Annotated in this window: 52 protein-coding genes and 1 pseudogene (1 of these 53 running past the window's edge); 18 read left to right on the forward strand and 35 right to left on the reverse strand. The window is 63.8% G+C overall.

From position 1 onward, the window contains the following. Window positions 1-27: 27 nt before the first annotated feature. The 4 genes from C404_RS48175 to purB all read right to left on the reverse strand — a co-directional run bounded on the left by C404_RS48175 (window position 28) and on the right by purB (window position 3,565). Window positions 28-624 carry a YceI family protein gene (locus tag C404_RS48175; RefSeq protein ID WP_021195976.1) on the reverse strand — a complete coding sequence of 199 codons (597 nt, stop codon included), beginning with the start codon at window positions 622-624 and terminating at the stop codon, window positions 28-30. A gap of 65 nt (window positions 625-689) precedes the next feature. Continuing rightward, entirely contained in the window at window positions 690-1,256 is a 567-nt protein-coding gene (locus tag C404_RS48180) for a YceI family protein (RefSeq protein ID WP_021195977.1), read from the reverse strand. Between the two features lie 77 nt (window positions 1,257-1,333). Further along, a complete protein-coding gene (locus C404_RS48185; RefSeq protein WP_021195978.1) occupies window positions 1,334-1,915 on the reverse strand; it encodes a cytochrome b in 582 nt (193 codons plus the stop codon). Window positions 1,916-2,185: 270 nt separating this feature from the next. Next, complete coding sequence (purB, locus tag C404_RS48190; protein ID WP_021195979.1) at window positions 2,186-3,565, reverse strand: adenylosuccinate lyase; 1,380 nt, start codon at window positions 3,563-3,565, stop codon at window positions 2,186-2,188. A 240-nt stretch (window positions 3,566-3,805) separates the two neighbouring features. On the opposite strand from purB, the gene C404_RS48195 reads away from it, so the two are divergent. Continuing rightward, a complete protein-coding gene (locus C404_RS48195; protein ID WP_021195980.1) occupies window positions 3,806-4,414 on the forward strand; it encodes a glutathione S-transferase N-terminal domain-containing protein in 609 nt (202 codons plus the stop codon). Between the two features lie 10 nt (window positions 4,415-4,424). Here the strand turns inward: C404_RS48195 and C404_RS48200 are convergent, their stop codons facing one another. From C404_RS48200 to C404_RS48220, 5 genes are all read right to left on the reverse strand, one after another. Then, window positions 4,425-6,023, reverse strand: coding sequence for an FMN-binding glutamate synthase family protein (locus tag C404_RS48200; RefSeq protein ID WP_021195981.1), 1,599 nt, complete (start codon window positions 6,021-6,023; stop codon window positions 4,425-4,427). 101 nt (window positions 6,024-6,124) lie between these two features. Next, complete coding sequence (gene mnmA, locus C404_RS48205; RefSeq protein WP_021195982.1) at window positions 6,125-7,249, reverse strand: tRNA 2-thiouridine(34) synthase MnmA; 1,125 nt, start codon at window positions 7,247-7,249, stop codon at window positions 6,125-6,127. Next, complete coding sequence (locus C404_RS48210) at window positions 7,249-7,740, reverse strand: NUDIX hydrolase (protein WP_021195983.1); 492 nt, start codon at window positions 7,738-7,740, stop codon at window positions 7,249-7,251. The genes mnmA and C404_RS48210 overlap by 1 nt, the downstream gene beginning before the upstream one ends. A 72-nt stretch (window positions 7,741-7,812) precedes the next feature. Beyond that, complete coding sequence (locus C404_RS48215) at window positions 7,813-8,961, reverse strand: DUF1624 domain-containing protein (protein WP_021195984.1); 1,149 nt, start codon at window positions 8,959-8,961, stop codon at window positions 7,813-7,815. An 8-nt stretch (window positions 8,962-8,969) separates the two neighbouring features. Next, the gene (locus C404_RS48220; RefSeq protein WP_031329703.1) at window positions 8,970-11,039 is read right to left on the reverse strand and encodes a TonB-dependent siderophore receptor; all 2,070 of its coding nucleotides are present in this window, start codon (window positions 11,037-11,039) and stop codon (window positions 8,970-8,972) included. 277 nt (window positions 11,040-11,316) lie between these two features. Here C404_RS48220 and C404_RS48225 point away from each other — a divergent pair, with 277 nt between their 5' ends. The 9 genes from C404_RS48225 (at window position 11,317) to C404_RS48265 (ending at window position 21,587) form a co-directional block, all read left to right on the forward strand. After that, entirely contained in the window at window positions 11,317-12,456 is a 1,140-nt protein-coding gene (locus tag C404_RS48225; protein WP_021195986.1) for a Re/Si-specific NAD(P)(+) transhydrogenase subunit alpha, read from the forward strand. Window positions 12,457-12,548: 92 nt separating this feature from the next. Continuing rightward, on the forward strand, window positions 12,549-12,911 hold the full coding sequence (panD, locus tag C404_RS48230) for an aspartate 1-decarboxylase (protein WP_021195987.1): 363 nt from the start codon (window positions 12,549-12,551) through the stop codon (window positions 12,909-12,911). Between the two features lie 78 nt (window positions 12,912-12,989). Continuing rightward, window positions 12,990-13,319 carry an NAD(P) transhydrogenase subunit alpha gene (locus tag C404_RS48235; RefSeq protein WP_021195988.1) on the forward strand — a complete coding sequence of 110 codons (330 nt, stop codon included), beginning with the start codon at window positions 12,990-12,992 and terminating at the stop codon, window positions 13,317-13,319. Further along, on the forward strand, window positions 13,316-14,776 hold the full coding sequence (locus C404_RS48240) for an NAD(P)(+) transhydrogenase (Re/Si-specific) subunit beta (protein WP_021195989.1): 1,461 nt from the start codon (window positions 13,316-13,318) through the stop codon (window positions 14,774-14,776). The genes C404_RS48235 and C404_RS48240 overlap by 4 nt, the downstream gene beginning before the upstream one ends. Before the next feature lie 184 nt (window positions 14,777-14,960). Beyond that, window positions 14,961-15,998 (forward strand): response regulator, encoded by a 1,038-nt coding sequence (locus C404_RS48245; protein ID WP_021195990.1) that lies wholly within the window; start codon window positions 14,961-14,963, stop codon window positions 15,996-15,998. 639 nt (window positions 15,999-16,637) lie between these two features. Next, window positions 16,638-18,035, forward strand: a complete 1,398-nt coding sequence (locus C404_RS48250; protein ID WP_021195991.1) for a class I SAM-dependent methyltransferase — start codon at window positions 16,638-16,640, stop codon at window positions 18,033-18,035. 9 nt (window positions 18,036-18,044) lie between these two features. Next, complete coding sequence (gene phcS, locus C404_RS48255; protein WP_021195992.1) at window positions 18,045-19,373, forward strand: two-component system sensor histidine kinase PhcS; 1,329 nt, start codon at window positions 18,045-18,047, stop codon at window positions 19,371-19,373. Window positions 19,374-19,381: 8 nt separating this feature from the next. Further along, window positions 19,382-20,488: a two-component system hybrid sensor histidine kinase/response regulator PhcR gene (gene phcR, locus C404_RS48260; protein WP_021195993.1), complete on the forward strand. Its 1,107-nt coding sequence runs from the start codon at window positions 19,382-19,384 to the stop codon at window positions 20,486-20,488. A gap of 76 nt (window positions 20,489-20,564) precedes the next feature. Further along, a complete protein-coding gene (locus C404_RS48265; protein ID WP_021195994.1) occupies window positions 20,565-21,587 on the forward strand; it encodes a response regulator in 1,023 nt (340 codons plus the stop codon). A gap of 33 nt (window positions 21,588-21,620) precedes the next feature. Here C404_RS48265 and C404_RS48270 read toward each other — a convergent pair whose 3' ends face one another. The 8 genes from C404_RS48270 to C404_RS48305 form a co-directional block, all read right to left on the reverse strand. After that, window positions 21,621-23,030 (reverse strand): THUMP domain-containing class I SAM-dependent RNA methyltransferase, encoded by a 1,410-nt coding sequence (locus tag C404_RS48270; protein ID WP_021195995.1) that lies wholly within the window; start codon window positions 23,028-23,030, stop codon window positions 21,621-21,623. Between the two features lie 16 nt (window positions 23,031-23,046). Then, window positions 23,047-23,469 (reverse strand): CopD family protein, encoded by a 423-nt coding sequence (locus tag C404_RS48275; protein ID WP_021195996.1) that lies wholly within the window; start codon window positions 23,467-23,469, stop codon window positions 23,047-23,049. 78 nt (window positions 23,470-23,547) lie between these two features. Further along, window positions 23,548-24,828: a glutamate-5-semialdehyde dehydrogenase gene (locus C404_RS48280; protein WP_031329704.1), complete on the reverse strand. Its 1,281-nt coding sequence runs from the start codon at window positions 24,826-24,828 to the stop codon at window positions 23,548-23,550. Window positions 24,829-24,898: 70 nt separating this feature from the next. Next, window positions 24,899-25,975 carry a DNA polymerase III subunit delta gene (holA, locus tag C404_RS48285; RefSeq protein WP_021195998.1) on the reverse strand — a complete coding sequence of 359 codons (1,077 nt, stop codon included), beginning with the start codon at window positions 25,973-25,975 and terminating at the stop codon, window positions 24,899-24,901. 17 nt (window positions 25,976-25,992) lie between these two features. Beyond that, a complete protein-coding gene (locus C404_RS48290) occupies window positions 25,993-26,517 on the reverse strand; it encodes an LPS-assembly lipoprotein LptE (protein ID WP_021195999.1) in 525 nt (174 codons plus the stop codon). 36 nt (window positions 26,518-26,553) lie between these two features. Next, window positions 26,554-29,187 carry a leucine--tRNA ligase gene (gene leuS / locus C404_RS48295; RefSeq protein ID WP_021196000.1) on the reverse strand — a complete coding sequence of 878 codons (2,634 nt, stop codon included), beginning with the start codon at window positions 29,185-29,187 and terminating at the stop codon, window positions 26,554-26,556. 182 nt (window positions 29,188-29,369) lie between these two features. Then, a complete protein-coding gene (dapB, locus tag C404_RS48300) occupies window positions 29,370-30,161 on the reverse strand; it encodes a 4-hydroxy-tetrahydrodipicolinate reductase (protein ID WP_021196001.1) in 792 nt (263 codons plus the stop codon). Window positions 30,162-30,282: 121 nt separating this feature from the next. Continuing rightward, window positions 30,283-30,942: an outer membrane protein assembly factor BamE gene (locus C404_RS48305; protein WP_021196002.1), complete on the reverse strand. Its 660-nt coding sequence runs from the start codon at window positions 30,940-30,942 to the stop codon at window positions 30,283-30,285. Between the two features lie 163 nt (window positions 30,943-31,105). Between C404_RS48305 and fur the strand changes: the two genes are divergently transcribed. Further along, window positions 31,106-31,537, forward strand: coding sequence for a ferric iron uptake transcriptional regulator (gene fur, locus C404_RS48310; protein ID WP_021196003.1), 432 nt, complete (start codon window positions 31,106-31,108; stop codon window positions 31,535-31,537). A gap of 82 nt (window positions 31,538-31,619) precedes the next feature. Here fur and C404_RS48315 read toward each other — a convergent pair whose 3' ends face one another. The 13 genes and pseudogenes from C404_RS48315 to C404_RS48375 all read right to left on the reverse strand — a co-directional run bounded on the left by C404_RS48315 (window position 31,620) and on the right by C404_RS48375 (window position 46,515). After that, entirely contained in the window at window positions 31,620-32,654 is a 1,035-nt protein-coding gene (locus C404_RS48315; RefSeq protein WP_021196004.1) for a LysR family transcriptional regulator, read from the reverse strand. A gap of 321 nt (window positions 32,655-32,975) precedes the next feature. Then, a complete protein-coding gene (gene gap / locus C404_RS48320) occupies window positions 32,976-33,974 on the reverse strand; it encodes a type I glyceraldehyde-3-phosphate dehydrogenase (protein ID WP_021196005.1) in 999 nt (332 codons plus the stop codon). A 77-nt stretch (window positions 33,975-34,051) separates the two neighbouring features. Then, entirely contained in the window at window positions 34,052-36,067 is a 2,016-nt protein-coding gene (tkt, locus tag C404_RS48325; RefSeq protein ID WP_031329706.1) for a transketolase, read from the reverse strand. 122 nt (window positions 36,068-36,189) lie between these two features. After that, window positions 36,190-37,338 carry a galactonate dehydratase gene (gene dgoD, locus C404_RS48330; protein ID WP_021196007.1) on the reverse strand — a complete coding sequence of 383 codons (1,149 nt, stop codon included), beginning with the start codon at window positions 37,336-37,338 and terminating at the stop codon, window positions 36,190-36,192. Next, the gene (locus C404_RS48335) at window positions 37,335-37,970 is read right to left on the reverse strand and encodes a 2-dehydro-3-deoxy-6-phosphogalactonate aldolase (protein WP_021196008.1); all 636 of its coding nucleotides are present in this window, start codon (window positions 37,968-37,970) and stop codon (window positions 37,335-37,337) included. Before C404_RS48335 ends, dgoD begins: the two co-directional genes overlap by 4 nt. Window positions 37,971-37,973: 3 nt before the next feature. Continuing rightward, window positions 37,974-38,771, reverse strand: coding sequence for an SDR family oxidoreductase (locus tag C404_RS48340; protein ID WP_031329707.1), 798 nt, complete (start codon window positions 38,769-38,771; stop codon window positions 37,974-37,976). Next, complete coding sequence (locus C404_RS48345) at window positions 38,768-39,646, reverse strand: aldose 1-epimerase (protein WP_235180659.1); 879 nt, start codon at window positions 39,644-39,646, stop codon at window positions 38,768-38,770. The genes C404_RS48340 and C404_RS48345 overlap by 4 nt, the downstream gene beginning before the upstream one ends. Next, the gene (locus C404_RS48350; protein ID WP_021196011.1) at window positions 39,633-40,544 is read right to left on the reverse strand and encodes an SMP-30/gluconolactonase/LRE family protein; all 912 of its coding nucleotides are present in this window, start codon (window positions 40,542-40,544) and stop codon (window positions 39,633-39,635) included. The genes C404_RS48345 and C404_RS48350 overlap by 14 nt, the downstream gene beginning before the upstream one ends. Further along, on the reverse strand, window positions 40,541-41,551 hold the full coding sequence (araH, locus tag C404_RS48355) for an L-arabinose ABC transporter permease AraH (protein WP_031329710.1): 1,011 nt from the start codon (window positions 41,549-41,551) through the stop codon (window positions 40,541-40,543). Before araH ends, C404_RS48350 begins: the two co-directional genes overlap by 4 nt. Before the next feature lie 17 nt (window positions 41,552-41,568). After that, window positions 41,569-43,089 (reverse strand): annotated as a pseudogene (gene araG, locus C404_RS48360) (L-arabinose ABC transporter ATP-binding protein AraG). Between the two features lie 202 nt (window positions 43,090-43,291). Continuing rightward, window positions 43,292-44,287, reverse strand: a complete 996-nt coding sequence (locus tag C404_RS48365) for an arabinose ABC transporter substrate-binding protein (protein ID WP_021196015.1) — start codon at window positions 44,285-44,287, stop codon at window positions 43,292-43,294. A gap of 110 nt (window positions 44,288-44,397) precedes the next feature. Beyond that, the gene (locus tag C404_RS48370; RefSeq protein ID WP_021196016.1) at window positions 44,398-45,417 is read right to left on the reverse strand and encodes a 2-dehydro-3-deoxygalactonokinase; all 1,020 of its coding nucleotides are present in this window, start codon (window positions 45,415-45,417) and stop codon (window positions 44,398-44,400) included. Between the two features lie 33 nt (window positions 45,418-45,450). Further along, window positions 45,451-46,515, reverse strand: a complete 1,065-nt coding sequence (locus tag C404_RS48375; RefSeq protein WP_031329711.1) for a porin — start codon at window positions 46,513-46,515, stop codon at window positions 45,451-45,453. Window positions 46,516-46,690: 175 nt separating this feature from the next. Between C404_RS48375 and gcvA the strand changes: the two genes are divergently transcribed. From gcvA to C404_RS48395, 4 genes are all read left to right on the forward strand, one after another. Further along, complete coding sequence (gcvA, locus tag C404_RS48380; RefSeq protein ID WP_021196018.1) at window positions 46,691-47,617, forward strand: transcriptional regulator GcvA; 927 nt, start codon at window positions 46,691-46,693, stop codon at window positions 47,615-47,617. Window positions 47,618-47,696: 79 nt separating this feature from the next. After that, complete coding sequence (locus C404_RS48385) at window positions 47,697-48,119, forward strand: VOC family protein (RefSeq protein WP_021196019.1); 423 nt, start codon at window positions 47,697-47,699, stop codon at window positions 48,117-48,119. A 39-nt stretch (window positions 48,120-48,158) separates the two neighbouring features. Then, on the forward strand, window positions 48,159-48,908 hold the full coding sequence (locus C404_RS48390) for a 16S rRNA (uracil(1498)-N(3))-methyltransferase (protein WP_021196020.1): 750 nt from the start codon (window positions 48,159-48,161) through the stop codon (window positions 48,906-48,908). 82 nt (window positions 48,909-48,990) lie between these two features. Further along, entirely contained in the window at window positions 48,991-49,608 is a 618-nt protein-coding gene (locus C404_RS48395) for a YidB family protein (protein ID WP_021196021.1), read from the forward strand. A gap of 84 nt (window positions 49,609-49,692) precedes the next feature. Here the strand turns inward: C404_RS48395 and C404_RS48400 are convergent, their stop codons facing one another. The 3 genes from C404_RS48400 to C404_RS48410 form a co-directional block, all read right to left on the reverse strand. Then, on the reverse strand, window positions 49,693-50,307 hold the full coding sequence (locus tag C404_RS48400; protein WP_021196022.1) for a barstar family protein: 615 nt from the start codon (window positions 50,305-50,307) through the stop codon (window positions 49,693-49,695). Further along, on the reverse strand, window positions 50,304-50,735 hold the full coding sequence (locus tag C404_RS48405) for a ribonuclease (RefSeq protein ID WP_031329712.1): 432 nt from the start codon (window positions 50,733-50,735) through the stop codon (window positions 50,304-50,306). Before C404_RS48405 ends, C404_RS48400 begins: the two co-directional genes overlap by 4 nt. Before the next feature lie 478 nt (window positions 50,736-51,213). Continuing rightward, window positions 51,214-53,559, reverse strand: coding sequence for an NADP-dependent malic enzyme (locus C404_RS48410; protein ID WP_021196024.1), 2,346 nt, complete (start codon window positions 53,557-53,559; stop codon window positions 51,214-51,216). A gap of 240 nt (window positions 53,560-53,799) precedes the next feature. Here C404_RS48410 and thiL point away from each other — a divergent pair, with 240 nt between their 5' ends. From thiL to C404_RS48425, 3 genes are read left to right on the forward strand one after another with little or no spacing between them, the layout of a single operon-like run. Further along, entirely contained in the window at window positions 53,800-54,807 is a 1,008-nt protein-coding gene (thiL, locus tag C404_RS48415) for a thiamine-phosphate kinase (protein WP_031329713.1), read from the forward strand. Beyond that, window positions 54,804-55,382, forward strand: a complete 579-nt coding sequence (locus C404_RS48420) for a phosphatidylglycerophosphatase A family protein (RefSeq protein ID WP_031329715.1) — start codon at window positions 54,804-54,806, stop codon at window positions 55,380-55,382. Before thiL ends, C404_RS48420 begins: the two co-directional genes overlap by 4 nt. Before the next feature lie 32 nt (window positions 55,383-55,414). Next, window positions 55,415-55,915: a CinA family protein gene (locus C404_RS48425; RefSeq protein WP_021196028.1), complete on the forward strand. Its 501-nt coding sequence runs from the start codon at window positions 55,415-55,417 to the stop codon at window positions 55,913-55,915. A gap of 277 nt (window positions 55,916-56,192) precedes the next feature. Here C404_RS48425 and C404_RS59460 read toward each other — a convergent pair whose 3' ends face one another. Next, complete coding sequence (locus tag C404_RS59460; RefSeq protein ID WP_080981132.1) at window positions 56,193-56,396, reverse strand: metal transporter; 204 nt, start codon at window positions 56,394-56,396, stop codon at window positions 56,193-56,195. A gap of 53 nt (window positions 56,397-56,449) precedes the next feature. Further along, window positions 56,450-57,134, reverse strand: partial view of an orotidine-5'-phosphate decarboxylase gene (pyrF, locus tag C404_RS48435; protein ID WP_021196030.1) — the 3' portion only. The gene runs 131 nt beyond the window's last position; 685 of the gene's 816 nt are visible here — the last part of the coding sequence; the start codon falls outside the window, past its right edge; its stop codon occupies window positions 56,450-56,452.

Genomic DNA, 57,134 nt, shown 5'->3' on the forward strand with positions numbered 1-57,134 from the left:
GCGCGTTTTTGTTACTGCGCGTGGCGCTTATTGCTTGGCGACGCTGGTGTCCTGCTTCAGGCCTTCGGCTTGAATCTTCAGCTTGGTTTCCATGTTGAAACCGTACTTCTTGCCGTAGTCGATACCAAATTCGTCGCGGTTGAACGTGAGTTCGGCGTCGGCGCCGCATACCTCAACCTTCATCATCGGGTGCGGCATGCACTTGAACGCATTGATCTTCAGCGTTGCCGGCTTGGTCACGCCATGCAGCGTGAGTTGGCCCACGGCTTCGGTCGGCACATCACCCTTGAACTTGATGTCGGTGCTCTTGAAGGTGGCCGTCGGGAACTTGGCCACATCGAACATCTCTGCGCTCTTGGCGTGCTCGTCCATCTTGGGCAGGCCGAAGCTGATGCTGTCGGTCTGCACGGTCACGTCGATGGAGCCCTTCTTGGCTTCGCGATCGAGCGTAAAGGTGCCGCTGGACTTGTCGAACTTGCCGCGCCACTTCGACAGGCCACCCATGTGGTCAGCTTCAAAGCTCGGGTAGGTGTGGGTCGGGTCCAGTTGGTACGTGGACGGTGCAGCAAAGGCGGCGGTTGCAGCAACGGCCGACAGTGCGGCAACGAGGGTACGCAATTTCATGAGAACTCCTGCGGATAAAAGCGGCACACGAGGGCCGGAAAAAACGGTGAGGTGAGTACTTCCGATTACTTCTTGGCGATGACGATGCGGAACTTGATCGTCACGTCGTCGGCAACGACCGACGTGTCCTTCCACTCGCCGTCACCAATCTTGAACACGTTGCGCTTGACCGGCAGCGCGCCTTCAAACACCTGATTGGCGCCGTCCTGCTTGAAGGTGACCGGGGCCGTCACGTCTTGCGTGACGCCCTTGATGGTCAGCTTGCCGACCACGTCCACCTTGCCATTGGCGCCCGGCTTGAACGCCGACGACACGAAGGTGGCCTTCGGGTACTGCGCAGCGTTGAACCAGTCCTTCTTCTTCAATTCGTCGTTGTAGTCCTTGCTGCCCACGTCAACAGAGTTGATGTCGATGTTGACCGTGGCCGTGGACGCTGCCACGTTGGCCGCGTTGTAGTTCACGGCGGCGTCGAACTTGCCGAACTTGATATCCATCGGCACGCCGAGTTGCTTGCCGGTGGCCGTGACGCTGCTCTTGGCAGCATCCACCTGGGCCGTGGCCGACAGCGCAGCGATCGACAGCGCGCCGGCGGCAACCAGGGCGATAGCGCGGGGGCGCACAAAACGTTTCATCATCAGACTCCTTCGGTCAGGATGGAGAAGCAACGGGCGCCGGCACACACCAGCGCGTTTGGAAATCAGCGCACGAATCAGCGCAAGAAAGGCAGCATGCGACGCAGCGTGCCATCACGATCAATGACGTGGTGCTTGAGCGCGGCCAGGATGTGCAGCACGACAATCGTGGCCATGGTCCAGTTCAGCCACTCATGGGCTTCGTGGAAGAGGTCCTTCAGCATGTCGCTCTTGTCGAACGGCATCGGCATCTCCCACACGCCAAGGTAGACAACCTTGATACCGGCCGCCACGCTCAGCAGGTAACCGGTCAGCGGCACCGCCAGAATCAGCAGATACAGCACCAGGTGTGCACCCTCGGCAGCGCGGTGCTGCCACTTCGGCATCCCTGCCACCGGGGCCGGTGCCGGATGCGTCAGGCGCCACAGCACGCGCAGCACGGCAAAGATCAGCACGGTCACGCCGATCCACTTGTGATACGAGTACAGCTTCAGCTTGGTCGGCGTGAAACCGGGGATATCGGTCATGTACAGACCAAGCCCGAACGCGGCAAAGATCAGCAGCGCGATGATCCAGTGCAGCGCGATGGCAGGCTTGCCGTAGGCACCGTCATCCATGGCGGCGCGCGCGGCGAGATTCGATTGGGCAGCTTGTGACATCGGTTCCCTCAGTTTGGGGCGCTCTTCGTAAGCGGCGCCTGTCGGTAAGACGTAAGACCACGGCGCCAAATGTTTGTGCATTATTGAAGCGATCCGGCCAAGCAGGTTCCCCTCAAGTTCATCGAGAAATTCAAATTTTTTGATGAACAAGAAGCGCAGCCTGACCTAACAAGACCGCCCATTCTACAGAGCCCATATAGCAAAACAGCCTCCTCCGTAACCGTACGGAGGAGGCTGTCTTCGGGTCAGCCCAACAAATTTTCGGAACGATCAGAGCGCGTTGATCCGGCGTGCCAGTTCTTCTGCCTTGCCGATGTAGCTGCCGGGCGTCATGTCCAGCAGCAGCTTGCGGGCGTCTTCCGGAATCGCCAGTGTGCCGATGAAGTCACGCAGTGCCTCGCGCGAGATGCCCTTGCCGCGCGTCAACTCCTTGAGCTGCTCGTACGGGTTGGCAATGCCGTAGCGGCGCATCACGGTCTGCACCGGCTCGGCCAGGACTTCCCAGCAGTTGTCCAGGTCTTCGGCCAGGCGCGACGGGTTGGTTTCGAGCTTGCCCAGGCCGCGCAGGCACGCATCGTAGGCCAGCAGGCTGTAGCCGAACGCCACACCGATATTGCGCAGCACGGTCGAGTCCGTCAGGTCACGCTGCCAGCGCGAGACCGGCAGCTTTTCCGACAGATGGCGCAGCACGGCGTTGGCCAGGCCGACGTTGCCTTCCGAGTTTTCGAAGTCGATCGGGTTGACCTTGTGCGGCATGGTCGACGAGCCGATCTCGCCGGCCTTGGTCTTCTGCTTGAAGTAGCCCTGCGAGATGTAGCCCCAGACGTCGCGGTCCAGGTCCAGGATGATGGTGTTGGCGCGCGCCACGGCGTCGAACAGCTCGGCCATGTAGTCGTGCGGCTCGATCTGGATGGTGTACGGGTTGAACGTCAGGCCAAGGCGAGTCTCGATCACATTCTTCGAGAAGGCTTCCCAATCCAGTTGCGGATATGCCGACAGGTGCGCGTTGTAGTTGCCCACCGCGCCGTTCATCTTGCCCAGCAGTTCGACGGCCTCGATGCGGCGGATGGCGCGGTCCAGGCGGGCGGCCACGTTGGCCATTTCCTTGCCCAGCGTGGTCGGGCTGGCCGGCTGACCGTGCGTGCGCGAGAGCATCGACACATCGGCGTTGGCGTGAGCCAGCTCCACCAGGCGGGCCTGCACACGGCGCAGTGTCGGCACGATCACGGTGTCGCGCGCACCCTTGAGCATCATGCCGTGCGAGGTGTTGTTGATGTCTTCCGACGTGCAGGCGAAGTGGATGAACTCGCTGGCGGCTTCCAGCTCGGCGTTGCCCTTCACGCGCTCCTTCATCCAGTACTCGACGGCTTTCACGTCGTGGTTAGTGACGGCTTCGATTTCCTTGATACGGGCAGCGTCTGCCTCGGCAAAGTTTTCGACCAGGGCCAGCAGCGCGCCTTCGGCAGCGGCCGAAAAACGCGGGATCTCAGCCAGGCCGGCCTGCGACAGGGCGATCAGCCAGTGCACCTCCACCTTCACGCGGTTGCGCATGAAAGCGGCTTCCGACAGCCACTCGCGCAGCGGATCGGCCTTGGCGGCATAGCGGCCATCGATGGGAGACAGAGCGGTCAGTGCGGAAAGCGACGACATGGCAGGTGGGGAAAAATGTGAAGGGAATCTCAATCCGGACAACCCGGACGCTGCATCGAGCGTTGAACCAAGGTGCATATGCGCACCCCAGCAAGCCCATGATTTTACCACCCGGCACGCCGGTCTCAGGGCCAATCCGGCGCCTTGGCAAGCCTCCGTTTGGCTCAGGTGCACTCGGGCGCCGCCAAGAGCACGCGGGAAAGTGCGCGGCTATACTTCCGCCTCCAACATGACATGCCTATGAAACTGATCGGATCCCACGCCAGCCCGTACACCCGCAAGGTGCGTGTGGTGCTGGCCGAAAAGAAAATCGACTGCCAGTTCGTGCTGGAAGACGTCTGGAGCGCCGACACACAGATCCACCAGTTCAACCCGCTGGGCAAGGTGCCCTGCCTGGTGATGGATGACGGCGGCGCCCTGTTCGATTCACGCGTGATTGCCGAGTATGCCGACACGCTGTCGCCAGTGGCACGCCTGATTCCGCCGGCGGGCCGCGAGCGCGTGGAAGTGCGCTGCTGGGAAGCGCTGGCCGACGGCCTGCTCGACGCCGCGCTCATGCTGCGCATCGAACACACGCAACGCACGCCCGAGCAGCGCAGTGAAGCCTGGCTGGCGCGCCAGAACCACAAGATTGACGACGCGCTCAAGGCCATGTCGCAAGGTCTGGCCGACAAGACTTGGTGCAACGGCAACCACCTGACGCTGGCCGACATCTGTGTTGGCTGCGCGCTTGGTTACCTCGATTTCCGCCAGCCGCAGATCGACTGGCGCGAGCGCCACGCCAACCTGGCCGCGTTCTACGCGCGCATGGAAAAGCGGCCGAGTTTCATCGAAACCCAGCCGCAGTAAGGCACCTTCGTTACACCGCCACCGGGTCGAACCGCTCGGCCTGGGCCATCGGCCAATAGCGCTCGTACAGCTGATAGCGATACCGCCCGGCGAGCAGATCGCCGGGTTCGAGATACTTGAGCAGCGTGGAGAGCAACTGCACCTCGTTGCCCGACACACGCCGCACGATGTGGTGCGCGCGGAAGTCCGCCGGATGTTGCAGGCCAGCCGCCTGCGTCAGCTCCAACAACGCATGCAGCGTGTGGTCGTGGTACTGATGCACGCGCTCGGCCTTGTCCGGCACCACCAGTGCCTTCTGGCGGGATTTGTCCTGCGTGGCGACGCCCGTCGGGCAGCGGTCGGTGTGGCATTTCTGCGCCTGAATGCAGCCCAGCGCAAACATGAAACCGCGCGCGGCGTTGCACCAGTCGGCGCCCATCGCCAGCGTCCGGGCCACGTCGAACGCCGTGACGATCTTGCCCGACGCGCCGATCTTGATCTTGTCACGCAGGTTGGTGCCCACCAGCGTGTTGTGCACCAGCAGCAGCCCTTCCTGCAGCGGCGTGCCAACGTGATCGGTAAATTCCAGCGGCGCCGCACCCGTGCCGCCCTCGGCCCCATCGACCACGATGAAGTCCGGCAGGATGCCCGACTCCAGCATCGCCTTGACGATGCCGAAGAACTCCCACGGGTGTCCGATGCACAGCTTGAAGCCCGTGGGCTTGCCGCCCGACAGCGTGCGCAGCCGGTCCACAAACTGAAGCAAACCCAACGGCGTTGAAAACTCCGAGTGCGCCGCTGGCGAAACGCAATCCTGCCCGATCGGAATCCCGCGCGTGGCGGCAATCTCCGGCGTGACCTTGGCCGCAGGCAGCACCCCACCGTGGCCCGGCTTGGCACCCTGCGACAGCTTTACCTCGATCATCTTCACCTGCGGGCTGCGCGCCTGCTCGGCAAACTTGTCCGGATCAAAGCGGCCGTTCGCATCACGACAACCGAAGTAGCCCGAGGCGACTTCCCAGATCAGGTCGCCGCCCTCTTCGCGGTGGTACGGCGAGATCGAACCCTCGCCCGTGTCATGGATGAAGTTACCGAGCTTGGCACCGCGATTGAGCGCGCGAATGGCGTTGCCCGACAACGCGCCGAAGCTCATCGCCGAGATGTTGAACACCGACATCGAATACGGCTTGGCACGCCCCTCGCCCACCAGTACGCGGAAGTCCGACGAGGCGATGCGCGTGGGCGCCAGCGAATGGCCGATCCACTCGTGCCCAGCGATCTTCACATCCAGTTCGGTGCCGAACGGGCGGCTGTCGACTTCGCCCTTGGCGCGCTGGTAGACGATGCTGCGCTGGGCGCGCGAGAACGGGCGCTCGTCGGTGTCGTCCTCAACGAAGTACTGGCGGATTTCCGGGCGGATGAACTCGAACAGGAAGCGGAAGTGGCCCCACAGCGGGTAGTTGCGCAGCACCGAGTGGCGCGTCTGCGTGACGTCGTAGATGCCCAGCAGCACCAGCAGACCCGGGATGAGTGCGCACGCCCAAAGCAGGTGTCCTGTGGCCCAGAACCCGGCGGTGATGACAAACAACAGCACAACACCCGCGAAGGCCCAATAGCGACGAGGCAGCATGACAAACCCTGTGTGGAGACGAATCAGGGCGCCAGCATAACCGACCATGCGCGACCCGCGTGACGGCCGCAGCCGTCACAACGGACTGTTGCGAAAATCGCTCAGGCGACTGCCTTCTCAGGCACAGCCGCTTCGGCCGAAGCAATGATGCCGCCACCCAGGCAGATTTCGCCGTCGTAGAGCACAGCGGATTGACCGGGCGTCACAGCCCACTGCGCCTCGGGGAAGGACAGTGTGAGTGCGCCATCGGTGGCGCGCACCACCGTGCACGGCGCGTCGGCTTGGCGGTAGCGCGTCTTGGCACCGATGTGGGTGCCCTCGGCAGGAGCGTGACCGGCGACCCAGCTCAGGTCATCGGCATGCACGGTATGCGCCAGCAGCCACGGGTGGTCATGCCCCTGCACCACATACAGCGTGTTCGCCGCCATATCCTTGCGCGCCACGTACCACGCATCGCCATTGCCATCGCGGCTGCCGCCGATACCGATACCCTTGCGCTGCCCCAGCGTGTAGAACGCCAGGCCGATGTGCTCGCCGATGGTCTTGCCGTCGGGCGTCTTGATCGGGCCCGGTTTGGTCGGCAGGTAGCGGTTCAGGAAGTCACGGAACGGCCGCTCGCCGATGAAGCAGATCCCGGTGGAATCCTTCTTCTTGGCGTTCGGCAGGCCGATTTCGGCTGCGATCTCGCGCACGCGCGTCTTCGGCATCTCGCCCAGCGGGAACAGCGTGCGCGAGAGTTGTGCCTGATTCAGCCGGTGCAGGAAGTAGCTCTGATCCTTGGTGTGGTCGAACGCCTTGAGGAGCTCGAAACGGCCATCGACCTCGCGCACGCGGGCGTAGTGGCCGGTGGCAATCGTGTCCGCGCCCAGCGCCATCGCGTGGTCCAGGAAGGCCTTGAACTTGATCTCAGCATTGCACAGCACGTCGGGGTTGGGCGTGCGGCCAGCGGAGTACTCGCGCAAAAAATCCGCGAACACGCGGTCCTTGTACTCGGCAGCAAAGTTGACCGCCTCCACATCCACGCCCACCAGGTCGGCGACAGAGACGACGTCGATCCAGTCTTGTCGGGTCGAGCAGTACTCGCTGTCGTCATCGTCTTCCCAGTTCTTCATGAACAGGCCGATGACCTCGTAGCCCTGCTGCTTGAGCAGCCACGCCGTGACGGAGGAATCCACGCCGCCGGACATGCCGACGACGACGCGCTTTTTGCTCGGCTTGTTGCTCATCATTCCGTCCCCAGGCCATACACGCTGGCGTGCGTGTGGATGAGGTCGAGCGGATAGCGTTTGCCGGCGAGATAGTCTTCCACGCAGGCCAGCAGCAGCGGGCTGCGATGGCGCTCGCGGCTGGCGCGGATCTCCTCCGGCGTCATCCAGACCGTGCGGACGATGCCCTCGTCGAGCGTGCGGCGCACGTCTTGCGGCCCTAGTTCGCCGGTGAAGGCCATCCGCACATAGGTGACGGGATCGCCTTCCGGCGGTTGGAACTGCGCCATGTAGCAGCCAAGGAAGGCGGTCGGCACAAAGCTGTAGGTGGTTTCTTCCAGCGCTTCGCGCGCGACGGCATCGACCAGGCTTTCGTCCGGGTCGAGATGGCCAGCGGGCTGATTCAGACGCAGACCGGCATCGGTGTGCTCCTCAACCAGCAGAAAGCGTCCGTCTCGCTCAATGATGGCGGCAACGGTGACACTGGGTTTCCAACGAACGGCTTGGCTCATGGCAAAAAGGCAACAAAAACAAGGCGTTATTGTAGCCGCGCAAGGCCGTGTCCGCTTGGGATGGCGGGGGCATCACAAATAGCGCATCCAGGGGTAGCGGCCCGTGCGGCGCAGCCTGGCGAACCAGCGCGTTGGCCAGTACAGCAGCGCGATGGTGGGCAGCCAGACCACCCACAGTTGCCAGACAGCGTCAAAGCCGAAACGCGCGCCCTGGTTGGCGCCAGCCATCTGCAGCGCCAGCAGATAGACGATGTGCAGCACATACAGATGCAGCAGGTAGAAGAACATCGGCGCGCTACCCAGCGTTTGCAGCACAGTGGCAACGCGCACGGGCAACCGGTCCAGCCATGCCAGCGCACACAGGCCAAGACCCAGCGTTGCCAGCAGGAAGCCCAGCGACGGCGGGTACTTGGTCAGGTTCAGGAATGACACGGCCGTCGTCAGTGCATCTGGGTAGACAGCCCAGGGCTTCGGCTCGCCATAGCCATTTACCAGGCGCAGCACGGCAAACCCGGCAAGACAGGCGGCGCCCAGCGCCAGACACAACGTCCGCCGCGCCTCGGGCGAACGCTGCGCATACACCGGCGCAAACACATACCCGAGCCCGATCACGCCAATCCATGCCAGCACCGGATACGACGTGCGCAATCGCAAACCATCCGCCAACACAATCCAATCCCGCTGATGCAGGACAGCCCATAGCGTGTGCCACGGTGAATCAGGCGCGACATACACGCCCGTCAACAGGTTGTGCCCCGCGACGATCGCCAGCGACACCGCCAGCAGCGCGCCGCGCGGCAGCCAGATCAACCCCGCCAACGCAATCATCGACAAGCCAATCGCCCAGATCACCTGCAGGTACAGCGTGGTGGGCGGGAACGTGAACGTCCACGCAAAGTTGACGACCGTCACCTCCAGCATGACGAGGAACAGCCCGCGCTTGAGCAGGTGTGCCGCAATCACGCGCCGGTCGCCACCCTGCTTCTGTCCCGACAGCCACGCCGACATGCCCGCCAGGAACACAAACACCGGCGCGCACGGATGACTCGCAAACCGTGTCAGCGCCAAGGCTGGCGAGGTGACCGCCAGATCGACCGGGTCCACCACCTGCGCATGCAGGAAGAAGAACTCGCGCAGATGGTCAACCACCATCAGCACCATCACCCACCCGCGCAGCAGATCGATGGCGGCGACACGGGAAAACGCGCGAGCAGGCTGCATCCCCATGTTCAGAACTTGTACGTCGCGGCCAGTGTCACCTGCCGCTCGGCACCAGGTGCGACCCACAGTTCGTTGTACGAGCTGGCGTAGTAGCGCTTGTCGAACAGGTTGTCGACGGTGAGCGACAGACGCAGCGCGCGCGTCGGCTGCACGTAACCATGCAGGCGCACGGTGGTGTAGGCCGGCAGCTTGAAGCCGTTGTCGACGCTGTTGCCGGCGCGCTCGCCCACGTAGACCACACCACCGCCCGCGCCAGCCCGGCCGAGCGCTCCGGCACCGAACTCATACAGGCCGAGCACGCCCGCGCTGTGGCGCGGAATGTTGGACAACGGCGCCCCCGCCGGCAGCACCGTATCGGCCGTCACCGTGGCATCGGTGTAGGCGTACGCGCCCATCACCTTGAGGTTGGCCGTCACCTGGCCCGATACATCCAGCTCCACACCGCGGCTGCGCACGGCACCGGCCGTGCGTTGGAACGTCGGGTCACGCGGATCGCCCGTCAGCACATTGGTCTTGTCGATGGAATACAGCGCCAGCGTGCCGCCGAACTTGCCGTCGGCGGTCTCCAGCTTGGCGCCGACCTCATAGCCACGCCCGCGCTCGGGCGCAAACGCATTGCCCTGTGCACCCGTGCCGGTATTCGGCCGGAACGAGCGCGAGGTATTGGCGTAGAGCGACAGCGTCTGCGTCGGCTGATAGACGAGCCCCAAGCGCGGGCTGTACGCCGTCTGCTGTTGCGAGACGCTCTCGCCCGTCAGGCGGTTGTCGGCATGCTGCAGGAAACGGTCCATGCGCACGCCGGCCAGCAGCTTCCATTGCGGCGTCAGCGTGATCTGGTCTTGCACGAATGCGCCAAAGCCGCGCTGAGTTTCGCGCGTGCTGATGCTCGGCCGCAGGGCCGGTCGCGGTTGTCCATAGACCGGGTTGAAGATGTCGATCGCATACGGCGCCGCAGCGCTCGGATTGGCGCGGTACATCACCGGGTCGTAGCGGAAGTTGTAGAAATCGGCACCGGCCACCAGCGTGTGCTTGATCGCACCGGTATGCACATCGCCCTGCACGTCGACGCGGGCAGCCAGATCGTTGGCGTGGTAATCACGCTCACGCGCCTGGCGCCACAGCGTGCGGCCGTCGGCCAGCAAGCGCGACGCGTCCGACGATTTGCCGAACAGCGCCGACGTCCGGTACGACAGCCCCGCGTTCAGCTTCCAGCCCTCGTTGAGTTGATGCTCGACAGTCAGTTGATGGCTTTGCGTGCGCACCGTCGTATCGCCATCCCCCGGCTCGCCCAGAAAGCGCGAATTGGGCAGCGCACCCAACTGCTTGTTGATGGCGACGATGCCCCGGTCGAACGGCGCCTTCCGTTGCGCCGCTTCAAACGCATACGTCACCACCGTATCGTCCGTCGCCAGCCACGTGAACGACGGCGCGATCACATAGCGCCGGCTCGACGAAAAATCGCGAAAGCTGTGGTTGCTCTCCGCCGCCACACCCAGGCGGTAGGCCAATCGCTCGGACAGCGGCCCGGTCAGTTCCGTCGCCAGCCGGTATTGATCGTGGCTGCCCACCGCCAGCGTGATCTCGCGCGACGGCTTGAACTGCGGCGTACGCGTGACGATGTTGACGATGCCGCCCGGGTCACTGCGCCCGTACAGCGCCGCCGACGGCCCCTTAAGCACATCGATGCGCACAATGTTGATGGCATCCACCGGCACGTTGTTCGCCCGGTTGGCCGAAAAGCCGTTGACGAGGTAGTCAGCGCCCGTATTGATGTCGCCGGCAAACCCGCGGATGGCAAAGTTGTCGGCCATGCCGCCCAGATTGTTCTGCCGGCTGATGCCGCTGACCCAGTCGAGCGCGGTGTCCAGGCGCACCGCCCCGAAATCGTCGAGCGCCGTGCGTGTCACCACGCCAACAGATTGGGGCACGTCCTTGAGCGGCGTGTCCGTCAGGGTGGCGGAGCTGGCGCGGCGTGCCCGCAAACGTTCCCCTGCCTGGCCGCGCACGACGGCCTCTTCCAGCGCAAACGTTGGGGCGACCTCGGCGCCGGCCATTTCTGACGCACCGCACAAAGCCATTCCAACCAAACTCCACCTCAGATGCGGACGGACCGTTGAACGTCTACGCTGCATGGCAACAATCGAACCGTGAAAAACGCTCACCGTATCGGAGTTGCAACTCTGTTGCAACAAAGTTTTCGGAGCGTGCGGCCTGTTACTCAGCAAATTCTCATTTTTAAGGTCAGTGCTAAGGCTGGTCCGCCGGCCAAAAACTTCGGGTAAGCTGCACATCGTTCAACAAAACCGATCAAAGCGCGCCCTTCTTCACCGCGCGCACCACAACGAGGAGAACACGATGCACATCGGCATCCCGCAGGAGACGCGGGCGGACGAGACGCGCGTTGCCGCGACCCCGGAGACGATCAAGAAGTACGTGGCGCAAGGCCATCAGGTGACGGTGCAATCCGGCGCCGGTGTGGCGGCCGCGCAGCCCGACGAAGCCTACGTGGCTGTCGGCGCCAAGATCGGCACCGCTGCCGAGGCACTGGGCGCACAAATCGTGCTCAAGGTGCGCTCACCGGAACCTGCGGAGCTTGCGCAGATGCAAGCCGGCGCCGTGCTGGTCGGCATGCTCAACCCGTTTGATGACGAGAACACCGCGCGCCTGGCCGCGGCCAACGTCACCGCCTTCGCGCTGGAAGCCGCGCCGCGCACCACGCGCGCGCAAAGCATGGACGTGCTCTCCTCCCAAGCCAACATTGCCGGTTACAAGGCCGTGATGGTGGCCGCAAACCACTACCAGCGCTTCATGCCAATGCTGATGACCGCCGCCGGCACGGTGAAGGCCGCGCGGGTGCTGATCCTCGGCGCCGGTGTGGCGGGCTTGCAGGCGATTGCCACAGCCAAACGCCTGGGTGCGGTCATCGAAGCCTCCGACGTGCGCCCCGCCGTGAAGGAGCAAATCGAATCGCTGGGCGCCAAATTCCTCGACGTGCCGTTCCTGACGGACGAAGAACGTGAGATTGCGCAAGGCGTGGGCGGCTATGCTCGCCCGATGCCGCCCGACTGGATGCGCCGCCAGGCTGAACTCGTGCACACACGCGCAAGCCAGGCCGACATCGTCATCACCACCGCGCTGATCCCGGGCCGCCGCGCACCGACGCTGCTGTCCGAAGCCACCGTGCAGGCCATGAAGCCGGGCTCGGTGGTGGTCGACTTGGCCGCCGCGCAAGGCGGCAACTGCCCGCTGACGGAAGCCGATCGCGTGGTCGTCAAGCACGGCGTCACGCTGGTGGGCTACACCAACCTCGCGTCGATGGTGGCGGCCGATGCCTCCGCCCTCTATGCGCGCAACGTGCTGGATTTCCTCAAGCTCATCATCGACAAGGATGGTGGTCTCGCCATCAACCTCGAAGACGACATCGTGGCCGCCTGCCTGCTCAGTCAGGCCGGCCAGGTGGTGCGTGCTCCCGCTGCCACGAGCACCGCCAAATAACAGTGGAGACAGCGGCCCGGCAGGTATGTGCAACAGCACCGCCCGCCCAGGGCCGCATGTGGCGATTTCATTTTTGTTTCAAGGAAAGCTTCATGCAACGCAACATGCTTCGCGCCAAGCTGCACCGCGCGACGGTCACCCAGGCTGATCTGGACTACGAAGGCTCGTGTGGCATCGACGAGGACCTCCTCGACGCCGCCGACATGCGCGAGTACGAAAAGATCGAGCTGTACAACGTCAACAACGGCGAGCGCTTCTCCACCTACATCATCAAGGGCAAGCGCGGCTCGGGTGAAATCTCGCTGAATGGCGCCGCTGCACGCCGTGCCCACGTAGGCGACCTGCTCATCATCTGCACCTACGCGCCGATGACCGAGGAAGAAATCGCCAGCTACAAGCCGAAAGTCGTGCTGCTGGGCGAAGGCAACAAGATCAAGGCCATCAAGGAAACCTGACGCGCAGAAACGGCCCCGCAGAAAAACCAACGCGGGGCGGCACTGCATATCGACCAAGAAGCGAGGAGGAGCACCCAAATGGAGCTGGTCAATCACACGGTGATCAACCTGATCATCTTCGTGCTGGCGATCTACGTCGGCTACCACGTGGTCTGGACGGTCACCCCGGCATTGCATACGCCGCTGATGGCCGTGACCAACGCCATCTCGGCCATCATCATCGTCGGCGCGATGCTGGCGGCGGGCCTGACGCAGACTGGGCTGGGCCGCACCATGGGCGTGGTGGCGGTGGCATTGGCAGCAGTCAACGTGTTTGGCGGCTTCCTGGTCACCCAGCGCATGCTTGAGATGTTCAAGAAGAAGGAGCCCAAGGCCAAGGCTGGGCAGACCGAGGGAGCCAAGCAATGAGCATGAACCTCGTCACCCTGCTGTACCTGCTGGCGTCGGTCTGCTTCATCCAAGCCCTCAAGGGGTTGTCGCACCCCACGACGGCGCGGCGTGGCAACGCATTCGGCATGACCGGCATGGCGATTGCCGCCGTCACGACCGTCGCGCTCATCTACAAACTCAAGGCCGAAGTGTTTGCCGGCACCGAGAGCGGCGCATCCACGGGCTTCATCCTGATCTTCGCGGGCCTGGTGGTCGGCGGCGGCATTGGTGCTTACGTGGCGCGCACGGTTGAGATGACCAAGATGCCGGAGTTGGTGGCCGCCATGCACTCGCTGATCGGTCTGGCGGCGGTGTGTATTGCCGTCGCCGCGGTGGCTGAGCCCGACGCTTTCGGCATCACGATGGCCGGCGACAACGTGCTGCCGCTGGGCAACCGCGTGGAGCTGTTCATTGGCACGTTCGTGGGCGCCATCACTTTCTCGGGTTCGGTGATCGCCTTCGGCAAGCTGTCGGGCAAATACAAGTTCCGCCTGTTCCAGGGGGCACCGGTGCAGTTTGCCGGCCAGCACATGCTGAACCTGCTGCTGGCGGTGGCCATGCTGGGCTTCGGCATCCTGTTCTTCCTGACGCAGAGCTGGTTGCCGTTCATCATCATGACGGCCATCGCCTTCGTGTTGGGCGTGCTGATCATCATCCCGATCGGCGGGGCAGACATGCCGGTGGTGGTGTCGATGCTGAACTCGTACTCGGGTTGGGCGGCGGCAGGCATCGGCTTCTCGCTCAACAACCCGATGCTGATCATCGCGGGTTCGCTGGTGGGTTCGTCCGGTGCCATTCTGTCTTACATCATGTGCAAGGCGATGAACCGGTCGTTCTTCAACGTGATCCTGGGTGGCTTCGGCTCGGAGGCTTCCGCTGGTGCAGCGGCCGGTGGTGGCGGGCAGCAACGCCCGGTCAAATCGGGCTCGCCGGATGATGCCGCCTTCCTCATGGGCAACGCGGAGACGGTCATCATCGTCCCCGGCTACGGCTTGGCCGTAGCACGCGCGCAGCACGCCCTGAAGGAACTGACCGAAAAGCTGACGGACAAAGGCGTGACGGTCAAGTACGCCATCCACCCCGTCGCGGGGCGCATGCCGGGCCACATGAATGTGCTGCTGGCCGAGGCCGAGGTGCCGTACGACCAGGTCTTCGAAATGGAAGACATCAACGGTGAATTCGGCCAGGCCGACGTGGTGCTGGTGCTGGGCGCCAACGACGTGGTCAACCCGGCGGCCAAGAACGATCCGAAGTCGCCCATTGCCGGCATGCCCATCCTGGAGGCCTACAAAGCCAAGACCATCATCGTGAACAAGCGCTCGATGAACGCCGGCTACGCCGGGCTCGACAACGAGCTGTTCTACATGGACAAGACGATGATGGTGTTCGGCGATGCCAAGAAGGTGGTGGAAGATATGGTGAAATCTGTGGACTAAGGCGGTGCACTGACGGCCGTCAACCCACCCTCAGTTTGCGGCAGCAGTCCAACCCTGTTCCGCTTGCCCCCGGTGACGGCAGGCAGTAACTTAGTGCTAACGGGCAGCGCAGGCCACACCGGTCAGCGCCGCCTCTTTTGCCCTTCTATCCCCTTTTTCGGCCTTCTTTCCAGCCACCCGACGTATGCAACAGGACAGCGCGCTGCCGGTCTATTTCCACCCGACCCTGACTGTGGTGGTCGACGACAGCCAGTCATTCGTGGAAAGCCTTGGGTTCCAGATGGATCCGTCGCGGGCAATGCTGGCCTTCAACGATCCGGATGAGGCGCTGGCGTGGCTGCGCCAGTGGCATTCGCTGCGCATGCCGGGCTTCCTGCCGGTGCGCGTGACGCACGACGATCTGACGTTCTCCAGCGAGCGCCGCACCATCCAGCTCGACGTCGACCGCGTCTACCGCCAGATCCACGAGGTGAATCGGTTCCTGCAGCCGTCGGTGATTGTCGTGGACTACTCCATGCCGCGCATGAACGGGCTGGAGTTTTGCGCCAAGCTCAAAGAGCTGCCGTGCATGACGATCCTGCTGACCGGTATGGCCGACGAGAACATCGCCGTGCAGGGTTTCAACGACGGGCTGATCGATCGCTACATCAAGAAGGATCACCCGGCCATGGCCGAGCGCCTGGGTGCGGAAATCGAAGCGCTGCAGATGCGCTACTTCAGCCGACTGTCGAGCACGCTGCGCGAGTTGCTGTCGCGCCACTCGTTCAGTTTTCTGTCGGACCCGGCGGTCATGCAGCTCGTGCGCGAACTGTCTGCGCGCTACCGCTTCATCGAGTATTACCTGTACCCGCATCCGGCCGGTGTGCTGCTGCTTACCGCTGATGGGCGTGCCACGCTCATGGTCATCGAGACCAACGCGAGCATGCTCACGCACCTGGAAAACGCCGAGGCCTACAACGCGCCCGACGAACTGCTCAAGGGCTTGCACGACAAGCAGATCGTCCCGTTCTTCTGGCCCGGCGACGGTATGTACACACCAGCCTGCGTAGATTGGAAGGAGTACTGCTTGCCCGCCGAGGTATGCCAGGGACGCGAGCCGTACTACTACGCGCTGTTCGACATGCCCAGCCATCTGCTGCCTGCACAGGTCTACAGCTATACCCAGTTCCTTGCCAACTACAAGCAGGATCCGGACGCGCTCACCGGCCGCAAGCCGCGCTGAAAACGCCACATTCTGAGTTGCGCTGCACTGCGGCAATCCACATTGTGTGGGCCATGTTGGGCAAGTACAATCATTTGAGTCATCCGGCATCCATGACGTCAGAGCATGCGCCGGTGCAATCGCCTTGATGCATGCATGGCAGTGCTGCGGCATCATGGCGATGCGAGAGCGTCGGCAGGCAATCTACGGTACGGCGCTCCGAAAGTATTACTGTGCGGGATTCTCCTTGAGAGACGATTTGGGATGCAGCAGCGGGCCGCGCGCCAATTCAGCGCGTGTCGCGGATGTCAGGGGAGTGCATCGTTCCAGTCTGTTTGCGGTCGCACGATTCCCGTTGCCACGCTGTTGATCTGCGGTTGCGCAAGCCTGATCGCTTTCGCAATGGCAGGTCGCCTTTTCTGATCTTCTCGAAGCGGGTTTGGGCGAGAGACGCCCGGGCCGATGCGCGGTAGGCGCGGCCAGCGGACGGCTTCAAGCACGCTTTCACGACTGATGCGACGGCATGCCCGGCGGTCTATCGCTGTGGTGGTGCTGTGTTCGTTGTGCCCGACATTGCAGTACGGGCCCGGACGCGCGGTGGTTGGAGTGAGCGTCCCGCTTGGCAGACGTTTTCCCTGAAGTCTCCGGCAAATTCGCACCGTGTACTCACCCAACCAAATCGATCCGGCAGTCAGCTTCCGCAACTCCCAGGGTCAGCAGGTCCGCGGCACCATCATCACGTTGCAGCGGCGCGCCCTGGTGATGGAGATCTACAACCCGTACTCGATCGTGCAGGTGAGCGAGGTCCTCTCCGACCTGGCGATCAAGATCGGTACACGTCAGGTCTACCTCGGCAAGGCGGTGGTGATCAGCCTGGTCAACACCGGCCTGACCGCTGTCGCCTCGCTCACGCTGATCGACGAATGGCGCGAGCTGTCGGAAGTGGCCGACACGCCCACCTCCGTCGGCGAAGAAGCGCGAACGTTCGTGCGGGATTGGCAAGAACGCTTCCGCATTCGGCGCGAATATCAGATCGTCGTCAATGAGATGCGGGCCTTCCTGGCGGAAGTCGCGCGCTGGGTGGAGCAGGTGGATCTGTCTAAGACTTTGCCGCGCGAAGACAATAAGCTGCGCTCCGATGTCTTCATGGAACTAGCCGAACCGGTCATGCTCCGGGTCAAGCACTACCTGGACATCCTGGAGGCGGAAGCCGCTGAAGTCGAAGCCGGCCTGGCACCCGCCCACCGCGCCTACGCGCAGACTGCGCTGCATCCGCTGCTACTGCGTTCACCGTTCGTGCATCGGACCTTCACCAAGCCGCTGGGCTACGCCGGTGACTATGAAATGGTCAACCAGATTCTGGGCGACCCACAGGAGGGTCCGAGCACCTATTTCCAGATCGTGAACGTGACGTTCTTGAAATCGCTGGTGGCTCAAGCGCACCGGAATCGCATCGACATCCTGGTCGACTTCCTCAAACAACTCGCGATCAAGGCCAAGGCCGAGGGGCGCCCGTATCGCGTCATGAACCTTGGCTGTGGGCCCGCGGTGGAAATCCAACGCTTCCTGCGCGAGTTCGATGAGCCGCACCTGCTTGAGTTCGAGCTGATCGACTTTAGCCAGGAGACACTGGACTACGCGAAGGACCAACTCAGCGCGGCAGCCGTGAAAGCGGGCACGACACTCTCCGCTCAATTCGTCCATCAATCCGTACACGAACTGATTAAGCGACCCACGCTTAAGACCGAGTCGCTACACAACTGCGACGCAGTATATTGCGCCGGCCTCTTTGACTACCTTTCTGACAAGGTGTGCAATCGACTGCTGGCGTACTTTGCCGCCCGCACGCGCGTGGGCGGCAAAGTGCTCGCCACCAATGTACACAGCAGCAACCCGGAAAGGCTTGGCATGGAACACCTATTGGAGTGGTATCTGGTCTACCGTGACGAAGAGCGCATGACAAACATGCTGCCCCCGGGTTTCGAGCAGGCACACATCTCCACCGACACGACCGGCGTTAACGTGTTTGCCCAAGCCGATATGACCGCCATGGTTTGAGAACGTGCAATGAGTGCCATCAGCTATCAGGGCTATCAGCAGGAACTCTCCGATCTGCGCCTGTCGTTCAGCCGTGCCGGCGCCATCACCGGCATCGTGCTCGTACTGCTGGGCGTCGGGCTCGATTACGGCCTGTATCCACAGCACCAAGTCCTTTTCGGCGCGGTGCGTGGCGTCGTCTCGCTGTTGATCTTGCTCATCATGTTTTGCATGCCCACGCGATGGGGCAAGCCACATGTTCCGGCCTTGACGTTGCTGTGGCTATCGCTACCGCAGATCATGATTGCCTGGATGATCTGGTACACCGATGGTGCTGAGTCGTTGTACTACGCGGGATTGAATCTGGCGATCTTTGCCGTTGGTATCGTGATGCCCGTGGGGTTTATCCAGACGGTGGCGTTCGGCGCGTTCACGTACGTCATCTGGATCATCGCCTGTGTCATGCACGCAGGCGGCATCCATTCAATCGACACGTTCATCGTCTACGCGCTACTCCTGTTCTTTTCTGTCATATCCAGTTCCGTATTCACCTACTTCAATGAACTCGGCCGCTTTCAATTGTTCCGGCTCAAGGAAGAAGTCGCACAGAAGAACCAGCAACTCGCCCTGACAAACCAGAATCTCACCGAAATCAAGGGCCAGCTCCTGCAGCAGGAGAAGATGGCCGCCATCGGCACGCTATCTGCTGGCCTGCTGCACGAGATCAACAACCCGGTCAACTTCTGCCTGATGGCGATTTCCGTGGCGCAGGAAGACCCGACCGCCAAAGACAGCCCCATGCTGCTCGAATGCCTGACCGACGCCAAGGAAGGCATGCAGCGCGTGCAACATATCGTGTCGGACCTGAAGACCTTCGCCTACCGCAGCCCCGAGAAAGGCGAAGCCGATTCGCCCTTCCTGGCAGAGAAGGCCATCGATTCGGCCATCCGCCTGACGAGCCATGAACTGCGCGGTGTGGTGGTCGAGCGCAGGCTGCCGCCCGATACGCTGGTGCGTGGTGACGAAGCAGCCATCATCGGCGTGCTGATCAACCTGCTGTCGAACGCGGCACTGGCCATGCACAAGGTGCAGCGCGAAAACCCACGCATCGAAATTGCAGCCGAATGGATCAACGACCGGCTGCACGTGGTTGTAACGGACAACGGTCCGGGCATCTCCGAGAAGAATCTCTCGCGCGTGTTTGAACCGTTCTTCACCACGCGCGAAGTCGGCAAGGGGCTGGGGCTGGGCCTGTCGATCAGCTACAGCGTGATCCAACGCCATGGCGGCACGCTTGCCGTGACGAGCCAGGAAGGCGAATGGGCACGCTTCACGTTCGATCTGCCGCGCTCGGAGTAGGACGCATCATGGACATCACGCCGGACACCGTCACCATCCTCTACGTCGACGACGAGCTGCAAGCCTGCAAGTGGTTCGCGCGCACCATCGGAGACGGCTACGAGGTGCTGACGGCCAACAGCGTAGAGGAAGCCAAGGCGGTGCTGCACGACGCACACGAGCGCATCAGCGTGGTGCTGACGGACTTCCGCATGCCCGGCGGCAACGGCACGGAACTGCTGCGCTTCATTGACGCGGAGTACGGCGACATCGCCACCATCCTCGTCACCGCGTATGCCGACAAGGACCTGCTGATCCAGGCGGTCAACACAGGCCGCGTGTTCAAGATCCTGGAGAAACCTTACAAGCCGGAAGACGTACGACGCTCGCTGCAGGAAGCATTGGCGCTGCGCCAGGACCGCCTGCTGCGCACGCAGCGCCTGATGGCGATCGACGAGACACTCGCCTTTCTCGCGCACGAACTGAACACGCCACTGGCGGCCATCTCCAACTTTGCGCGTGGCATCCGCATGCGCGTGGACCAGACCGAGTTCGTGCCGGAAGCCCTGCCGGAGATCGGCCGTGCGGCTGACCGCGTGCAGGAAAATGCGCGCTACTGCCTGTCGGTCATCGCCACGTTCCTGAATTCAGTGCGCAACACCTACGGCAAGCCCGGCACGGCGGCCACGCCCAACAGCGCCAGCGGGTTGATCCGCTCGCTGTTTGACACGTACCCGTTCACCAGCGCGCAGCGTGAATGGGTGTCGTACCGCGTAGAGCAGGATTTCCCGATCGCCACGCTGCCCAACTGCGTGATGCTGGTGCTGTCGTCGCTGACGAGCAATGCGCTGCACGCGCTGCGGCGCACGCCGTTGCCGCGCCTGGAGATCGTCGCCAGCAACGCGCCGGAAGCCAGCGGCATCCGCCACATGATCCGCATTGAAGACAACGGCCCCGGCATCGCCCCGGATGTCCTCAAGCGGCTGACCATCGACCCCGTGACGACACGCGCCGAAGAAGGCGGTAACGGCATGGGCATGATTTTTTGTACGCGGATCATGCAATCGTTCGGGGGAGCGATTGCAATAGACTCCGCACCCAGCGCAGGCACGCGCGTGACGCTGACGTTCCCATGACCCCATCAACGATACGCACACGAACCACGCTGAACATGATCTGCGCATTTACCGTATTTGCTATGAGGAGTGATGGATGACCAATCCCGGGGGCCACACGCCCACAAACCCGCCCAAGATCCTGTACGTGGACGACGAGACATTGGCGCTGACTTACTTCGGCCGTGCCATCGGTTCACTGGCGCCGGTCGTCACCGCCACCTCGGTTGAAGAAGGCAAGCGCATGCTTGACCAGCACGCCGCCACGCTGGGCGTGCTCGTGTCGGACCAGCGCATGCCCGGTGAGCTCGGTAACGAACTGCTGCGCTATGCGCGCGAGCGCTATCCGCACCTGGTGCGCATTCTGACCACGGCGTACTCGGAAATCGAGGACACGGTGGAAGCCGTCAACCAAGGGCAGATCCATCGTTACATCAAGAAGCCATGGGACATCACCGCGCTTCGCGTGGAACTGAAGCAGGCGCTGGAATTTTCCGACCTGCGCCGCGAGCGCGACGCCCTGCTGCGCGAGAAGATGACCGTGCGCCAGAGCCAAACGCTCACGCATCGCATCGGCGCGCTGCAGACGCTGTATCTGGCGGTGTCAGGGCTGCCATCGTTCAGCGCTGTCAACGATTACCTGCACGCAGCGGCGGCCGTCGGGTTGCACGCCATGGAGCAACCGGACTGGGCAGTCAAGGACTACACCGAACTCGTCAGCGAAGAAAGCCTGCGCACCGGTGAGTTGAGCCACGCGGTGCGGCAGATTTATCAAGACCTGTCGTCACGGTTCGACAGCACACCCGCCACGCAGGCATTGGACGTGTTGACCGAAGTGCTGCAAGGCAAGGTCTCGCCGGCTGGCGGTGATGCGGCAGCCGTGATCGACCTCTCCACGCTGACGGAATTTCTGGAGACTGCGTCAACGCACAAGGTGTCGGAAGCGCATGCCAAGTGGTTGGCCTTCCTGCTGTGGCTTGACGGCAAAGGCTGGTCGATCAAGGCCGAGCGCGACGGCACCACCGTCAAGCTGCGCTTGGTTGATCACCTGACGCAACTCACGCCAGACCAGTTGGCGGGTTGGATGGAGCACTTCCAGGAGAATCAGCAGGCCGCCTGAGTCTGCCGGCGGCCTTTCGCACAACGCCGATGCTTATGCGTCGGCGTTGTCGTTTTCGGAACCCGAAGCCGTATCGCGGGCCGGGCGATCGCGCATGCCCCCCTTCACCATATCGAAGCGGAACAGGCGGCATTCGATGTTGCCGTTATAGAGCGGCGTGCGCTGCGATTCTTTCAGCCGCATACGGCGTGGTATCGAAAGATCGCCGGTAAAGACGAACGCCTTCCAGCCGGAGAACTCGCGCTTGAGCGTGCCCGCAAAGGCCTGCGCGAATTCGTTGGCCTTGGCCTCTTCCTCTGGATCGATCGGGGGCGGCGGCTCAGGCTGACGCAGCTCACGCATCGGGCGGCGACCATCGTCGCGCGGGGCGCCCATCGCACGGCTGGCGCGCTCGAATACGGTGCCGTCATCCTCTCCTTCGCCTTCCGGTCGGCGGCGGCGCGAACCTTGGGCACCACGCACGGCGATACGCTCACCGTACGGCGGGTTCATCAGCAACACGCCGGCAGCCTCAAACGGCGGCTTGCCGAAGCGCGCATCGACCTGCTTGAGCAGCGGCTCGCCGGGCAGACCGGCACGCTGCCAGTTGGCCTTGGCATAAGCCAGCATGTCGGTGGAGATATCAGCACCGGCCACCAACGGCGGCGCACGGCGCATGGATGCTGCCGCCGCATCGGCAGCCGCTTCGCGCAGGCGCTTGAAGCATTTGGCGTCGTGGTCAATCAACCACTCGCAGGCGAAGGCGCGCTTGCCGCCGGGTGCAATACCCAAGGCACGCTGCGCAGCTTCGACAAGGAACGTGCCGCTGCCGCACATCGGGTCGTAGAACGGTTCGCCCTTCGCGCCCGTCCAGCCAGTCAGGCGAAGAATGCCCGCCGCGAGGTTTTCCTTCAGCGGCGCTTCGCCCTTCTCTTCGCGCCAGCCGCGCTTGAAGAGCGGCTCACCGGTGGTATCGAGGTAGATCGTGCAATCGGTCTCGGTCAGGTACGCGTAGATGCGCACGTCGGGCGAGACGGTGTCGACGCTGGGGCGCGCACCGGTGCGCTGGCGAAAGCGGTCACAGACGCCGTCCTTCACGCGCAGGCCGACGAACTTGAGGCTTTGCAGCGGCGATTTGTGTGCGGTCACATCCACGCGGATCATCTCGTCCGGCGTGAAGTAGTCTTCCCAGCGCTGCGCGGCAGCCAGCGCGTAGATGTCGTCTTCCGAGCGATACCCGCGCGAAGCCAAACGCATCAGCACCCGGCTGGCGATGCGGCTGTGCAGGTTGACGGCATACGCCGCGCCCTGCGTACCGAAGAAGTGCACGCCGCCCGGCACGGTGCGGCCCACCTCGAACGCGGCCAGCTCATCCACCTCGGGGCGGATCGAGATTTCGGCCAGTTCATCGGCCAGCGCTTGTTCCAGCCCGCGGGGGCACGGCGCGAAGTATGCAGTTGCCATCAGAAAACCAAGAAAATCAGAACGGCTTCACGACCACCAGGATCGTGATCGCCAACAACAACAGCACCGGCAGTTCATTGAACCAGCGGTAGAAGGTGTGCGAGCGCTTGTTGGCACCCGCCTCGAATTTGCGCAGCAGCACGCCGCAGCCATGGTGGTAACCGATCGTCACCAGCACGAGTGCAAGCTTGGCGTGCATCCAGCCATTGGGCGGCGTCAGGCCGATGCGGTAGCCGAAGAGCAGCCACAAGCCCAGCAGGATCGCGATGATCGCCAGCATGGTGGTGAAGCGGAACAGCTTGCGCGCCATGATCAGCAGGCGCGTGATGGCCGCGCGCTCGGTTTCCATCGCCAGGTTGACGAAGATGCGCGGCAGGTAGAACAAGCCGGCAAACCACGATGCGACAAAGACGATGTGAAAGGCTTTGACCCAGAGCATGCGAAAAGTCCCGTGAATCCCGTGAAAAAGCGATCGGTGAAAACATCGCGCGCCGCTCGTGGCGGCGCGCAGTAGGCATCAGGTGCGAATCTCGCCGTGCCCGAACACGACGTACTTGAGCGAGGTCAGCCCCTCCAGCCCGACCGGCCCACGCGCGTGCAGCTTGTCGTTGGAGATGCCGATCTCGGCGCCCAGACCGTACTCGAAACCGTCGGCAAAGCGCGTGGACGCATTGATCATCACGCTGGCCGAATCGACTTCGCGCAGGAAGCGCATGCTGGTCGAATAGTTCTCGGTGATGATCGAATCGGTGTGCGCCGAGCCGTAGGTGTTGATGTGTTCGATGGCGGCGTCCAGGCCGTCCACCGTGCGGATCGACAAGATCGGCGCGAGGTATTCGGTGTGCCAGTCGGCTTCGACGGCGTCTTTCAGGTTGCCGAAGCCAGCGGCTTCCAGCGTGGCGCGCGTGGCCGGGCAGACGCGCAGTTCGACGCCCTTGTCCTGATAGATCTTCACCAGCGGCGGCAGCGCACGCGCGGCGACGTCACGCGATACGAGCAGCGTTTCCATCGTGTTGCACGGCGCATAGCGTTGCGTCTTGGCGTTGTCGCACACGCGCACGGCCTTTTCGATATCGGCATCGACGTCGATGTAGACGTGGCAGATGCCGTCCAGGTGCTTGATCATCGGCACGCGCGCTTCTTCCATCAGGCGCGCGATCAGGCTCTTGCCGCCGCGCGGCACGATCACGTCGACGTACTCCGTCATGGTGATGAGCTTGCCGACGGCCGCGCGATCGGTGGTGGCAATCACCTGCACAGCATTGGCTGGCAGGCCGGCATCGGCCAGGCCCTCTTCGATCAATGTCGCGAGCGCACCATTCGATTCAATGGCTTCCGAGCCGCCGCGCAGAATGGTCGCGTTACCTGATTTGATGCACAGCGCCGCAGCATCCACCGTCACGTTCGGACGCGACTCATAGATGATGCCGATCACGCCCAGCGGCACACGCATCTGGCCGACCTGGATGCCGGTCGGGCGGAACTTCATGTTGCTGATCTCGCCGATCGGGTCTGCCAGCGCGGCAATCTGCTCCAGGCCAGCAGCCATGGTGTCGATGGCGCGGTCAGTGAGCGTGAGGCGGTCGATGAAGGCGGCGTCCTGGCCATTGGCACGGGCGCGCTCGACGTCACGGGCGTTGATCTCTTTGAGCTTGGCGGCATCGCGGCGGATGGCACCGGCGATGTGCAGCAGCGCGCGGTTCTTCTGCGCGGTGCCGGCGCGGGCCATGCCTCGCGAGGCGGCGCGCGCCTGACGGCCGACCAGGGCCATGTATTCGTTCACGTCGAGCTGCTTCATGATGATCGCGGCCGGCCGATGCGCCGGCGAATTCAATGAGAGGACTATTCGGTGTTGGTGCGGGTGCGTATCAGGCCGGCACCGGGAGACTGCCAGGCCGCGCGATGCGCATTGCCAGCTGCAGCAAGCCATCCCACGGCTCAGCCGGTAGCGATGGCTCTCGCAAGCCCTTGACCTGCCGGTCCAGCTTGGCCGCCATGGCGAGCGCGCCTTCCAGTTCACGCTGCGACAGCCGCTGCGCCGCCTGCGGCACCAGCCGCTCGCGTGCGCCCCATACCCGCAGCTCACGCAGCATCGACGCCGCTGGCTTGCCTTGGGCCATGCCCGAGGCGATTTTTGATAATACGCGAATTTCTTCGGTCAACGTCCAGAGCACCAGCACCGTGGCCTCGCCCTCGCCGCGCAGGCCTTCGAGCATGCGCACGAGGCGCGGCACATCGCCGGCCAGCATGGCTTCAGACAGCTTGAACACGTCATAGCGCGCCACATTGAGCACCGCATCGTGCACATCGTCGAACGTCAGCACGCCCGGCGGATGCAGCAAAGCAAGCTTCTGGATTTCCTGGTGCGCCGCCAGCAGGTTGCCTTCCACGCGGTCCGCAATGAACTGCAGGGCGCGCCGGCCAGGCTCGCCAGGTTCCACGCGTTGTTGCTGGCGCGCGAGACGCTCGCCGATCCAGCCGGGCAGCTTGGTGCGGTCCACCGAATCGACCTTGATCGATACACCCGCGCCTTCCAGCGCCGCGAACCACGCCGATTTGGCCGTCGCAAAATCCAGGCGCGGCAGCGTGATCAGGGTGATCGTGTCAGTCGCCGGGCCAGAAGGTGTACCCGCAGCCAGTGCGCGCAGGGCCTCCCCGCCGTCCTTGCCGGGCTTGCCGGAAGGAATGCGCAGCTCGACGATCTTACGATCACCGAACAGCGACATTGAGTGCTGCGCCTCGGTCACGCGCGACCACGAAAAGCCGCGTTCGACGCTCATCACATCACGCTCGGTGAAACCCTGGGCGCGCGCGGCATGGCGCAGTGCGTCAACGGCTTCCAGCACAAGCAGGTGCTCGTCACCGTGCACCACATACAGCGGCGCCAAGCCCTTGGTACCGGCCTGCTTGAGGTGTCCTTCGAGCGCGTCGAGCCGCAGTTGCATGACCTGGTGCGCGCCGCTTACGACGGCAGCTTCACGGCGCCCAGTCGCCGCACGAGCTGGTTGATCGTGTCGCCCTGCATGTCGCGGTAGAGCGCGGCTTCTTCGTAGTCCTTGGCCAGCACCTGCGTCTCGTTGTACGACAGGTCGCGGAACTGCGTAATCTCCGACGGCGGAATCAGCAGGTTGTCTTTCGCATCGCGCAGCTGGAAGCGGAAGCGATACGTGATGCGGTACTCGCGCACCACGCCCTGCGGCGTGAGCGACGAGATAGTCTTCACGCGGTCTTCGGCCAGTACATCGAGCAGCGCATCGGCGTCTTTCTTGTCCGACACGATAACGGTGTCGGAGCCGTTGTCGATCAACCGGCGCAGCTGTGCGCGCATCTGCGAGTTCTGCGGCAGGCTGATGTACAGCCGCTTGAAGGCGAAGTCGGTATTCCCGCGGATATGGAAGCCGCAAGCAGACAGCGCCGGCAGCGCAACCGCCAGGGCAATGACAGCGCGACCAAATCGACGGCGGGACAAACTGCGGGACAACGACATAACCATGCGTTCCTTGAGTGGGATGGCGAGCAACGCTCAGGCCACCACGTTCACCAGACGGCCGGGCACCACGATGATCTTCTTGGGCGGCTTGCCTTCAGCAAATTTTTGGACCGCTTCATCCTTGGCAGCAATCGCCTCGATGGCAGCACGGTCGGCATCGGCCGGCACCACGATGCTGCCACGCACCTTGCCGTTGACCTGCAGCACGAGCTCGATCTCGCTCTGCACCAGCGCGCTTTCGTCGACCTGCGGCCACGGGGCGTCGAGCAGGTCGCCGTAGACGCCGGCGTAGCCCAGTTCCGCCCACAGCACGTGCGTGATGTGGGGCACCACCGGGTACAGCACACGCAGCAGAATGCCGAGGCCTTCGCGGCGCGCATCGGCACCGGCGTCCTTGGCGCCTTCCAGCGCGTTGAGCATCTTCATCGTCGCCGAGACAACCGTGTTGTACTGCAGACGCTCGTAATCGTAGTTGGCTTGCTTGAGCACGGTGTACAACTCGCGGCGCAGCGCGCGGTCGGCATCCGTTGTGCCAGCGACGACACCATTGCCGTGGCCCGCGCGGATGGCATCGCCATGTGCCACACCGAAGTTCCACAGGCGGCGCAGGAAGCGCGAGGCGCCCTCCACACCCGCATCGTTCCACTCGAGCTGCTGCTCGGGCGGCGCGGCGAACATCGTGAACAGGCGCGCGGTGTCGGCACCGTACTGGTCGATCAGAGCTTGCGGATCGATGCCGTTGTTCTTCGACTTCGACATCTTCTCCACACCGCCGATCACCACCGGCTGACCGTCGGCCTTGAGCGTGGCACCGACCGGGCGGCCACGTTCGTCAGTCTGCACGTCGACATCCGCCGGGTTGATCCACTGCTTCTTGCCCGATGCGTCTTCGCGGTAATACGTCTCGTTGAGCACCATGCCCTGCGTGAGCAGGTTGGTGAACGGCTCGTCGAACTTGACCAGGCCCAGGTCACGCATGACCTTGGTCCAGAAGCGCGCGTACAGCAGGTGCAGGATCGCGTGCTCGATGCCGCCGATGTACTGGTCCATCGGCATCCAGTAATCGTTGCGGGCGTCGACCATCGTTTCGCCGTCCGGGCACGTGTAGCGCATGTAGTACCAGCACGAATCGATGAAGGTATCCATCGTGTCGGTCTCGCGGCGCGCGGGCTTGCCGCACGACGGGCACGTGCATTCCAGGAAGCGCGGGTCCTTGGCGAGCGGGTTGCCCGTGCCATCGGGCACGAGGTCTTCGGGCAGGCGCACCGGCAGGTCTTGCTCGGGCACCGGCACAACGCCGCAGCTGTCGCAATGGATCAGCGGGATCGGCGTGCCCCAGTAGCGCTGGCGGCTGATCCCCCAGTCGCGCAGGCGCCAGGTGGTCTTCTTCTCGCCGAGGTCCTTGGCGGCCAAGTCAGCGGCCACGGCATCGACGGCTTGCTTGTAGTTCAGGCCGTCGTACTTGCCGCTGTTGACCAGTACGCCATGTTCCTTGTCGCCATACCACTCAGCCCAGGTTGTCGTGTCGTAGGGCTGACCCTTCACGTCAACAACTTGCTTGATCGGCAGGCCGTACTTGTTGGCGAAGGCGAAGTCGCGTTCGTCGTGCGCGGGCACGCCCATCACGGCGCCGTCGCCGTAGGTCATCAGCACATAGTTGCCGACCCACACCGGCACGGATTCGCCCGTGATCGGGTGCGTGACGGTCAGGCCGGTCGGCATGCCCTTCTTTTCCATGGTCGCCATGTCGGCTTCCATGACGCTGCCGTGCTTGCATTCGTCGATGAACGCGGCGAGTGCGGGGTTGGTCTGCGCGGCGTGCGTGGCGATCGGGTGCTCGGCGGCCACGGCACAGAAGGTGACACCCATGATGGTGTCGGCGCGCGTGGTGAAGACGTACAGCTTGCCGTCGTTGATCACCTTGCCGTCATCACCGGGGATGCTGTGCGGGAACGCAAAGCGCACGCCCTCGCTCTTGCCGATCCAGTTCTGCTGCATGAGCTTGACGCGCTCGGGCCAGCCTAGCGGGTTCAGGTCGGACAGCAGCTCCTCCGCATACTCGGTGATGCGCAGGTAGTACATCGGGATCTCGCGCTTTTCCACCACCGCGCCCGAGCGCCAGCCGCGCCCGTCGATCACCTGCTCGTTGGCAAGCACGGTCTGGTCGACCGGGTCCCAGTTGACGGTGCCGGTCTTGCGGTAGGCGATGCCCTTTTCGAGCATCTTCAGGAACAGCCACTGGTTCCAACGGTAGTAGTCGGGGTTGCAGGTGGCAACCTCGCGCGACCAGTCGATCGCCAGGCCCATCGACTGCATCTGCTTCTTCATGTAAGCGATGTTGTCGTAGGTCCAGGCGGCCGGTGCCACGCCGTTGTTAAGCGCTGCGTTCTCCGCCGGCATGCCGAAGGCGTCCCAGCCCATCGGCATCAGCACGTTGTACCCCTTCATGCGCAGCTGACGCGTCATCACGTCATTGATCGTGTAGTTGCGCACGTGGCCCATGTGCAGCTTGCCAGACGGATACGGCAGCATCGAGCAGGCATAGAACTTGGGCTTGTCCGAGCCATCAGCAGCGCGCGCGTGTTCGGTCACGCGGTAGGCATCATTGGCCTGCCAGTGTTGCTGGGCCTGCTGTTCGACGTCGGACGGGGAGTATTTGTCTTGCATGGTGATGGGTCGCCCAGATGCCAAGGCGATTGAGCCTCGCGTGACGCGCGGCCAGAGTGAATGACGAGGATTGCCAACAAAGGCCCGATTATACCGTCGCCACCCACCCCATCCGGGCGATGGCGACGTTGCAAAAAAGGCGCCGGACAGGCCTGCCGACGCCTTTTCGTGCCCGCCTGAATTTACAGGCCGAGCACGTCGTTCATGTCGTACAGGCCCTTCTTGCCGGCCAGGTACACCGCCGCGCGCACAGCGCCCTCGGCGTACGACTGGCGCGTGTTGGAGCGGTGCGTGATCTCGATGCGCTCGCCCTCGCCGGCAAACAACACGGTGTGGTCGCCCACGATGTCGCCACCACGGACCGTGGCAAAGCCGATGGTGCCGAGCTCGCGCGGGCCGGTCTCGCCTTCGCGTGCATAGACGGCACGGTCGGCCAGCTTGGTGCCTTGCGCCTCGGCCACGATCTCGCCCAGCTTGAGTGCCGTGCCCGACGGCGCATCGACCTTGTGCTTGTGGTGCGCCTCGATGATCTCGACGTCGTAGCCTTGCGCCAGGATCTTGGCGGCCAACTCGATCAGCTTGAAGGTCGCATTCACGCCCACGCTCATGTTGGGCGACCAGACCACGCCGATCGACTCGCCGTAGGTCTTGAAGCCGGCTTTCTGCTCGGCCGTGAAGCCGGTGGTGCCGATCACCACGCCCGTGCCCAACTCACGCGCAATGTTCAAATGATTGAGCGTCGCATCCGGGCGCGTGAAGTCGATCAGCACGTCAGCTTGCGACAGCCCTGCGCGCACGTCATCAGTCACGATCACGCCCGTGGTCTTGCCCAGCTTGGCACCCGCATCCTGGCCTACAGCTTCGCTGCCGGGACGGTCCAGTGCCGCAGCCAGCGTCGCACCCGGCGTGCGCAGTACGGTGTCGATCAGCATCTGGCCCATGCGGCCCGAGGCGCCTGCAATCGCGATTTTCATGTCAGTCAGCGCGGAAAAGTGCGAAAAAAGAAAATGGTCTGTACAACGGACAAGCGGCGGAACCAGTCCGCCGCTCGCTTGAAGATGGGTTGCCGGTTTGGCGAATCCGCCCTTCAGGGCATCACTGCGGCTGGGTGGCCGGCGGCGGAACGGCGGCGTCAGTGCCACCACCACCGGTGCGGCGCTCCGGTAGCGTCATATCCACGGTGTTTTTGGCACCGGTGGTCGACTGCACACGGTCGCTCACTTCAGCCGACGGGATTGACGGCGCACGTGCTGCCGGCGCGGCACCCGCAGCGGCGGCGGCCTCAGCGGCCTCCTTCTTCGGGCGCTTGATGCCGTCGATCTCGGCAATCAGCTCGGTCTCGGACGGCAGATCATCCGCGCCCACCCACTTGGCCAGACGATCGCTGTCAAACCACAGCGTCAGCTTGCGTTCCTGCACAACGTTCGTATTGCCGCGCTTGAACGAGAAGACGTAGTCCCAGCGGTTGGCATGGAACATGTCAGTCAGCAGCGGCGTGCCGAGCACGAAGCGCACTTGGTCACGCGTCATGCCTTCCTTGAGCTGCGCGGCCTGTTCGCGCGAGACGAAGTTGCCCTGCACGATATCGATGCGATACGGCGTGATGGCATTGGCGATCTTGCGCGTGGTGCTGTCGTAGGTCCCGCATCCGGCCAGCAGCGCCGATGCGGCGAGCATGGCGCCCAGTACGAGGCCGCCGCGACGGGCAGCGATGGTGGCAAAACGAACAGGACTGCGCGCAACGGAAAAGGTCATGAGCGATCGGCCTTGAAACGGTCCCGGGGCGGGCCCGGTGCGTGAGGGATGGCGACGGCCCAGGCACATCCCATATGCCTGTCCAGCCTGTCCAATAGGACTTTTGCCGCCAAAACCCTTATGATTGAAATATCTGAACATTGTACTCTAGGGAGCCAGGCGCATGCCGAGTCCTGCAGACCTCAAGAACATCGGTCTGAAAGCCACGGTGCCGCGGTTGAAGATCCTCGAGATCTTTCAGACCAGCGAAGAGCGCCATATGAGCGCTGAAGACGTGTACCGCATCCTGCTCGCCGAGCACATGGATATTGGCCTGGCCACGGTCTACCGTGTGCTGACCCAATTCGAGCAGGCCGGGCTGCTGTCACGCAACAACTTCGAGTCCGGCAAGGCCATCTACGAGCTCAACGAGGGCAAGCATCACGATCACCTCGTGTGCCTCGACTGCGGCCGTGTGGAAGAATTCTTTGACGCCGAGATCGAGCAGCGCCAGCAGAGCATTGCCCGTGCGCGCGGCTTTGCGCTGCAGGAGCACGCACTATCGCTCTATGGCAACTGCACGAAAGAGCCCTGCCCACATCGCCCCAAACGCTGATTCACGCTAAGGCGCCGCCCACAAAAGAGAACGGCCGCATCGTCTGCGGCCGTTTTTCATTGGGGGTAAAGCACAGCGTGCGTCAGACGGACAGCCGCGCCTCACCCTCCTTTTCTGCATCACCCTTGCCGCTCTTGCCCGACGCATCCGCCTGCAGCGGCGAGTGCGCGGGCGCGCCCAATGCCTGACCGGTGTACTCGGCCACCACCTGCTTGAAGAGGTGACGCGCCCACACCAGCATCGGATGCGTGTTGCGGCTGCGGTGCCACAGCATATTCAGGCCCAGCACGGTTTCAAGCTCGGACGGCAGCGGGAAGGCATTCAGGTTGTACGCATCGCACACCAGATCCTTCATCAGCGAATTGACCGTGAAGATCATGTCGGTCTGGCTCGCCACCTCAGCCTGGGTGCGCCAGCCGTGCACGGTCATGGTGGAGTGGCGCTTCAGGCCGCGCTGCTGCAGTGCGTAGTCCAGCGGAATGAGCGACGGTGCAACGCGGTTGCCGGGGCTGCCCTGCGCGATGAAGATGTGCTCGCACTCGAGGTACTGCTCGAGCGTGCAACGCTCAGCGAGGATCGGGTGGTCCTTGCGTGCGCAGACCCACATGTTGAACGAGGTGACGACCTCTTCCATGATCTCCGGATGCCGCGTGGGGAACGGCGAGAACGCCAGGTCCAACTCGTTGGCGCGCATGGCGGCGACGTCGGCTTCCCACGAGGACGATTCGGTCAGGCGCACCTGCAGGCCCGGTGCCAGGCGCTTGAGGCGCAGCAGGAAGCGGTCGAACAACGCATCGCCCAGCGTACCGGCAAAGCTGATGTTGAACGCACCGGTGGCCTCTGCGGGATCGAACGTAGCGATATCGCCTTCGTTGATGGCCGCCCAAAGATCAAGCATCTCGCGCACCTTGGGGCCGAGCTCAAGCGCCTTGGGCGTTGGCGTCAGGCCGTGCGGGACGCGAATAAAGAGAGGATCGTCGAAGATCTCGCGCAGACGGCCCAGCGAATGCGACACCGCAGGCGCGGTCATGTGCATCTTTTCAGCCACGTACGTGGCGTTCCGCTTGCTGAGCAGCTCGACAAAAATCACCAACAGCTTGGTATCGACGTTGACCATGGGACGCCTAGGCTCAGACACGTTGGAAAACTGAAATGGCAAACGTTGCAGGAGCAACGGCCAGATGGGGCGCAAATCGCCGCCACATCACAATGTAGTATTTGTTCAGTGTACGGAACACGTCCCAATTTTCAAAGCAAATTCCGGCGGCCCGCACCCTAAATTTGCTTCTACGCAAACGTTTTCGTTTCGCTCTATAACAAAGGCGGCATGACAGGCGCGAAGGCTCATCATGCCGCCTTTGCATGAAGCGCCAGTCAGATTAACTGGCCTGCATCATGAACACGTCAGTGGCACGTTTCCTATGCCACAAAGTGCGGATTACTTGGCGACCACACGCGCCATTTCCAGGCACTTGTTCGAGTAACCCCACTCGTTGTCGTACCAGCTCACCACCTTGATGAAGGTGCCGTCCAGCGCGATACCGGCTTCAGCGTCGAAGATCGAGGTGCGAGCATCACCACGGAAGTCGGTCGCAACGACCTTGTCTTCCGTGTAACCCAGCACGCCCTTGAGCGCGCCTTGGCTCTGTGCCTTCATTTCGGCGCAGATTTCAGCGTACGTGGCAGCGCTTTCCAGCTCGACGGTCAGGTCGACCACCGACACGTCGGAGGTCGGCACGCGGAACGACATGCCGGTCAGCTTCTTGTTCAGCTGCGGGATCACCACGCCCACGGCCTTGGCAGCGCCAGTGCTCGACGGGATGATGTTTTCCAGGATGCCGCGGCCGCCGCGCCAGTCCTTGTTGGACGGGCCGTCCACGGTCTTCTGCGTGGCGGTGGCTGCGTGCACGGTGGTCATCAGGCCGCGCTTGATGCCCCACTTGTCGTTCAGCACCTTGGCAACCGGTGCCAGGCAGTTGGTCGTGCAGGAGGCGTTCGAGATGATCGCTTCGCCCTTGTACGACTCGTGGTTCACGCCGAACACGAACATCGGGGTGTCGTCCTTCGACGGAGCCGACATGATCACCTTCTTGGCGCCCGCGTCGATATGCTTCTGTGCGCCTTCCTTGGTCAGGAAGATGCCGGTCGACTCGATCACCACGTCGGCACCAACCTCGCCCCACTTCAGCTCGGACGGGTCCTTCACGGCGGTCAGGCGGATCTTCTTGCCGTTGACGACGAGCGTGTTGCCGTCGACCGAGACTTCGCCGTCGAAGCGGCCGTGCACCGAGTCGTACTTGAGCATGTACGCCAGGTAGTCGGGCTCGAGCAGGTCGTTGATGGCAACGACTTCGATGTCCTTGAAGTTGGCGGCGGCGGCGCGGAACACCATGCGTCCGATGCGGCCGAAGCCGTTGATGCCGATCTTGATGGTCATGGTCAGTCTCCTGATAGCAGAAATGAAATCGATGATGGCAACGCGGCACCTCGTGGGTGCCGCATGCGCAAATTCAGTTAAGCAATGACGCTCTTGGCAGTGTTCACCACGTTCTCGACGGTGAAGCCGAAGTGCTTGAACAGCACGCCTGCCGGGGCCGACTCACCGAACGTGTCGATGCCGACCACAGCCTGCACCTGGTACTTCCACCAGAAGTCCGTCACGCCGGCTTCCACGGCAATGCGCGGCACGCCATGCGGGAGCACGCTGGCCTTGTAGGCCGAGTCCTGCTTGTCGAACACGGTGGTCGCCGGTACCGACACCACGCGGGCGTGAATGCCTTCGACGGCGAGTTGATCTGCGGCACCGACGGCCAGGCCGACTTCCGAACCGGTGGCGATGATGACCACGTCCGGCTTGCCGTTGGCCGCATCGCGCAACACGTAGCCGCCGCGTGCGATGGCTTCGCGGGTGGCCGGGTTACGGGCCTGGAACGGCAGGTTCTGGCGGCTGAAGATCAGGCAGCTCGGGCCGTTCTGGCGCTCAATGGCGGCGGCCCATGCAACGGCGGTTTCGGTGGTGTCGGCCGGGCGCCAGACATCCATGTTCGGGATCAGGCGCAGGCTGGCAACGTGCTCGATCGACTGGTGCGTCGGGCCGTCTTCGCCCAGGCCGATGGAGTCGTGCGTGAAGACGAAGATCGAGCGGATCTTCATCAGCGCGGCCATGCGCAGGGCGTTGCGGCTGTAGTCGGAGAACGTCAGGAACGTGCCGCCGTACGGAATGTAGCCGCCGTGCAGCGCGATGCCGTTCATGATGGCGCTCATGCCGAACTCGCGCACGCCGTAGTTGATGTGGTTGCCCCAGGCATCCACGCGCACGGCCTTGCTGCCGCTCCAGTTGGTCAGGTTCGAGCCGGTCAGGTCGGCCGAGCCGCCCAGCAGTTCGCCCAGCACCGGACCGTAGGCTTCCAGCGTGTTTTGGCTGGCCTTGCGGGTGGCGATGGTTTCAGCCTTCAGTTCGCACTTTTCCACGAACTCGGCGACGGCCTTTTCGAAGCTGGCCGGCAGTTCACCGCGCATGCGGCGCTCGAATTGCTCGGCTTCGGCCGGGTGGCGCTCGGAGTAGGCATCGAACAGCGCGTTCCAGGCCTTTTCCAGCGCTTGGCCCTGGCCCTTGGCATCCCAGGCGTCGTACACGGCTTGCGGGACTTCGAACGGGGCGTGCGGCCAAGCCAGCGCTTCGCGCGCGGCAGCGATTTCCACGCCGCCCAGCGGGGCGCCGTGCACATCGTGACCGCCTTCCTTGTTGGGCGCGCCCTTGCCGATCACGGTGCGGCAGCAGATCAGCGTCGGCTTGTTCGACTTCTTGGCTTCGGCGATGGCAGCGTCCACAGCGTCCACATTGTGGCCGTCCACGGCGCGGATCACGTTCCAGCCGTAGGCTTCGAAACGCTTGGGTGTGTCGTCGTTGAACCAGTGGACGACCTCGCCGTCGATCGAGATGCCGTTGTCATCCCACAGCGCGATCAGCTTGTTCAGGGCCAGCGTGCCGGCCAGCGAGCAGGCTTCGTGGCTGATGCCTTCCATCAGGCAGCCGTCGCCCAGGAAGACGTAGGTGTGGTGGTTGACGATGTCAAAGCCGGGGCGGTTGAACTCCTGGCCCAGCAGGCGCTCGGCCAGTGCCATGCCGACGGCGTTGGTGATGCCTTGCCCGAGCGGGCCAGTCGTCGTCTCAACACCCGGGGTAATGCCGTATTCCGGGTGGCCGGCGGTCTTGCTGTGCAGCTGGCGGAAGTTCTTCAGTTCCGACATCGGCAGGTCGTAGCCGGTCAGGTGCAGCAGCGCGTAGATCAGCATCGAGCCGTGGCCGTTGGACAGCACGAAGCGGTCGCGGTCCGGCCAGCGCGGGTTCAGCGGGTTGTGGCGCAGGTGGCGGCTCCACAGTGCCACGGCGATGTCCGCCATGCCCATCGGCGCGCCGGGGTGGCCGGAATTGGCTTGCTGGACGGCGTCCATGGCAAGCACGCGGATGGCGTTGGCCATCAACTGGGTGGGCTGGGTGGTATTCGAGTGGAGTGCGGGAGCGGTCATGCGAACCTGCGGGCAGAAGGCGGGAAAACCGCGATTTTACCAGACGGGGATGCCCCCGCTGGGTCGGTTTTCGATGGCTGCAACCGGCTGCAGCCACCCCTGCCCCTCCTTCCGCGCCCGGCTTACCACTCCGCGACGGAACCGTCGGCGTGGCGCCACACCGGGTTGCGCCAGTCCGGAGCCTCCTTGCTGCGCTCGATGACCAGCGCTTCGTCAATATCCACGCCCAGCCCGGGCAGGCGCGGCGGGCGGATATAGCCACCTTCCAGCGCAAAGTCGGCCTTGTTGCGCACGTAATCGAGCAGCTCGGCGCCCTTGTTGTAGTGGATGCCCATGCTCTGCTCCTGCAACGTGGCGTTCCAGCTGACGAAGTCGATGTGCAGGCAGGCGGCCAGCGCGATCGGCCCAAGCGGGCAATGCGGCGCCAGCGCCACATCATAGGCCTCGGCCATCCCGGCGATCTTCAGGCATTCGGTGATGCCGCCTGCGTGCGACAGGTCCGGCTGCAGGATCGACACCCCGCCCGCCTCCAGCACACGCTTGAAGTCGAAGCGCGAGAACATGCGCTCGCCAGCGGCGATCGGCAGGTGCGTGTGGGCGGCCAGGCGGGCGTAGCTCTCAGCCTGCTCGGCCAACACGGGTTCTTCAATGAAGAGCGGGCGATAGAGCTCCAGCTCCTTGATGAGCACCTTGGCCATCGGCGCAGAAACACGGCCGTGGAAATCGAGCCCGAACTCAACCGTGTTGCCAAAGGCGGAGCGAATCTCCGCCACCTTTGCCACCGCTGCATCCACCGCGCGGGCCGTGTCGATGATGCCCATCTCCTCGCAGCCGTTGAGCTTAAAGTGGTCGAAGCCGCCGGCCTGCAGCGCCTTCATGCCGGCAATCACGTCGGAAGGACGATCACCGCCGACCCAGCTGTAGGTACGCATCTTGTCGCGCACCAGGCCGCCGAGCAGCTCGTACACCGGCACGCCCAGCACCTTGCCTTTGATGTCCCACAGCGCTTGGTCAATACCAGCGATGGCGCTCATCAGGATCGGCCCGCCGCGGTAGAAGCCGGCGCGATACATGGTCTGCCAGAGGTCGTTGATGCGGCTCGGGTCTTGGCCGATGAGGTAGTCGGACAGTTCATGCACCGCCGCTTCCACCGTGCGCGCACGGCCTTCGATGACGGGCTCGCCCCAGCCGGTGACGCCCTCGTCGGTTTCGACTTTCAGGAACATCCAGCGCGGAGGCAGGCGATACGTGGTCAGGCGAGTGATTTTCATGGGTGGATCGTTCGGTCGGATTGGACAGTGCGATATGCGGTGACGAAGGCGCGTGCGCGCTCGGCGGTGCGTTCGACGGGCTGGCCGGGGCGGTACAAGTCGGAGCCAAGACCCGCGCCGATGCACCCGGCAGCAAGGTAGTCGGCCAGGTTCTCCGGCGTGATGCCGCCGACGGCAAACACGGGCACTTCAGGCGGCAGCACGGCCTTGAGCGCGCGCACGTAGCCGGGGCCAAGACTTCCAGCCGGGAAAATCTTCAGCGCTTCGGCTCCTGCATCGAGTGCGGCGAAGGCTTCAGTGGCGGTCATGCAGCCGATGCAGGTGACGAGCTTGCGCGCGGCGGCGGCGCGGATGACATCCGCATTCGTATTCGGCGTGACAACCAACTTGCCGCCCGCAGCAACCATCAGTTCAACATCGGCCGGCTTCAGCACGGTGCCGGCGCCAATCAACGCGCGATCGCCAAAGGCACGCGCGGCCAGCTGCACGCTTTGCGCCCAATCGGGCGAGTTCAGCGGAATTTCGATGGCATCAAAGCCGGCGTCGACCAGCGCTTGCGTGTGCGCCAATACCTCGTCGGGTCGGATGCCGCGCAGGATGGCAATCAGCGGTAGATGAGCGGTCCAAGTCATGCGTTACTCGTGATAAAGCTGCGAGCGGCCGCCATCGATCAGGATGTCGGTCGCGTTGATGAAGCGGGCCTCGTCGGAGGCGAGGAACAGCGCGGTGTAGGCCACCTCTTCCGGCTCGCCGATGCGCTTGCACGGCAACAGCTCGGCCTGGCGACGGCGTTCGGCTTCGGGGTCGGGCGCGGCGGCAAAACCGGCTTCGGCAATCGGCGTGAGGATCAGCCCCGGTGAGATCGAATTCACCCGAATCCCACGCGCTGCATATTCAATGCCGAGTGCGCGCGTGAGCCCGATCAGCCCGTGCTTGGCCACCGGATACGGAAATGCGCCCGGAATGATCTTGCGCCCATGCACCGACGCAATGTTGACGATGCTGCCCGCCCCGCGCGCCAGCATGTGCGGCAACACGGCACGCGCGCAGTGCCATGCCCCCTCCAGGTCGACCGACAGACAGCGTGCCCAGTCGTCTTCGCTCAGCTTGAGCGGATCGGAGAACACGTTGATGCCCGCGTTGTTGACCAGCACGTCGATACCGCCGAAGCGCTCGACGCCCGCCGCGACCATCGCGTCAATCTGATCGCGGTGGCGCACGTCGGCTTGCACGAGGAGGATGTTGTCGTCGTTGCCAATGGACTTGGCGAAGGCTTCAGCGCGCTCATCGCGCACCAGCGCGTTGACGATCACGCGGGCGCCGTGCTGCGCGAACAGCTTGGCGATTGCGCCACCAATGCCCTGCGTGGCGCCGGTCACCAAGGCGACCTTGCCAGCGAGGCGCGGCGGGAAAGACGTGGGAGGAGTCGTCATGCGTCAGATCGATGCACGGTGAATTGGTAGCCGCGCTGCAGGCTCTGGCCGGTACCGAGAATGGTCAGGCCGTGGTCTTGCGGCTGGCCCGGCAGGTTGTGCGCGTTGATGGTGTGGTCAACGGGTTCAAAGCAGAAGAAGTCGTATTGGGCCGGGGTGTACAGCACATAGCGCGAGGTGGTGGCGCTCACCCGCACCGACAAGCGGCGACTTGGCCACACGATGTCGGCAGCGCCATCCCAGCCTTCGAAGCTGTGGTCGATGGTGTGGCCGGGCTCCAGTTGTCGGGGCTTGCGGAAGTCCGCATGCGGCGGCGGTGCCTGCAACACCGTTGGCAAATGGTCAGGCGCGGCTTGCCACATACCGGTGGCGCTCGCGTGCAAGCGCACGTCTGGCGTACGCGGGAAGAACGGGTGCACACCCAACCCGAACGGCAGCGGCGCACCCTCGTTGCGCACCGTCAGCGACATCTGCAGGGTGTTGCCTGCCAACGTGTAACGTTGCAGCGCGAGGTAGCGGAACGGTGCGCCGTGGTCGACCATGGCCGCCAGCTCGACAAACGTCTCGCCCTTCGCCACCTGGTGCCACGGCATCAGCCAGCCGTGGCCGTGCAGTGGATAGGTTTCGTCGTCGCGCGTGAGGGGCACCTCGATGGTCCGGCCCTCAAAGATGAAACACCCGCCGCCAATGCGGTTGGACCATGGCACCAGCGGGTAACACGCCAACGCCTTGGGCTCGCGCAATGCCTCGTCAAGCTGGGCCGGGCGGAAAACAGGCACGACCTCATTCGCACGCAGCAGATCAAAGCGCAGCAGACCACCGCCCGACTCGGGCAGCACGTCGGCGCGCAGCACACCGTTCTCAAGCCGTAACATGGGCATGGCCGAAACGGGCCTCCGGTAGTCCGCGCACGTTGGGCACGGTCAGTTGAAATACCGCGCCGGCATTCACGTCTTCAGCCAAACGGCGCGCCGACAAACCCTCGCGGGCGCTGGTGACATACAGCGTGTCCAATGCGGCGCCACCGAACGCCGGACACGAAGGCTGCGACGCCGGTACCGCCACATGCACCAGCACACGCCCATCCGGTGCATAGCGCGTGAGGCGGTTGCCGCCCCATTCCGCATTCCACAGGCAGCCCTCGGCATCGACAGTGGAGCCGTCGGGTGAGCCCTTGTGGCCCACGCCGTCATCCGCGTCACGTAAGTCGGCAAAGACACGGACGTGGCCAACCGCGCCGGTCTGGCCGTCGTAGTCGCAGGCGTGGATACGGCGGCTGTGCGTGTCGCACCAGTACATCGTCGTGCCGTCGGGGCTGAAGGCGATGCTGTTGGCGACCGTGATGTTGGGCAAGGCCAGGCGTTGCAGCACACCCAGCGGCGTGAAGCGGTAGAAGCGACCGACGGGCTCCGGGCCACGTTCGTGCATGGTGCCGAAGACATAGTTGCCGCAGCGGTCTGCACGGCCGTCATTGACGCGCGTGCCTGCAACATCGGGCTCCACTGGTGCGAGCAATGTCAGCGTGCTGGTTCGCGTGTCGAAGCGCGCAACGTTCTTCGCAAGCCCGAGGATCAACACACCGGGTTCGTCCGTCAGCACGAACGAGCCCACGCGCTGCGGCAGCGGCCATTGGCGCTCCTGCCCCGTCGCCGGATCGTGTTGCCACAGCAGGGATTCCTGGATATCAGTCCACCACAGCACACGCAGGGCGTCATCCCAGACGATGCCTTCGCCCAGCGTGCAGCGCAGATCGGAAAGCGTGGTCGCGTTCATCGTTCCGCCCCTCCGCGATTCTTCAACTGATCGACCAGCACCGCTGCCAACAGAATGCCGCCGCGCACGAGGTACTGATAGAACGCGTCGATGTTCAGCAGGTTCATCGCGTTCTGCACGGTGCCCATGATGAGCACGCCGACCAGCACCCCGCTGATGCTCGCGCGGCCGCCCATCAACGACACACCGCCCAGCACGCACGCGGAGATCACGTTCAGCTCGAAGCCCTGCGCCGCGTTTGGCTGGCCGCTGGTGATGCGCGCCGCCAGAATCACGCCCGCCAGCGCGGCAATCACACCCTGGATCAGGAAGATAACGACGCGCGTCATGTTGACGTTCACACCCGCCAGCCGTGCCGCTTCCGGGTTGCCGCCGATGGCCAGCGTATTGCGCCCATACACCGTCTTGTTGAGCAGCACGCCAAAGACGACAAAGCACAGCGCCGCCACCCACACCGGCGCCGGCACGCCCAGGATGATGGTGTTGCCGAGATCGAAGAACGCCATCTCCGATACGCCCACCGCCTGCCCATGCGAGGCGATGAAGGCGAGGCCGCGCACGATCTCCATCGTGGCCAGCGTGGTGATCAGCGCGTTGATCTTCAGCTTGGCGATCACGAAGCCGTTGACGCCGCCGATGATCGCGCCCGCCACCAGACTCCCGCCGATACCCAGCGCGATGCTGCCGGTGGCGTTGATGATCATCGCGCAGAGCACGCCAGCAAACGCCACCGTCGAACCAATCGACAAGTCAAAGTCGCGCGAGGCGAGGCAGAACATCATCGTGCAGGCCACCATGCCGATCTGCGAGACGGAGAGCGCAAGGCCCACCATGTTCTGCCACGAGAAGAAGTACTCGACCGAGAACGACAGCGCGGCAAACAGAATGGCGAAGATCAGCGGCAAGCTGAAATCGTCCAGCAGGCGGAGCAGGCGCGTCTTGTTCATAGAGGAATGGGCCGACGCAGCCAGGGCGTCGCCATGTTGCAAACGTTGAGACTGGGACATCTTGGACTCCGGGGTTCTCATGCAGCCAGCGACGGCGACGGTGCGGATTCAGGACGTAGGGCGACCTTGAGCACGGCTTGCTCATTGGCCTGCTCGCGCGGCAGTTCGCCGGCGATGCGGCCTTCGCTCATCACCAGCACGCGGTCGGCCACGCCAAGGATCTACGGTAGCTCGCTGGAAATCATCAGCACGGCCACGCCACGCTCGGCCAGCTCGTACAGCACCTGGTAAATCTCGTTCTTGGCACCGACGTCGATACCGCGCGTGGGCTCGTCGATGATGAGGACGCGCATGTCGTCTTCCGCCAGCCAGCGCGCCAGGATGGCCTTCTGCTGGTTGCCGCCGGACAGCAGGCGGATCGGCTGTTCGCGATTGGGCGTCTTGATGCGCAGGCGGGCGATGTAGTGATCCGCCGTCTTCGCTTCCTGCTTGTCGTTGACGAACAAACCGAAGCGCCGCTGGTTGCGCCGGCAACTGATGTTGATGTTCTCCGACACCGAGCGGCAACCGATGATGCCCTCTTCCTTACGGTCTTCCGGGCACAGCACGATGCCCTGGCGGATGGCGTCGGCCACATCGCGGATGCGGATCGGCGCGCCGTCCAGCGCGATGCTGCCGGCCGTTTTGCGATCGGCACCGTAGATGAGGCGCGCCAACTCCGAGCGCCCCGCACCTACCAGTCCGAACAGCCCGACGATCTCGCCACGCCGCACGGACAGGCTTGCCGGTTCTGCCAGCTTCGGGCCCATCAGGCCCTCCACCTGCAGGCGTACCTGACCCAGCGTGCGCGGGCGGTAATCAAAGATGTCGTCGATCTGGCGGCCGACCATCTGGGCGACGAGTTCGTCGCGCGTAACGTTGGCCATCGACGGGAAATCCGCCACCTTGCGGCCATCGCGGAAGATCGTGCAGCCGTCGCACAGCTCGAAAATCTCATCCAGCCGGTGCGAGATGTAGATCAGCGCCCGCCCCTGCGCACGCAGGTCTTTCACCAGGCGGAACAGGATGTCGGTCTCGCGGATCGACAGCGAACTCGTCGGCTCATCCAGCGCAATCACCCGCGCATCGCGCAAGATCGCCTTGCAGATCTCCACCATCTGGCGCTGGCCGATCGACAGGTGCTTCAGCTTGGCGCGCGGGTCCAGATCGACGCCGATGCGGCCGAGCTGTTCACGCGTCCACGCCATCGCCTCGCGCTGGCGGATAAACCCGCCGCTGGCCGGCAGGTGGCCGAGCAGCAGGTTGTCCATCACCGTCAGCTCGGGCACCGTCTGCAGTTCCTGATGGATGACCGCAATGCCGGCATCGAGCGCCGCCCGCGTGGTGGGGAACGCGGTCGGTTTGCCCTCGACGACGATCTGCCCACCATCCGGCTGATAGTCGCCGCCGAGGATCTTCAACAGCGTCGACTTGCCCGCGCCATTCTCGCCCAGCAAGCCGTGCACGCGGCCGCATGCGATGCCGAACGACACATCGGACAGCGCCCGCACGCCCGGAAACACCTTGCTGATGCCACGAAACTCAAGGAACGCCGACATGGCGAGTCTCCTTCGCTACCGTCTTCATTTGTCCCACCGCTGGTACTTTGCGTCCCATCACCGGGTCTTTTTGTCTTGAAGCTGGCTCCTTGAGAGCCACTACCCGGGTCTTTCTGTCCTGAAGCTGGCTCTTTGAGTGCCACTACCCGGGGCTTTCTGTCCCGCCGCTGGCTCCCGGCGTGCCGCCGTCACCCGCCGGGGCTCAAAGGCCCATTTCCTGGCGGACAGCCTTCTCGTTGTCGCGCGTCATCAGACGGCCGCTGGTGAGGATGAGCGGGTCCGGTGCCTTGTTGTTCTTGATCCAGTCGTACATGTTCAACGACGTCTCATAGCCGTGACGCTTCGGGCTGATCAGCACGGTGCCAAAGAAGCCGGTTTTCTCGGGCTTGGCGAATTCATTCATTGCCGACTGGCTGCCGCCGATGCCCACGCCGATGATGTCGGCCGGCTTCACGCCGTGGCCTTCTGCCGCACGCACCGCGCCGAGCACGGCTTCGTCATTCAGGCCGAACGCGATCCAGTGCTTGAACTTCGGGTTCTTGGTCAGCGTGATGTTGGCGGCGTTGAAGGCGGCTTCGGTGTCCGTCTTGGCCTGCGGGCTCGTCAGCACGTTGGCAGCAGGAAAGCCCACCTTGGTGAGCGCAGCCACAGCACCGTCGGTGCGTTCCTTAGCGGTCGGAAGCTGGTCGTATGCAATGCGGATGGCGCCAACGTCGGCCAGGTTCCAGCCGCGCTTCTTCATCTCCTGCGCAATCGCGTCGCCCACCTGCTCGCCAATCTTCGTGGCCGAGATGCCCATGTGCGGTACGGCGTCGATCGGCTTGCCGCTGCCGTCGACCAGACGGTCATCCACCGTCATCAGCTTCAGGTTGTTCTGTTTGGCCTTGGCCACCACCGCCGGCCCGAGCTTCACGTCCGGCACGCAGATCACAAAACCCTGCGCGTGCTGGGCGCCGAGGTTGTCGATGGCGGTCAGCACCTCGCCGCCACTGGGCACACCGATCTTCACCAGCTTGAAGCCCTTCTCCTTGGCGGCTTGGTCGGCGAATTTCCATTCGTCCTGGAACCAGGGCTCTTCGGGCTGCTTGACCAGGAAGCCGATCTTCACGTCCTCCGCCGCGTGGGCCAACCCACCAGCGATGGCGAACAGCGTAGCGGCCGCGATGGCCTTGAAGGTAACGCGTCGTTGTTGGTTCATCTTGTCTCCTTTCGGCGCCGTCTTGGCGGCACCTGTTTTGCTGTGGATAACCACTGTGGACAACTGCTGTGGATAACCGTTGTGGATAAATCGGCCAGGCCGCGCCAGCGCTAGGCTCGCGCCACCTTCAACGTCTTCACCAAACCGCGCTCGCGGGCGATGGCAATCGCGCCGCTGCCGGCCAGGTGTTCCTGCTGTTCACTGCTGGTGACGGTGACCTTGCCCGAGAAGAAATCGTCGTCCGACACCAGCACGGCCAGCGCTTCGCGCAGCAGCGGCTTGCCGGTGATGACAAACTGCGTGCCCGGGTTCATGCGGATCGCGCTGCTGTTCTTGAGCGTGAGCAAATCCGCGCCCAGCACCGCGCCCAGCAGGAAGTTGGCCCGCGCATTGCGCTCGTAGATCGTGAACTGGCCCAGCGTGCGCACCATGAAGCAGGCGCGCCCCAGGCCGATACTGCTGGCGCTGCGCGCGCCGGCCAGCAGCATCTCCGGATCGACCTCACTGGCGAAGTCGGAATCCACCGAATCCGCCAGGATGGTGTTGTGCGTGATCACGTGGAGCAGCTCGCCGGCCAGCGTGGTCACGCAGCCGGTGATGCGCTGGTCGGCATCCAGATGCACGAACTTCGAGTGCGAGCCCGGCAGCACGATCACCGCCGGTTCGGTGATGGAGAGGCGCGAGACCAGGCCCATCGTCTCGACCTCCTCGCCGCGCATCATGTCCATCGACTCGATGTTGTGCAGGCCGAGGTTGTCCACCGGATTGCGTACGCCCGGCACAAACCAGATCGGCTGGGCGCACACCTCGGGGATGCTCGCCTGCACCATGCCGGCAGCCAGATCGCGCAGACCGGCCGGCGCCACCAGGTGCGGCACTTCGTGCAGGCCGACGTTGGAGGTGATCATGCCGGACGCCAGTACAAGATCGACCTGGCTGATGGCGAGGCCCGCCTTCTGCAGCGCGGCTTCAACGGTGTCCTGCACGCCGCGCTGCAGCGTCGTCTTGTTGCCGGTGATGGCGGTGTCGCGCACCCCGACCTGGCGCGCGGCCTGGCAGAGTGCAACGTCATCACGCCAAACCGTGACGCGCGTGTTGGTGGTACCGGTATCGATGGTGAGGATGTTCATGCGTGGCATTGCTTGGGAGAGTGGGCCCGGGGCTTAGAACGAGTGGACGACACCCGTATAGGCACCCAGTTGGTTCTTACCCGGCGCCGGGTTGTTGTTGGTCGCCTCCACCGAGAAGTTGGCGGTGGCGCTGTTCTGCACGGTGCCGACGCTGGCATACAGCATCGTGCGCTTCGAGAGGTTGTAGTTCGCGCCCAGCATGAACAGGTTGGCGTTGCCGCCGCCGTTGTTCACGTTGATGCGGTAAGCGGCACCGATCAGCGTCAGCGCCGGTGTGAGCTCATAGTTCACGCCCAGCCAGTAGTGGTTGGCCTTGGTGGGTGCACCGACCGGGGCATCCGGCGCGGAGAGGTTTTCGTACACGGCAAACAGCTTCGCTTTGCCGAGGGTGTACGTGCCGCCGATCGTCGCTTCCTTCGAGAAATTGAAGAGGTCGCTGAACTTGCCGTTCGCATCGCGGATCACGTCGTAGATCGCGCGCACTTCCGCCGGCCCTGCGGTGTAGACGGCAGAAACACCATCCCGACGGCTGTTCTTGAACGAACCCGGCTGTTCGCCCAGCCCGGTCTGCAGGCCAATCTGGAAGCCGCCCCAGGTCGGGCTTTGATATTCGACGATGTTGTTGGCGCCCGGCCAGTTGCGCCCACGCACCAGCGTGGCGGAGCCGATGAACTGCTGGCCGGTCGGGTCCAGGTACCAGACGTCGTTGCTGATGAAGAGGTTTTTGCCGACCGTCAACGTGCCGTAGGTCGGGCTCGACAGGCCGACGTACGAACGGCGGTTGAAGAGCGCATCGCCATTGGTCTTGCCCTGCGCAGCCCCAAAGCCCGACTCCAGACGAAAGACCGCCTGCAGGCCACCACCCAGATCCTCCTTGCCCATGAATCCGAACATGCTGGTCCCCCACTGGTTGTCCGCGGCGCGCCAGAGGCTGCCGCCGGGGGAAGTCGCCGTGGGGGCGACGTTGTTCTGGTAGTCGATGCCGCTGGCGACGCGGCCATATAGCGTGACGCTGGTTTGCGCGAGGGCTGGGGCAATCCAGCCCGCCAGCGCAAACCCGCACGCCAGCATCCCGCGAACAACGGTGGTTCGATTCATGACGTCTCCTGTGATGTTCTTGTAGTGGGGTCCGGCTGGTTCGCGTGATTGAGATCGCTGGTGCAAACCGAGTCGTAGCTCGCGCCGTCCCCAGGCGCATTTGTAGTCGGTGGCGCATAAGCGTGGCAAACTACAAATTCTTCGCGAGACGTTAAATTTTTCTTAACGAGAACGCATGGCACGGCGCCTCCCTCCCCTTAACGCATTACGCGTCTTTGAAGTCGCAGGCCGCAACCTGAGCTTTAGCCGGGCGGCCGACGAGCTGTGCGTGACCAATGCCGCGGTCAGCCACCAGATCAAGCAGCTCGAAGACCATCTGGGCAAAAAGCTGTTCATCCGCCGCAACAACCAGCTCGCGCTGACCGATGCCGGCGACAACTACCTCCCCCGCGTGCGTGATGCCCTGCGCGCGATCGAGCAAGCCACCGACCTGCTGATGGACACCGCCGACGCCCCGCTGCGCGTGGCGGTGCCGCCAACCTTCGGCGCCAAGTGGCTGGTGCCGCGTCTGTATCGCTTCTTCAACCAGCACCCGCACGTGCGCGTCGAGGTCTCCACCGCCGACGTGCAGGATCACGGCCAGTTCGATCTCTGCATCGACGACCGCCAAGTCAACGCGCCCAACCTGCGCGTCGAGTGGTTCACCTCCACGGATTTCTTCCCCGTGTCCAATGCCGCGCTGCAGACGGCAATCCGCATGCCGCAGGATTTGGCCGCGCACACGCTGCTGCACGAGCGCGGCGGGCGCCACCTCGCACATCACCCGACGTGGCAGCAATGGCTTGATGAAGTGGGCGTATGTCAGATCAACGCCACGCGCGGGCCGGCCTTCTCTGAAGCGCTGATGGCGCTGCAGGCGGCCATTGACGGCCAGGGCGTGGCGCTCGGCCAGGGCATCCTCGTCGAATACGACATCGCGGCCGGGCGCCTCGTGCGGCCGCTGGCGACGGAGGCGTCATTGCGCCTGTCGTACTACCTGATCCATCCGCATGAGGCGGTGGAACATCCGGGCTTCGCGCTGTTCCGGCAATGGCTTGCGGATGAGGTTGCACGCAGCGGCGGGCGCGCGCGCAACCAGCAGATGCCGGGCGAGGTGTTTTGATTTCTTTTTGATTGTGGCGTTGCAGGCGCTCTACACTAGTCGTCCGAGGTCATCTTGCACCGGCTGCAGGAGCAACACCATGAGCTTCCCCCGCCCCGCCAATACACCGTGGCTCGTGCCGTACCTGACCGTGCACGACGCGTCGGCCGCCATCGCCTTCTATCGCAATGCCTTCGGCTTCGGGGTGCAGGATGAAGTGCACGACCACGGCCGCCCGATCCACGTCGAGATGACCTACCAAGGCGAGCTGATCCTGATGCTCGCGCCCGAAGGCGCATTCGGCTCCACGGCCCGCACACCGGCTGCCGCGGGCTTCGAATGCCCACAAAGCTTTCACCTGTATTGCGATGATGTCGACGCCGTCTACCAGAGCGCGCTAAACCAGGGCGCCACGTCCCTCATACCGCCGGCTGACGTCTTCTGGGGCGAGCGCTACGCCGCCGTGCGCGATCCCGACGGCTACCGCTGGGGCCTCGCCTGCCGGCCGGCCACCGAAGGCTGATCGCCTCGCCTGACCCGATTCACCACAAGGATTGCTTCAATGGGGCTTCCCCGTTTCTACGTCGACACATCACTGGCCCCGCACACCGCCGTCACCCTGCCTGAGACCGTCACGCGCCACATCCACGTGCTGCGCCTGGCCGTCGGCGACGAGGTCTGCCTGTTCGATGGCTCTGGCCACGAATTCCACGCGCGGCTCGATGCCATCAACAAACGCGATGCCACCGCCAGCCTCGCTGAGTCGACACAGCCCGACACCGAAGCGCGCTACAACATCACACTCGCGCAGGGCATTGCCGGCGGCGACAAAATGGACTGGCTGATCGAGAAAGCCGTCGAACTGGGCGTGCACGCTATCGCCCCGCTGCAAACCGAGCGCGGCGTGGTGCGGCTCTCCGGTGAACGCGCCACCAAGCGCGTGCAGCACTGGCAAGCGCTTGTGCAGGCCGCGTGCGAGCAATGCGGCCGCGCGCGCGTACCCGCTGTCGCACCCGTCGCGACGCTGCGCGAGTGGTTGGCGACGGCCAAGCCGACGGACACGCCGCGCGTCTTGCTGTCGCCGCGCGGCACGCAGTCGCTCACGCAATGGGCGGTGCAATCACGCGAGCGCGTCGAGAGCGCTGGCGTCGAATTGCTGATCGGCCCGGAAGGCGGCCTCTCGCCCGATGAAGAGGCATTGGCCGAAAGTGCGGGTTTCTTACCGCTGACACTCGGGCGACGTATTCTGAGAACGGAGTCGGCGGCGCTCGTTGCGGTGTCTGCGCTACACGCCGTTCTTGGTGAATTCTGAATGTTGACGACTACAGATTGACCGCTTGATCCCACCCGGCGGGCCCATCCCCTTTCCCGCCATCAATCAAAGGAGCTTCATCATGGGTCTACTCGATTCGATCCTCGGCGGCGGCAATGACGCCAGCGGCGGCCAATCGTCCTTGCTGGGCAATAAGAAGGTGCTGCTGGCCGTGGGCGTGCTGGCCTATCTGGCAATGAAGCGCGGCGGCAACGCACAAGGCGCCGGCGATGCGGCACCGCAGGCAGATCAGGGCGGCGGTCTGCTCGGTTCGCTGGGCGGGCTGGGTAGCCTGCTCGGCGCAGCCGGCGGCGCCGGCGCACTCGGCAGCCTGCTGGGTGGCGCGGGCGGTGCGGGTGGCCTTGGCGGCCTGCTTGGCGGTCTGCTGGGCGGCGGCAATTCGGATCACGCCGCGGCGGTCGACGCAGCGGCACCGGCTGGCCTGGGGCCCCTGCAGCAGATCCTGGAACAAGCCGGCTTGGGCGAACAGGTCAAATCGTGGATCGGCAACGGCCAGAACCTGCCCGTCTCCGGCGAGCAGATCACGCAAGCCCTGAGCGGCACGGGCGCACTGGAAGAAGTGTCAAAGCTGGCCTCCACCTTCGGCATCAATGAAAGCGATCTCGCCAATCAGTTGGCAGAAGGCCTGCCGGAGGCCGTGAATCACCTGACCCCGCAAGGCACGCTGCCAGCAGCCTGAGCATCGCCGCAAGAAAGCAAAAAGCCCGCATCTGCGGGCTTTTTTGTAGCAACGCCGATCAACCAGCGCTGAATCAGCTTAAGTTCACGCGAACGAGTAGAACACGCGGAACTGCACCTTCCGCTCGCCCCAGAACTCGGCGGCGTCACGGAACACGTCCAGCAGCACCTCCCGCGCTTCCTTGTCGAACTTGGGCTGGCACGGCAAGCCTTCGAGCACGATCACGAAACCCGGCTGCGGGCCGGCCTTGTAGATCATGTCGGTCAGACAATCGGCCAGCGCATCAAAGTTCTTGCCGAAATGCTTCGGGAACAGGAATTCGCGTGCGATCACGTCGAGCACTTCGCTCTTGGTGGTCGCCGCAGCGCAGTTGGCGTACAGGAAATGCTGGCCCAGGCTGGCCGCCGATTCCGCCAGATCCGCCACGCGAAACGCGCGGATCGACTGCACGATATTCGGACGCACCGTCTTGAACAGGTTCATGGCGTCTTCGCGACCTCCGTCGTCGTCCGTCTTGGTAATGTCCTGCGTCATGATGTTCTGCTGCGGTTTTGCTGCCGCGCCCCCAACGCGGGCGCCCAGGGCTTGCATCCCCACCACGCCATCGTACAGATTCTGCGCCTTGTGCCACGCTTCGCGAGCCACGCGCTCATCGCGTGCGGTGAGCGAGTCGTCCAGCCCAAACATGTTGGTCGTCATCGCTGTATCCGTTGAAAACTGTTGTAGTGATCTTCCGTGTAGTAGCAGTCGTTTGCCGCCTGCTGGTCGCCGCCACAAATGATGCGTTTGGCGCCCCGATTGCGCGCGCCACGCGTCTTGACCGTATATTCGCGGTAATAGCCACGTCGCTGCGCTGGCAAACGTCGTTCATAGTTGCCGAACGTGCTGCCATCTTTCGCATATGGGAATGGGCCGCCCTGCTCGATCAGTGCAAATGTGCGCTGTGCCTCGTTGGGCAGATCCGCTGCACGAATGGTTCCCGCGGCGGCCGCCAACCCAGTCGTGTCCCGGGCCATCGCGTTGACCGGCAGGCCGGCCACAGACAACGCGAGCGTCGCCGCCAGCGCGCCACGCGCTATTGCCTGAGATACGGAGCGGCCAATCCACGCTCCAAGTCGCTTGGTCATCAGCAAGCCCTAACGGGAGAATCGTGCTAAGCGGACAGCTTGGCACAGGTCACAAGCGCAGGCGGCCGCCAGACCATGATCCGGGCGGCCGGTTTGCAGCTGAAATCGAAGCGGCTCAATGCTTGAGAGGCTTGCAGGGAGAATGACAAGTCGGGCGACTGCCGAAGACTTGGGGAATCCTTCCGCCTGCAAACACCTACCAATTGCACGCACCAGAATGAGGCAAACCTAGTCAGACGTGGGGTCAAAAAACCGCTTTTCTACCCCCGCCTGGCCCTATGCAGGCCTCATGTGCTCAGAAGCACCCCTTCAGCCCGTAAGGGTACGCTCATCGATGACAACAATCAACCGGCGGTCAATGTTTGAAGGGGATTTTGAAGCCACAACTAACATTGCACAAATGTGAGCGCACGCAAACTTATCAAGAAAAAAAGGGGAGCGCAGTATCGTGCGCTCCCCTTTTTCGTGCAGTGCGGAATTAACGCTGTGCTTGCGCGGCGGCGTCCACGACGGTCAGCGCCGTCATGTTGAGAATGCGTCGCACCGTGGCCGACGGCGTCAGGATGTGCACCGGCTTCTGGGCACCCAGCAGGATCGGGCCGATGGCAATGTTGTTGCCGGCAGCCGTCTTCAGCAGGTTGTAGGCGATATTGGCGGCGTCGATGTTGGGCATGACCAGCAGGTTGGCCTCGCCCTTGAGCGTCGAGTCGGGCACCAGCGAATCACGCAGCTTCTCATCGAGTGCGGCATCGCCGTGCATTTCGCCATCGACCTCCAGGTTCGGAGCACGTTCGCGCAGGATGGCGAGTGTTTCGCGCATCTTGACGGCGGAAGGCGCTTCCGACGAACCGAAGTTCGAGTGCGACATCAGCGCGACCTTTGGCTTGATGCCGAAACGGCACAGCTCTTCAGCGGCCATGATGGTGATCTCGGCCAGTTGCTCGGCGGTCGGGTCAACGTTCACGTGCGTATCCGTCAGGAAGATCTGACGGCCCGGCAGTACGAGACCGTTCATGGCGGCGTACACGCAGTTCGTGCCACCGATGACCTGATCGATGTAACGCAGGTGCGCGGCGGTGTTGCTGACCGTGCCGCAGATCATGCCGTCGGCTTCGCCCTTGTGGATCATCACGGCGCCGATCAGCGTGGAACGGCGGCGCATTTCGATCTTGGCATACTGCGGCGTCACGCCCTTGCGGGCCATCAGCTTGTAGTACGTCTCCCAGTATTCACGGAAGCGCTCATCGTGTTCGGGGTTGACCACGGTGAAGTCCACGCCTTCACGCAGGCGCAGGCCAAAGCGTTCGATGCGATGGGCAATCACGCTCGGCCGGCCGATCAGGATCGGGCTGGCAAGCTGCTCATCCACGACGATCTGCACGGCGCGCAGCACGCGCTCTTCTTCACCCTCGCCAAAGACGATGCGCTTGTTCGCCATCGGCACCTTGCGAGCGGCCGAGAAGATCGGCTTCATCAACGTGCCCGAGTGGTAGACGAACTGCTGCAGGTGCTGGCGGTAGGCGTCCATGTCTTCGATCGGGCGCTTCGCCACGCCGGAATCCATGGCGGCCTGCGCTACGGCCGGCGCGATCTTGACGATCAGGCGCGGGTCGAAGGGCTTCGGGATCAGGTATTCGGGACCGAACGAGAGGTCCTGGATGCCGTAGGCCGAGGCGACGATATCGCTCTGCTCCTGGCGGGCCAGTTCGGCCACGGCGTGCACGGCGGCGACTTCCATCTCACGCGTGATGGTGGTCGCGCCCACATCCAACGCACCGCGGAAGATGAACGGGAAGCACAGGACGTTGTTGACCTGGTTCGGATAGTCGGTGCGGCCGGTGCCCATGATGACGTCCGGGCGCACTTCCTTGGCCAGCTCCGGCAGGATTTCCGGGTTCGGGTTGGCCAGCGCGAAGATGATCGGCTTGTCGGCCATCTTCTTGACCATGTCCTGCTTGAGCACGCCCGCAGCGGACAGGCCCAGGAAAATGTCAGCGCCGTCGATGACTTCGGCCAGCGTACGCAGATCGGTCTTCTGTGCGAAGTGCGCCTTGTCCGGGTCCATCAGTTCGGTACGGCCTTCGTGCACGACGCCAGCCAAGTCCGTCACCCAGATGTTTTCACGCGGCAGGCCCAGGTCGACCAGCAGGTCCAGGCAGGCCAGCGCTGCAGCACCCGCGCCCGACGCCACCAGTTTGACCTTCTTGATGTCCTTGCCGACCACCTTGAGCGCGTTGGTGATGCCCGCGCCCACGACGATGGCCGTGCCGTGCTGGTCGTCGTGGAAGACGGGAATCTTCATGCGCTTGCGCAACTCGCGCTCGACGAAGAAGCACTCCGGTGCCTTGATGTCTTCCAGGTTGATGCCGCCGAAGGTCGGCTCCAGCGAGGCGATGATATCGACCAGCTTTTGCGGGTCTTTTTCGTTGATCTCGATGTCAAACACATCGATACCGGCAAACTTCTTGAACAGGCCGGCCTTGCCTTCCATCACCGGCTTGGAGGCTTCCGGGCCGATGTCGCCCAGGCCAAGCACGGCGGTGCCGTTGGTCACCACACCGACGAGGTTGCCGCGGGCGGTGTAGCGGAACGAGTTCGCGACGTCTTCGACGATCTCTTCGCAGGCTGCGGCCACGCCGGGGGAGTACGCCAGGGCCAGATCGCGCTGGTTCGACAGCGGCTTGGTCGGCGTGACGGAAATCTTGCCCGGGGTCGGAAACTCGTGATACTCCAGCGCGGCTTTACGCAGGGCGGCGCGTTGCTGCGCCTTGAGTTCTTCGTCCGTGCGGGCGGGCTGTTGAGGCTGGGTATCCACCGTGGTCATGGGGTGTCTCTCGTCATGGGTGGCCAGCGCGCGCGCCGGCCGTCGCATCTAGCGGGCCACCGGGAAACCACATGAGGGTCACGGTATTACGGTCCGCCTCCTTGGGCCCGTCATTTTATATAGTGAAAAGCGATCTCACAACGGGATTTTGGGTGGGAGTGCTGTGCGTAACCGCTACAATATTCCACTGCCCTACCACGGCACCATCGGGCTTGCCCTCTCTTTACCATTGCCGCTGCCGTGTCTAAGCCCGCCGCTTCCGCCAACTCCGCTGATCACGCTGCTGAACTGTCCGAATTCGGACTGATCCGCCGTTATTTCACGCGACCGGCCCGACAAGCAATTTTGGGGGTCGGCGATGACTGCGCCCTGCTTGGCGCCCGCCCCGGCCATGAGTTGGCGATTTCCACCGACATGCTGGTCGCAGGTCGTCACTTCTTTGCCGATGCGGAGCCAAAAGCACTCGGACACAAAGCGCTGGCTGTCAACCTGTCCGATCTGGCCGCCATGGGCGCCGAGCCGCGTGCGTTCACGCTGGCCGTGGCGTTGCCGGAAGCCAATGCAGCCTGGCTCAAGCCGTTTTCTGAAGGCCTGCTGGCGCTGGCCGATGCCTTTCACTGCGAGCTGATCGGCGGCGACACCACGCGCGGGCCACTCACGCTCAGTTTGACCGTTTTCGGCGATGTACCTGCCGCTGCGGCGTTACGCCGCGATGCTGCCCGCGCTGGCGACGACCTGTGGGTCTCGGGCACCGTTGGCGATGCACGACTCGCGCTGGGGGCGTTGCGTGCCGAATGGCCACTCACGCCCGAGGCACTCGCCCAGGTGCAGCCGCGCATGGACATGCCGACACCGCGCGTCGCGCTCGGGTTGGCGCTGCGCGGCGTTGCGCGTGCGGCGCTCGACGTGTCCGATGGTTTGCTCGGCGATCTGGGCCATATCCTGACGCAATCGCGCGTTGGCGCCACGATCGACGTCGATCGCGTGCCGCGCTCCGCCACCCTCGCAGCGCAACCGGCCGCACGCCAACTGCAATGCACGCTGGCCGGCGGCGACGACTATGAACTCTGCTTTACCGCGCCCGCCGAGGCGCGCGACGCCGTGCTCGCAGCTGGCCAACGCGCGGGGGTTGCCGTTACACGCATCGGCCGCATCGATGCCGAATCCGGCCTACGACTTGTTGATGCACAGGGTGCGCCAGTCACCTTTACGCACGGCAGCTTCGATCATTTCTCATCCGCATCATGATGTCTTCTGCCCCCTTTCCGCCCTCCAACCCGCCGGGCCAACCTGAGACCGTGACGCTCGAAGCCGGGCAAACCGCTCAAGTCCGCCGCCCGACCGCACGCTTCATGCTCGGCCATCCGGCGCGCATCCTGGCGCTGGGCTTCGGCTCGGGCCTGTCACCCATCCTGCCGGGCACGATGGGGACGCTGTACGCGTGGCTGATCTACGTTGTCCTGGCGCGCTGGATTGCCGGACCGACCTGGCTGCTGATTGCCGCCGTCGGGTTCGTGATCGGCATCTGGGCATGTGCCCGCACGGCGCGTGACCTGGGCGTGGCTGACCACGGTGCGATGGTGTGGGATGAGATGGTCGCTTTCTGGCTGGTGCTGGCGTTCGTGACGCCGACTACGCTGGGCGGGCAGTTCGCGGCGTTCCTCCTGTTCCGTTTCTTTGACATGGTCAAGCCGGCGCCCATCCGCTACTACGACCGCACGCTCAAAGGCTTTGGCGTGCGCGGCGGCTACGGCGTGATGGTCGACGACATCCTGGCCGCGTTCTATACGCTGTTGGTGTTTGCGCTGTGGCGCTCGTTCTGAACCTGAAGTCTTGAAGCCCCGAAGGTATTGCAATGGCTGAATCCCGCGCCCTGGCCCAACTGGCCGAACTGGTCGGCGACACGCTGCACAAGCGCAGCCTGATGATGGCGACCGCCGAATCCTGCACGGGTGGGCTGGTGTCCGCCGCCATGACCGATGTGTCGGGTTCGTCCGCGTGGTTCGAGCGCGGCTTCGTCACGTACTCCAACGAGGCGAAATCGCAGATGCTGGGAGTGCCGGCCGCGCTGATCCGCGAACATGGCGCGGTGAGCGAGCCGGTGGCGCACGCGATGGCGGAAGGTGCGGTGCTCAACAGCCGCGCGCAGGTGGCCGTAGCGATTACCGGTGTGGCCGGCCCGACCGGCGGCACGCCCGACAAGCCCGTCGGCATGGTGTGCTTTGGCTGGAGCAACCGCTTGGAGACGCGTGTGGAAACACGCCACTTCAAGGGCGACCGCAAGCAGGTCCGCCTGCAGGCCGCCGAGCACGCGCTGCGGGGCCTGCTCGACTTTCTGGACTCCGCAGAGTCCTAAGCCCTGGACCTAGGGCCTGTCATCCAATCAAACGTGCGCGCGCAAGGGGAAATTGGGGCACAGGGCTAGGCGCGGGCGGTGCCGCTTAGCCGGCTAAGCAAGCCGGCCGCAACGACGCCGTGTGGCCCAATTTCCCCTTGCCCTTCGGGTTGACCCGAGCCGGGGCCATCTACTTTGTCGGGCGCCTTGCAAAGGGAATAGCCCTTTGCGGCGACACCCTTCGCGTAGCTGGCCCCGGCTCGGATCAACGCGCGTACGTTTGATTGGATGACAGGCCCTACACCCGGGCTTCGCTCGGGTGATCCGGCCGGAGGCGCTCTTCGTGCTCGTGCTCCGGCTGGTGCTCATGGTCATGTTCACGACGGCGGTCACGATCGTGTTCGCGCCCGTCGTCACGTTCCTTCTCAAACTTACGGTCCGGATCCTTGCCCTCTTCTTCGCGGCGCAGGCCGGTGACGGGGTGCTGGGAATGCGTGGTCATGGTGTCCTCACCTAAACCGGGCAACCGGACCGCCACCGTGTCGTGAGGCAAGGTCAGTTGCGGTACTGGTTGATCTGGTCGCGCGTTGCCTCTGCAACCTTGCGGGCAGCATCGGCGAAATCGCTGTCGCTGCTGGCGTACAAAATGGCGCGCGACGAGTTGATCATCATGCCGGTGCCATCGGCAGTGCGACCCGCGCGCACGGTGGCCTCAATGTCACCGCCCTGGGCGCCAATGCCCGGAATCAGCAGCGGCATGTCACCGACGATCTCGCGCACCTTGGCAATCTCCTGCGGGAAGGTCGCGCCCACCACCAGGCCCATCTGGCCGCTGGTGTTCCAGACATTGCGCGCGCGCTCAGCCACGACCTGGTAGACGGGGCGGCTGCCGGTTTCCAGGAATTGCACGTCGCTGCCGCCCGCATTGGAGGTGCGGCACAACACGATCACGCCCTTGTCGGCGTGCGCCAAGTACGGCTGCATCGAATCGAAGCCCATGTAGGGGCTGACGGTGATGGCGTCGGCCTGGTAGCGCTCGAAGGCTTCCTTGGCGTAGTGCTCGGCGGTGGAGCCGATGTCGCCGCGCTTGGCGTCGAGGATGACCGGGATGCCCGGATACGCCTCGTGGATGTAGTTGATGAGCTGCTCGAGCTGGTCTTCGGCGCGCTGCGAGGCGAAATAGGCGATCTGCGGCTTGAATGCGCAAACCAGATCCGCCGTGGCATCGACAATGGCGCGA

The organism is Ralstonia sp. AU12-08, assembly GCF_000442475.1.
GTDB classification, from domain to species: Bacteria; Pseudomonadota; Gammaproteobacteria; order Burkholderiales; family Burkholderiaceae; genus Ralstonia; species Ralstonia insidiosa.

Coding starts and splice junctions, on each gene's coding strand:
- C404_RS48175 (WP_021195976.1), bottom strand. CDS start 624: ATGAAATTGCGTACCCTCGTTGCCGCACTGTCGGCCGTTGCTGCAACC.
- C404_RS48180 (WP_021195977.1), bottom strand. CDS start 1,256: ATGAAACGTTTTGTGCGCCCCCGCGCTATCGCCCTGGTTGCCGCCGGC.
- C404_RS48185 (WP_021195978.1), bottom strand. CDS start 1,915: ATGTCACAAGCTGCCCAATCGAATCTCGCCGCGCGCGCCGCCATGGAT.
- purB (WP_021195979.1), bottom strand. CDS start 3,565: ATGTCGTCGCTTTCCGCACTGACCGCTCTGTCTCCCATCGATGGCCGC.
- C404_RS48195 (WP_021195980.1), top strand. CDS start 3,806: ATGAAACTGATCGGATCCCACGCCAGCCCGTACACCCGCAAGGTGCGT.
- C404_RS48200 (WP_021195981.1), bottom strand. CDS start 6,023: ATGCTGCCTCGTCGCTATTGGGCCTTCGCGGGTGTTGTGCTGTTGTTT.
- mnmA (WP_021195982.1), bottom strand. CDS start 7,249: ATGAGCAACAAGCCGAGCAAAAAGCGCGTCGTCGTCGGCATGTCCGGC.
- C404_RS48210 (WP_021195983.1), bottom strand. CDS start 7,740: ATGAGCCAAGCCGTTCGTTGGAAACCCAGTGTCACCGTTGCCGCCATC.
- C404_RS48215 (WP_021195984.1), bottom strand. CDS start 8,961: ATGCAGCCTGCTCGCGCGTTTTCCCGTGTCGCCGCCATCGATCTGCTG.
- C404_RS48220 (WP_031329703.1), bottom strand. CDS start 11,039: ATGGCTTTGTGCGGTGCGTCAGAAATGGCCGGCGCCGAGGTCGCCCCA.
- C404_RS48225 (WP_021195986.1), top strand. CDS start 11,317: ATGCACATCGGCATCCCGCAGGAGACGCGGGCGGACGAGACGCGCGTT.
- panD (WP_021195987.1), top strand. CDS start 12,549: ATGCAACGCAACATGCTTCGCGCCAAGCTGCACCGCGCGACGGTCACC.
- C404_RS48235 (WP_021195988.1), top strand. CDS start 12,990: ATGGAGCTGGTCAATCACACGGTGATCAACCTGATCATCTTCGTGCTG.
- C404_RS48240 (WP_021195989.1), top strand. CDS start 13,316: ATGAGCATGAACCTCGTCACCCTGCTGTACCTGCTGGCGTCGGTCTGC.
- C404_RS48245 (WP_021195990.1), top strand. CDS start 14,961: ATGCAACAGGACAGCGCGCTGCCGGTCTATTTCCACCCGACCCTGACT.
- phcS (WP_021195992.1), top strand. CDS start 18,045: ATGAGTGCCATCAGCTATCAGGGCTATCAGCAGGAACTCTCCGATCTG.
- phcR (WP_021195993.1), top strand. CDS start 19,382: ATGGACATCACGCCGGACACCGTCACCATCCTCTACGTCGACGACGAG.
- C404_RS48265 (WP_021195994.1), top strand. CDS start 20,565: ATGACCAATCCCGGGGGCCACACGCCCACAAACCCGCCCAAGATCCTG.
- C404_RS48270 (WP_021195995.1), bottom strand. CDS start 23,030: ATGGCAACTGCATACTTCGCGCCGTGCCCCCGCGGGCTGGAACAAGCG.
- C404_RS48275 (WP_021195996.1), bottom strand. CDS start 23,469: ATGCTCTGGGTCAAAGCCTTTCACATCGTCTTTGTCGCATCGTGGTTT.
- C404_RS48280 (WP_031329704.1), bottom strand. CDS start 24,828: ATGAAGCAGCTCGACGTGAACGAATACATGGCCCTGGTCGGCCGTCAG.
- holA (WP_021195998.1), bottom strand. CDS start 25,975: ATGCAACTGCGGCTCGACGCGCTCGAAGGACACCTCAAGCAGGCCGGT.
- C404_RS48290 (WP_021195999.1), bottom strand. CDS start 26,517: ATGTCGTTGTCCCGCAGTTTGTCCCGCCGTCGATTTGGTCGCGCTGTC.
- leuS (WP_021196000.1), bottom strand. CDS start 29,187: ATGCAAGACAAATACTCCCCGTCCGACGTCGAACAGCAGGCCCAGCAA.
- dapB (WP_021196001.1), bottom strand. CDS start 30,161: ATGAAAATCGCGATTGCAGGCGCCTCGGGCCGCATGGGCCAGATGCTG.
- C404_RS48305 (WP_021196002.1), bottom strand. CDS start 30,942: ATGACCTTTTCCGTTGCGCGCAGTCCTGTTCGTTTTGCCACCATCGCT.
- fur (WP_021196003.1), top strand. CDS start 31,106: ATGCCGAGTCCTGCAGACCTCAAGAACATCGGTCTGAAAGCCACGGTG.
- C404_RS48315 (WP_021196004.1), bottom strand. CDS start 32,654: ATGGTCAACGTCGATACCAAGCTGTTGGTGATTTTTGTCGAGCTGCTC.
- gap (WP_021196005.1), bottom strand. CDS start 33,974: ATGACCATCAAGATCGGCATCAACGGCTTCGGCCGCATCGGACGCATG.
- tkt (WP_031329706.1), bottom strand. CDS start 36,067: ATGACCGCTCCCGCACTCCACTCGAATACCACCCAGCCCACCCAGTTG.
- dgoD (WP_021196007.1), bottom strand. CDS start 37,338: ATGAAAATCACTCGCCTGACCACGTATCGCCTGCCTCCGCGCTGGATG.
- C404_RS48335 (WP_021196008.1), bottom strand. CDS start 37,970: ATGACTTGGACCGCTCATCTACCGCTGATTGCCATCCTGCGCGGCATC.
- C404_RS48340 (WP_031329707.1), bottom strand. CDS start 38,771: ATGACGACTCCTCCCACGTCTTTCCCGCCGCGCCTCGCTGGCAAGGTC.
- C404_RS48345 (WP_235180659.1), bottom strand. CDS start 39,646: ATGTTACGGCTTGAGAACGGTGTGCTGCGCGCCGACGTGCTGCCCGAG.
- C404_RS48350 (WP_021196011.1), bottom strand. CDS start 40,544: ATGAACGCGACCACGCTTTCCGATCTGCGCTGCACGCTGGGCGAAGGC.
- araH (WP_031329710.1), bottom strand. CDS start 41,551: ATGTCCCAGTCTCAACGTTTGCAACATGGCGACGCCCTGGCTGCGTCG.
- C404_RS48365 (WP_021196015.1), bottom strand. CDS start 44,287: ATGAACCAACAACGACGCGTTACCTTCAAGGCCATCGCGGCCGCTACG.
- C404_RS48370 (WP_021196016.1), bottom strand. CDS start 45,417: ATGAACATCCTCACCATCGATACCGGTACCACCAACACGCGCGTCACG.
- C404_RS48375 (WP_031329711.1), bottom strand. CDS start 46,515: ATGAATCGAACCACCGTTGTTCGCGGGATGCTGGCGTGCGGGTTTGCG.
- gcvA (WP_021196018.1), top strand. CDS start 46,691: ATGGCACGGCGCCTCCCTCCCCTTAACGCATTACGCGTCTTTGAAGTC.
- C404_RS48385 (WP_021196019.1), top strand. CDS start 47,697: ATGAGCTTCCCCCGCCCCGCCAATACACCGTGGCTCGTGCCGTACCTG.
- C404_RS48390 (WP_021196020.1), top strand. CDS start 48,159: ATGGGGCTTCCCCGTTTCTACGTCGACACATCACTGGCCCCGCACACC.
- C404_RS48395 (WP_021196021.1), top strand. CDS start 48,991: ATGGGTCTACTCGATTCGATCCTCGGCGGCGGCAATGACGCCAGCGGC.
- C404_RS48400 (WP_021196022.1), bottom strand. CDS start 50,307: ATGACGACCAACATGTTTGGGCTGGACGACTCGCTCACCGCACGCGAT.
- C404_RS48405 (WP_031329712.1), bottom strand. CDS start 50,735: ATGACCAAGCGACTTGGAGCGTGGATTGGCCGCTCCGTATCTCAGGCA.
- C404_RS48410 (WP_021196024.1), bottom strand. CDS start 53,559: ATGACCACGGTGGATACCCAGCCTCAACAGCCCGCCCGCACGGACGAA.
- C404_RS48420 (WP_031329715.1), top strand. CDS start 54,804: ATGATGTCTTCTGCCCCCTTTCCGCCCTCCAACCCGCCGGGCCAACCT.
- C404_RS48425 (WP_021196028.1), top strand. CDS start 55,415: ATGGCTGAATCCCGCGCCCTGGCCCAACTGGCCGAACTGGTCGGCGAC.
- C404_RS59460 (WP_080981132.1), bottom strand. CDS start 56,396: ATGACCACGCATTCCCAGCACCCCGTCACCGGCCTGCGCCGCGAAGAA.